Annotated in this window: 45 protein-coding genes (1 of these 45 cut by a window edge); 20 read left to right on the top strand and 25 right to left on the bottom strand. The window is 72.8% G+C overall.

Annotated features, from left to right (window positions below):
• Nucleotides 1–146: 146 nt before the first annotated feature.
• Nucleotides 147–1,472 carry a UDP-glucose dehydrogenase family protein gene (locus tag SGA01_RS27890; protein WP_141299542.1) on the top strand — a complete coding sequence of 442 codons (1,326 nt, stop codon included), beginning with the start codon at nt 147–149 and terminating at the stop codon, nt 1,470–1,472.
• A 120-nt stretch (nt 1,473–1,592) separates the two neighbouring features.
• Here SGA01_RS27890 and SGA01_RS27885 read toward each other — a convergent pair whose 3' ends face one another.
• The gene (locus SGA01_RS27885; protein WP_141299540.1) at nt 1,593–2,513 is read right to left on the bottom strand and encodes a membrane dipeptidase; all 921 of its coding nucleotides are present in this window, start codon (nt 2,511–2,513) and stop codon (nt 1,593–1,595) included.
• Nucleotides 2,514–2,679: 166 nt separating this feature from the next.
• On the bottom strand, nt 2,680–3,462 hold the full coding sequence (locus SGA01_RS27880; protein ID WP_229918503.1) for a tellurium resistance protein: 783 nt from the start codon (nt 3,460–3,462) through the stop codon (nt 2,680–2,682).
• Nucleotides 3,463–3,618: 156 nt separating this feature from the next.
• Between SGA01_RS27880 and SGA01_RS27875 the strand changes: the two genes are divergently transcribed.
• From SGA01_RS27875 to SGA01_RS27855, 5 genes are read left to right on the top strand one after another with little or no spacing between them, the layout of a single operon-like run.
• Nucleotides 3,619–4,908 (top strand): methyl-accepting chemotaxis protein, encoded by a 1,290-nt coding sequence (locus tag SGA01_RS27875; protein WP_141299538.1) that lies wholly within the window; start codon nt 3,619–3,621, stop codon nt 4,906–4,908.
• The gene (locus tag SGA01_RS27870; RefSeq protein WP_141299536.1) at nt 4,905–5,381 is read left to right on the top strand and encodes a hypothetical protein; all 477 of its coding nucleotides are present in this window, start codon (nt 4,905–4,907) and stop codon (nt 5,379–5,381) included. The genes SGA01_RS27875 and SGA01_RS27870 overlap by 4 nt, the downstream gene beginning before the upstream one ends.
• Nucleotides 5,382–5,418: 37 nt before the next feature.
• The gene (locus SGA01_RS27865) at nt 5,419–6,084 is read left to right on the top strand and encodes a vWA domain-containing protein (RefSeq protein WP_055643135.1); all 666 of its coding nucleotides are present in this window, start codon (nt 5,419–5,421) and stop codon (nt 6,082–6,084) included.
• A gap of 53 nt (nt 6,085–6,137) precedes the next feature.
• Nucleotides 6,138–7,238: a protein phosphatase 2C domain-containing protein gene (locus SGA01_RS27860; RefSeq protein ID WP_167534196.1), complete on the top strand. Its 1,101-nt coding sequence runs from the start codon at nt 6,138–6,140 to the stop codon at nt 7,236–7,238.
• Nucleotides 7,235–8,194, top strand: coding sequence for a hypothetical protein (locus SGA01_RS27855; RefSeq protein ID WP_141299532.1), 960 nt, complete (start codon nt 7,235–7,237; stop codon nt 8,192–8,194). Before SGA01_RS27860 ends, SGA01_RS27855 begins: the two co-directional genes overlap by 4 nt.
• Here SGA01_RS27855 and SGA01_RS27850 read toward each other — a convergent pair.
• The 3 genes from SGA01_RS27850 to SGA01_RS27840 are packed head-to-tail and all read right to left on the bottom strand — an operon-like array spanning nt 8,191 to nt 11,095.
• The gene (locus SGA01_RS27850) at nt 8,191–9,414 is read right to left on the bottom strand and encodes a dipeptidase (protein ID WP_141299530.1); all 1,224 of its coding nucleotides are present in this window, start codon (nt 9,412–9,414) and stop codon (nt 8,191–8,193) included. The genes SGA01_RS27855 and SGA01_RS27850 overlap by 4 nt on opposite strands.
• Nucleotides 9,411–9,908: a 5-(carboxyamino)imidazole ribonucleotide mutase gene (purE, locus tag SGA01_RS27845; protein WP_055646252.1), complete on the bottom strand. Its 498-nt coding sequence runs from the start codon at nt 9,906–9,908 to the stop codon at nt 9,411–9,413. The genes SGA01_RS27850 and purE overlap by 4 nt, the downstream gene beginning before the upstream one ends.
• Nucleotides 9,909–9,955: 47 nt before the next feature.
• The gene (locus tag SGA01_RS27840; RefSeq protein ID WP_141299528.1) at nt 9,956–11,095 is read right to left on the bottom strand and encodes a 5-(carboxyamino)imidazole ribonucleotide synthase; all 1,140 of its coding nucleotides are present in this window, start codon (nt 11,093–11,095) and stop codon (nt 9,956–9,958) included.
• A gap of 188 nt (nt 11,096–11,283) precedes the next feature.
• On the opposite strand from SGA01_RS27840, the gene SGA01_RS27835 reads away from it, so the two are divergent.
• On the top strand, nt 11,284–11,799 hold the full coding sequence (locus SGA01_RS27835; RefSeq protein WP_141299526.1) for a GtrA family protein: 516 nt from the start codon (nt 11,284–11,286) through the stop codon (nt 11,797–11,799).
• A 40-nt stretch (nt 11,800–11,839) separates the two neighbouring features.
• Here SGA01_RS27835 and SGA01_RS27830 read toward each other — a convergent pair whose 3' ends face one another.
• Nucleotides 11,840–13,111, bottom strand: coding sequence for a sensor histidine kinase (locus SGA01_RS27830; protein WP_141299524.1), 1,272 nt, complete (start codon nt 13,109–13,111; stop codon nt 11,840–11,842).
• Nucleotides 13,112–13,119: 8 nt separating this feature from the next.
• The gene (locus SGA01_RS27825) at nt 13,120–13,797 is read right to left on the bottom strand and encodes a response regulator transcription factor (RefSeq protein WP_055643128.1); all 678 of its coding nucleotides are present in this window, start codon (nt 13,795–13,797) and stop codon (nt 13,120–13,122) included.
• 426 nt (nt 13,798–14,223) lie between these two features.
• Between SGA01_RS27825 and SGA01_RS27820 the strand changes: the two genes are divergently transcribed.
• Nucleotides 14,224–15,741 carry a peptide MFS transporter gene (locus SGA01_RS27820; RefSeq protein ID WP_141299522.1) on the top strand — a complete coding sequence of 506 codons (1,518 nt, stop codon included), beginning with the start codon at nt 14,224–14,226 and terminating at the stop codon, nt 15,739–15,741.
• A 73-nt stretch (nt 15,742–15,814) separates the two neighbouring features.
• Here SGA01_RS27820 and SGA01_RS27815 read toward each other — a convergent pair whose 3' ends face one another.
• The 6 genes from SGA01_RS27815 to SGA01_RS27790 all read right to left on the bottom strand — a co-directional run bounded on the left by SGA01_RS27815 (nt 15,815) and on the right by SGA01_RS27790 (nt 21,074).
• Complete coding sequence (locus SGA01_RS27815) at nt 15,815–17,371, bottom strand: hypothetical protein (protein ID WP_141299520.1); 1,557 nt, start codon at nt 17,369–17,371, stop codon at nt 15,815–15,817.
• Nucleotides 17,372–17,385: 14 nt separating this feature from the next.
• The gene (locus SGA01_RS27810) at nt 17,386–18,483 is read right to left on the bottom strand and encodes a neocarzinostatin apoprotein domain-containing protein (protein WP_141299518.1); all 1,098 of its coding nucleotides are present in this window, start codon (nt 18,481–18,483) and stop codon (nt 17,386–17,388) included.
• Nucleotides 18,480–19,337, bottom strand: coding sequence for a COG1470 family protein (locus SGA01_RS27805; RefSeq protein WP_141299516.1), 858 nt, complete (start codon nt 19,335–19,337; stop codon nt 18,480–18,482). The genes SGA01_RS27810 and SGA01_RS27805 overlap by 4 nt, the downstream gene beginning before the upstream one ends.
• On the bottom strand, nt 19,337–20,032 hold the full coding sequence (locus tag SGA01_RS27800) for a peptidase (protein ID WP_141299561.1): 696 nt from the start codon (nt 20,030–20,032) through the stop codon (nt 19,337–19,339). The genes SGA01_RS27805 and SGA01_RS27800 overlap by 1 nt, the downstream gene beginning before the upstream one ends.
• 182 nt (nt 20,033–20,214) lie before the next feature.
• Nucleotides 20,215–20,634 (bottom strand): ATP-binding protein, encoded by a 420-nt coding sequence (locus tag SGA01_RS27795; RefSeq protein ID WP_141299514.1) that lies wholly within the window; start codon nt 20,632–20,634, stop codon nt 20,215–20,217.
• Between the two features lie 68 nt (nt 20,635–20,702).
• Nucleotides 20,703–21,074: an STAS domain-containing protein gene (locus SGA01_RS27790; RefSeq protein WP_141299512.1), complete on the bottom strand. Its 372-nt coding sequence runs from the start codon at nt 21,072–21,074 to the stop codon at nt 20,703–20,705.
• A gap of 233 nt (nt 21,075–21,307) precedes the next feature.
• Here SGA01_RS27790 and SGA01_RS27785 point away from each other — a divergent pair, with 233 nt between their 5' ends.
• From SGA01_RS27785 to SGA01_RS27775, 3 genes are all read left to right on the top strand, one after another.
• Nucleotides 21,308–22,174 (top strand): RNA polymerase sigma factor SigF, encoded by an 867-nt coding sequence (locus SGA01_RS27785; protein ID WP_141299510.1) that lies wholly within the window; start codon nt 21,308–21,310, stop codon nt 22,172–22,174.
• Between the two features lie 216 nt (nt 22,175–22,390).
• The gene (locus tag SGA01_RS27780; protein ID WP_141299508.1) at nt 22,391–23,587 is read left to right on the top strand and encodes a DegT/DnrJ/EryC1/StrS family aminotransferase; all 1,197 of its coding nucleotides are present in this window, start codon (nt 22,391–22,393) and stop codon (nt 23,585–23,587) included.
• Nucleotides 23,584–25,791, top strand: a complete 2,208-nt coding sequence (locus SGA01_RS27775) for a lipopolysaccharide biosynthesis protein (RefSeq protein WP_141299506.1) — start codon at nt 23,584–23,586, stop codon at nt 25,789–25,791. Before SGA01_RS27780 ends, SGA01_RS27775 begins: the two co-directional genes overlap by 4 nt.
• Nucleotides 25,792–25,804: 13 nt before the next feature.
• Here SGA01_RS27775 and SGA01_RS27770 read toward each other — a convergent pair whose 3' ends face one another.
• From SGA01_RS27770 to SGA01_RS27745, 6 genes are all read right to left on the bottom strand, one after another.
• Entirely contained in the window at nt 25,805–26,866 is a 1,062-nt protein-coding gene (locus SGA01_RS27770; RefSeq protein ID WP_174867523.1) for a glycoside hydrolase family 26 protein, read from the bottom strand.
• Nucleotides 26,863–27,279, bottom strand: a complete 417-nt coding sequence (locus tag SGA01_RS27765; RefSeq protein WP_229918510.1) for a hypothetical protein — start codon at nt 27,277–27,279, stop codon at nt 26,863–26,865. Before SGA01_RS27765 ends, SGA01_RS27770 begins: the two co-directional genes overlap by 4 nt.
• A gap of 2 nt (nt 27,280–27,281) precedes the next feature.
• Entirely contained in the window at nt 27,282–29,222 is a 1,941-nt protein-coding gene (locus tag SGA01_RS27760; RefSeq protein WP_229918504.1) for a hypothetical protein, read from the bottom strand.
• A gap of 138 nt (nt 29,223–29,360) precedes the next feature.
• Nucleotides 29,361–30,170 (bottom strand): polysaccharide deacetylase family protein, encoded by an 810-nt coding sequence (locus SGA01_RS27755; RefSeq protein ID WP_141299502.1) that lies wholly within the window; start codon nt 30,168–30,170, stop codon nt 29,361–29,363.
• Nucleotides 30,167–31,519, bottom strand: a complete 1,353-nt coding sequence (locus SGA01_RS27750; RefSeq protein ID WP_141299500.1) for a glycosyltransferase family 2 protein — start codon at nt 31,517–31,519, stop codon at nt 30,167–30,169. The genes SGA01_RS27755 and SGA01_RS27750 overlap by 4 nt, the downstream gene beginning before the upstream one ends.
• An 89-nt stretch (nt 31,520–31,608) precedes the next feature.
• The gene (locus SGA01_RS27745; RefSeq protein WP_141299498.1) at nt 31,609–32,700 is read right to left on the bottom strand and encodes a GNAT family N-acetyltransferase; all 1,092 of its coding nucleotides are present in this window, start codon (nt 32,698–32,700) and stop codon (nt 31,609–31,611) included.
• Between the two features lie 159 nt (nt 32,701–32,859).
• On the opposite strand from SGA01_RS27745, the gene SGA01_RS27740 reads away from it, so the two are divergent.
• From SGA01_RS27740 to SGA01_RS27730, 3 genes are all read left to right on the top strand, one after another.
• Nucleotides 32,860–33,489 (top strand): phosphotransferase, encoded by a 630-nt coding sequence (locus SGA01_RS27740; protein WP_141299496.1) that lies wholly within the window; start codon nt 32,860–32,862, stop codon nt 33,487–33,489.
• Nucleotides 33,490–33,975: 486 nt separating this feature from the next.
• A complete protein-coding gene (locus tag SGA01_RS27735) occupies nt 33,976–35,577 on the top strand; it encodes a phospholipase A2 (protein ID WP_229918505.1) in 1,602 nt (533 codons plus the stop codon).
• Nucleotides 35,578–35,694: 117 nt separating this feature from the next.
• Complete coding sequence (locus SGA01_RS27730) at nt 35,695–37,734, top strand: S8 family serine peptidase (protein ID WP_141299494.1); 2,040 nt, start codon at nt 35,695–35,697, stop codon at nt 37,732–37,734.
• Between the two features lie 55 nt (nt 37,735–37,789).
• Here SGA01_RS27730 and SGA01_RS27725 read toward each other — a convergent pair whose 3' ends face one another.
• The 5 genes from SGA01_RS27725 to hutU all read right to left on the bottom strand — a co-directional run bounded on the left by SGA01_RS27725 (nt 37,790) and on the right by hutU (nt 44,156).
• Nucleotides 37,790–38,536, bottom strand: a complete 747-nt coding sequence (locus SGA01_RS27725) for a hypothetical protein (RefSeq protein ID WP_141299492.1) — start codon at nt 38,534–38,536, stop codon at nt 37,790–37,792.
• A gap of 109 nt (nt 38,537–38,645) precedes the next feature.
• Nucleotides 38,646–39,893, bottom strand: coding sequence for an imidazolonepropionase (gene hutI / locus SGA01_RS27720; protein ID WP_229918506.1), 1,248 nt, complete (start codon nt 39,891–39,893; stop codon nt 38,646–38,648).
• A gap of 17 nt (nt 39,894–39,910) precedes the next feature.
• A complete protein-coding gene (locus tag SGA01_RS27715) occupies nt 39,911–41,248 on the bottom strand; it encodes a formimidoylglutamate deiminase (protein WP_141299489.1) in 1,338 nt (445 codons plus the stop codon).
• A complete protein-coding gene (locus SGA01_RS27710) occupies nt 41,239–42,468 on the bottom strand; it encodes an allantoate amidohydrolase (protein WP_141299487.1) in 1,230 nt (409 codons plus the stop codon). Before SGA01_RS27710 ends, SGA01_RS27715 begins: the two co-directional genes overlap by 10 nt.
• Nucleotides 42,465–44,156: a urocanate hydratase gene (gene hutU / locus SGA01_RS27705; protein WP_141299485.1), complete on the bottom strand. Its 1,692-nt coding sequence runs from the start codon at nt 44,154–44,156 to the stop codon at nt 42,465–42,467. The genes SGA01_RS27710 and hutU overlap by 4 nt, the downstream gene beginning before the upstream one ends.
• 105 nt (nt 44,157–44,261) lie before the next feature.
• Here hutU and SGA01_RS27700 point away from each other — a divergent pair, with 105 nt between their 5' ends.
• From SGA01_RS27700 to SGA01_RS27675, 6 genes are all read left to right on the top strand, one after another.
• A complete protein-coding gene (locus SGA01_RS27700; RefSeq protein ID WP_141299483.1) occupies nt 44,262–45,587 on the top strand; it encodes a type III PLP-dependent enzyme domain-containing protein in 1,326 nt (441 codons plus the stop codon).
• Between the two features lie 147 nt (nt 45,588–45,734).
• On the top strand, nt 45,735–46,214 hold the full coding sequence (locus tag SGA01_RS27695; RefSeq protein WP_055643106.1) for an SRPBCC family protein: 480 nt from the start codon (nt 45,735–45,737) through the stop codon (nt 46,212–46,214).
• A 139-nt stretch (nt 46,215–46,353) separates the two neighbouring features.
• Nucleotides 46,354–46,746, top strand: a complete 393-nt coding sequence (locus SGA01_RS27690) for a roadblock/LC7 domain-containing protein (RefSeq protein ID WP_141299481.1) — start codon at nt 46,354–46,356, stop codon at nt 46,744–46,746.
• Entirely contained in the window at nt 46,743–47,531 is a 789-nt protein-coding gene (locus SGA01_RS27685; RefSeq protein ID WP_141299479.1) for a transcriptional regulator, read from the top strand. Before SGA01_RS27690 ends, SGA01_RS27685 begins: the two co-directional genes overlap by 4 nt.
• Before the next feature lie 41 nt (nt 47,532–47,572).
• Nucleotides 47,573–47,971, top strand: a complete 399-nt coding sequence (locus tag SGA01_RS27680; RefSeq protein ID WP_141299477.1) for a roadblock/LC7 domain-containing protein — start codon at nt 47,573–47,575, stop codon at nt 47,969–47,971.
• Between the two features lie 43 nt (nt 47,972–48,014).
• Nucleotides 48,015–48,386, top strand: coding sequence for a hypothetical protein (locus SGA01_RS27675; RefSeq protein ID WP_141299475.1), 372 nt, complete (start codon nt 48,015–48,017; stop codon nt 48,384–48,386).
• Nucleotides 48,387–48,410: 24 nt separating this feature from the next.
• On the opposite strand, the gene SGA01_RS27670 is transcribed toward SGA01_RS27675, so the two are convergent.
• Nucleotides 48,411–49,125, bottom strand: partial view of a MurR/RpiR family transcriptional regulator gene (locus tag SGA01_RS27670; RefSeq protein WP_141299473.1) — the 3' portion only. 152 nt of this gene lie beyond the right edge of the window; only the last 715 of its 867 coding nucleotides appear in the window; its start codon lies off the right edge, out of view — the gene reads right to left on this strand; its stop codon occupies nt 48,411–48,413.

Genomic DNA, 49,125 nt, shown 5'->3' with positions numbered 1-49,125 from the left:
AAATCAGACGAACCCGCCACGTTCACTCACTCCCACGTTTGCTAACTACCGTTAAGTAACTCGAAGGGTACGGGCGAGCCCCGGCCCCGGGCCAGGGCACGACTATGCTCGGGCAGGCATTCCGCCCGACGTCACTGGAGTACCGCATGGCCCTCAAGATCACCGTGATCGGCACCGGCTACCTCGGCGCCACCCATGCCGCGGCCATGGCGGAGCTGGGCTTCGAGGTGCTCGGCCTGGACGTCGTCCCCGAGAAGATCGAGCTCCTGTCCTCCGGGCGCGTCCCGATGTACGAGCCGGGGCTCGAGGATCTGCTCGCGAAGCACGTGGCCGGCATCGAGGGATCGACCGGCCGGCTGCGCTTCACCACCTCCTGGGAGGAGGTCGGCGCCTTCGGCGACGTGCACTTCGTCTGCGTGAACACTCCGCAGAAGCACGGCGAGTACGCCTGTGACATGAGCTACGTCGACGCCGCCTTCGCCTCCCTCGCCGCGGTCGTCCGCGAAGGGGCCCTGGTCGTCGGCAAGTCGACCGTGCCGGTCGGCTCGGCGGAGCGGCTCGCGGGCCTGCTGCCCGAGGGCGTCGACCTCGCCTGGAACCCCGAGTTCCTGCGGGAGGGCTTCGCCGTCCAGGACACCCTGCGCCCGGACCGCATCGTGGTCGGTGTGCAGGGCGAGCGCGCCGAGAAGACGCTGCGCGAGGTGTACGCGGTCCCCGTCGGTCAGGGCTCGCCGTTCGTGGTGACCGACTTCCCGACGGCCGAGCTGGTCAAGACGTCCGCGAACTCCTTCCTCGCGACCAAGATCTCCTTCATCAACGCGATGGCCGAGCTGTGCGAGGCCACGGGCGGCGACGTCGCCAAGCTGGCGGAGGCCATCGGCCACGACGACCGGATCGGCGCCAAGTTCCTGCGGGCCGGCATCGGCTTCGGCGGCGGCTGCCTGCCCAAGGACATCCGGGCGTTCATGGCCCGGGCGGGCGAGCTGGGCGCCGACCAGGCGCTGACCTTCCTGCGCGAGATCGACTCGATCAACATGCGGCGGCGCGGCCAGATGGTGGAGATGGCGCGCGAGGCGCTCGGCGGGTCCACCTTCCTGGGCCGCCGGGTGGCCGTGCTCGGCGCGACCTTCAAGCCGGACTCGGACGACGTCCGCGACTCCCCCGCGCTGAACGTGGCGGGCCAGATACACCTCCAGGGCGGCCAGGTCACCGTCTACGACCCGAAGGGCATGGAGAACGCGCGCCGCGTCTTCCCGACCCTGGGGTACGCGGAGACGGCGCTGGACGCGGTGCGCGGGGCGGACGTGGTGCTGCACCTGACCGAGTGGCGGGAGTTCCGCGAGCTCGACCCGGCGGAGCTCGCCTCGGTCGTCTCCTCGCGGGTGATCCTCGACGGCCGCAACGCCCTCGACGGCGAGCGGTGGCGTGCGGCGGGCTGGACCTACCGGGCGATGGGCCGCCCGCGCGCCTGAGGCGACGAGCCCACTGGGCCCGAGGCGACGAGCCCGCGGTCCTGAAGCGACGAGGAGGAGGGGCGCACCGCCGTGGCGGTGCGCCCCTCCTCCGTGCGTACGGTCGGGCCGTACGTACCGTCAGGCCGCGGCCGGGCGGATGCGGTTCGTCCGCGCCAGGAACTCCGTCTCGCGCAGCGCCCTGGTGACGTTGGCATGGGCGAGTCCGACCAGGTCCTGGGCGGGCCAGCCCCGGCGCAGGAGCTCCGCGAAGAGCGGGACGTAGCCGTGGGCCGGGGCGGTGGTGTGGGAGACGCCCGTGGAGCGCGGCCCCACCTCCGTACGCACACGGTCGAGGACGTCGGCGTCGGCGGCCGGGTCGTCCGTGACCGTGACCATGACGACGGCGCCGTTCTCGCCGAGGAGCCGCAGCACGTCGTCCGGGAGTCCTTCCGGCGCTGCCCTGGTCAGCAGGGCCGGGGCCCGGGTGACCGCGAGGGTGCGGCGGACCGTGTCCTGGTCGGCGCCGGAGAGGTCCACGGCCAGGCCGAGCCGGTTCATCTCCCGTACGGCCTCGCGGGCGAAGCGGTCGAAGCGGGTGAGGTTCACGGCCCGTACGCCCAGGGCGTGGTAGGCCCGCAGGGTGGCGGCCGAGCCGCCGAGCGCGGGCCAGCCGACCGGGCCGAGCAGGGCGGCGACCCGGCCGCAGTTCCCGGCGTGCGCCATCTCGGACGTGGTGTGCACGAGGCGCAGGTCCTCGGGGCAGGCGGCGACGAGGGCGCGGATCGCGTCGATCCGCCGCAGCGTGCCGATGACGCCCTCGTCGGTGTCCACGTACAGGGACCAGAACTGCGCTCCCGCCTCCCCCGCGCGAACGGGTGGGAGGTCCTCGGTGTCGAGGGACGGGGGCAGTTCGGTGTGGCCCTCGACGACGGGCTGGGCGGCCAGGATGGCGCGGGCCCGGGCCGTCTCGTCGAGCGGGGGTGGGGGCTCAGGGGGATCCAGCGCGCCGACTGCGGCGGGGGCGGCAGAGAGGGGGGAATGGTCGTCGAGATCTGCCATGGTGCTACTCCGAACTCGGTGATGCAGTACCGCCCTGCCGAGAGCGGCGGGGCAGTACCGTCCACCGTGCCACCGGCCGGGGGCCGGGGCTCGGCGGAGTAGACCGTCCGGGTGAGTCGCGGAGGGCAGTCCCGGCGCCCTGGACCGGTCCTCGGCCGGCCCTCGGTCAGTCCTTGGTGGCCCACACCCATTCGAGCCCGAAGCCGTACGCCTGGTCGATCAGCTGCTGGTTGCTCAGCCCGTGGGCCGGGGTGAACCAGCGGACCTCGCGCCGCACCGACAGGCCGCCCTCGCCCGAGTCGATCAGCGCGATCGCGCAGGCGGTCGCTCCCTGTGGGGCGTCGTCGAGCAGGATCCGGAAGCTCGCCGACGGGGCCGTGACCGTCACGGCCGCGCCCAGGCTCCGGAAGTCCACCGCTCCCTCGTAGACGTAGGTGTAGACGAGGAGCCGCCGGATGCGGGACCGGTACTCCAGGTGTGTCCGCAGGGTCTCCCCGTCCGAGGACGCGCCGCTGCGGTCGTCCTGGTCGAGCTGGACGTACGGGGGTGCGGTGAGCGCGCCGAAGGAGTTTCCGAGCGCCTGCACGGCCTCGCGGGTGCCGTCGGCGAGTTCGACCAGACAGCCGAGGTCGAGGTCCGCGCCGGTCGACGCCGACCAGTTGAGGTTGGCCTGGAGCACTCCGCGCCCGGCCACCAGGCCTCGGGGGGCCGCCTTGGTCAGGAGGGTGTCGGTGCGGCGGGCCGGGGTCTTCCCGGGCGGGCGGGCAGGGGTCCTCTCCGGCGGACGCGAAGGGGTCGCCTCGGGCGGACGCGCGGGGGGCCTCTCCGGCGGACGTACAGGGGTCTTCTCCGGCGGACGCTGCGCTCGTTCCTCGGCCGGTGGGCGCACCGGGCGGTCGCCGGTCGCCGGCTTGAGACGGATGACTCCACGACGGCGATCGTCGCCCACGACCACTCCCCCTGAATGCGCACTTCACCTGTGCGCACACTAACCGCCCCTGGGCTACGATGCGTTCCCATCCGGGGGTTCGAGGGTGCCTCATCAGCGCTGGGGAGCGCGAGGCACCGGCTGTCGCGGCCCCTGTTCCTTCGCGTGGGGGTGGGCATGCCCGTCGGGGCTTCGGCGAATCGTCATCAGATAGCCCGGGAGATCGAGGAGTTCTCACGCGAGGCCGCCCTCGCGCCTCGGAGCGAGGAACTCCTGGAACTCTGCCGGGCCTTGAGGGCGGCGGACAGCGACACCCGTCCCCTGGACCCGTGGACCGAGCTCGATCTGCTCCAGGCCTACGCCCGCCCCGAGAGCATCACCCACGGCGCCTCCAAGCCCGAACACCCGGCGTGGGGCTGGCTGGAGGCACTCCTCGGCGGTCTGGTCTTCATCCCGCTCGCCCTGACCTGGCTGGGGCTCACCCAGGCGTCCAGCGCCTACGGGGCGTTGACGGGCGCGGACCCGAAGGCCGCCGCCCGGCCCTTCCTCCAGCTGTGGCAGTCCGGCTTCGAAGGCCATCTGACGGGCTTCTTCACCTTCGGGCACGTCGCCGGGACCGCGACCGTCGCGATCCTCGTCCTCCTCGCCCTCGTCCTCCTGCACGGCTGGCGTCGCGCGGGGATCTCCCGCCGCGAGGCGGAGGCCGAGCGGCTCACCGACGAGCTGCTGCGCCGGCTCGTACCCTCGCTGACCCGAGCGCAGCTCCTGCTCAACTCCTACCGGCTGTCCTCTCCCCGCCGTTTCACCGCGGAGTTGACGCAATCGGCCGAGACGCTGAACCGGCTCGGCGACCGCGCGGCTTCGACCACGCAGGAGCTCTCCCAGGCGGCCCTGCTCGTCGCCGACTCGCTGGACAAGGCGGAGAAGCGGCTCGCCGGGGTCGACACCTCGGTCCGCCCGCTGGAGTCCGCCGCGACCCGGATCGAGGAGGCGGTACGGGGCGGCGGGAAGGACGTCGAGGCCGCGGTGAGCGGCAGCGGGGTCATGATCCGCAAGGCCCTGGAGGACGTACGGGGTACGAACGGCGAGGTCAAGGACGTCCTGGAGAAGGCCGGGGAGCGGGTGGAGGACTCCGTGACGGCGCTGGCCGCGGCGCAGCGCTCCTTCACCACCGGCATCGAGGTGACGGGAGACCTCTCCGCGCAGGTGCTCGGCAGGCTCACGGAGGTGGTGGAGGCCTCGGTGCGCGGCAGCGCCGACGCCCAGGCCCTCGTCGGCCGGTTCGCCGACCAGGCCGACGCCCTCGGGCTGGTGGCCGAGCGGCTCGGGAAGGCCGTCGAGGCGCTGCACTCCGCGCTCGACACCGTCGGACGGGACACCGGGCGGGATGGGGGCCGGGATGCGGGGCGGGACGTGCTGCCCGCGCCCCGGCGGCCCGCCCCGACGGACCGGGCCGACGTCCGGTGAGGGCGCCCCGCTTCAACCCCCTGCACCTGGCGGGCTGGCTCTTCGCCGACATGCTGCTCGTCCTCGCGCTGGTCGCGATGGGCGACCAGGGCGACCCCCAGGCGGCCGCCCGGCCGGGGAGCTCCGCGACGCCGAAGCCCGGCCCCTCGAAGAGCCAGAAGCCCAAGGGGCCGCGTGCGGTGACCCGTACACCGGTGAAGGTGTCCATCGACGCGAGTCCAGGGGACCGCGCCGAGATCCTGGCGCGGCTGAAGGCCGCCACCGCGCGGTACGAGGGGCGCCAGGCGGCCTTCGTCCTCACCTTCGGGCGGCACTCCGACCCGGGCACCGGCGGCGCGTACGCGGGCGAGGTCAACTCGCTGCTGGCGAAGGCCCGCCCGGGCATGTTCAAGGGCGCCACGACCCGCGACTTCTGGAAGGGCGGGGCCTCCGGCGGCCACGCCGACATCGAGATCTACTTCTACACGTACTGAGCGGCCACCGACCGCCTCACCGGAGGGATGAGACCCCATGCAGATACTTCCGTTCTACCTGCTGTGCGACGAGTCGGGTTCGATGGCGGGTGACAACGTCGACGCGCTCAACACGACGCTGCCCGAGCTGCACCACGAGATCAGCACCAATCCGACGGTGGCCGACAAGACCCGGTTCTGTCTCATCGGCTTCTCCACCGAGGCCAACGTGCTCCAGCCGCTGGTCGACCTCAGCGACATCGAGGAGGTCCCGGCGCTGGCGGCCGGCGGCCTCACCTCCTTCGGCAACGCCTTCCGCACGCTGCTGCGCTGCATCGAGACGGACGTCGCCGCGCTGAAGGCCGAGGGGCACGAGGTGTACCGGCCCGTCGCGTTCTTCATGTCGGACGGCATCCCGACGGACGACGACTGGCCGCAGGCGTACAAGGAGCTGACGGAGTCCCGCTTCTGCCCGAAGATCATCGCCTTCGGGGTCGGCGACGCGGAGGAGTCCACCATCGCGCAGGTGGCGAACTTCCGCGCCTTCATCCAGCAGGACAGCAACGTCTCGCCCGCGGCGGCGCTGCGCGAGTTCGCCTCCAGCCTGACCCGGTCCATCGTCCGCTCGGCCAGCAGCATCGCGGCCGACGGCGGTTCCGACTTCACGCTCAGCGTGGAGGAGACCGTGCCCGGCTTCGCGACCGTCTCGCTCGACAAGCTCTGAGGGTGGACATGGAGCAGGAAACCCCATCGACGTCCGTGCCGCCCGTGACACCCGTGACACCCGTGGCACCCGTGGCGGCGTCGGCCCCGTCGGCCGCTGTCGACGGCACGCCGCCGGCCCTCCGGGCGGAGCCCACCACGGAGGAGATCCCCAAGGCTCGGAGCCCACGGGCCGAGGCCCCCGAGGCGGCGGGTTCAGGGGCGGAGGTCGCCGCTGCGCAGCAGACCCCGCGCCCGGTGCCGCCGACGCTCGGAGTCCCGGCTCACAGCGGGCGCAGACCGCCGAGCTATCCGCCGGTGCCGCAGGGCAGGCCCCGGGTGTCGGACGATCCCACCGCCGCCGTCCTGCCCGACATCGTCCTGGACGGCGCCGCCTACCCGCCGCTGACGGTGCGGGCCGCCTCCGTCCGGGGCGACTCCCACCGCTATCACGGTGAGCCCCGTCAGGACTCGCTCGGTGTGAGCCTGCTCGGCGAGCCCGGCCCCGGCGAGCTCCTCATGCTCGCCGTGGCCGACGGGGTCGGCTCCGCCTCCCTCTCGCACGTGGGGTCGAGCAGCGTGTGCCGCTGGGCCGCCTGGGCCTTCGCCCATCACGCCCAGGAGCTGTACGAGGCGCTGGCCGCCGGCGCGGCCGCCCGCTTCGCCGAACTGGCGACCTTCGTGGTCGAGCGGCTCGCGGACAAGCTGGCCCGCAACGCGAAGAGCCGGTCGCACGACCCTGCGAGTCACGCCACCACGCTGCGCGTGCTCCTCGTCCCGCGCGATCCGTCCATCCGTACCCGAGGTCTGCTGACCGTGGGCGACGGCGGCATCGCGCTGCTCCGGGACGGGCGCTGGGACCTGGATCCCGGCGGGACCTCCGAGGCGAGCGGGGCCGGGGACGGGGTCATCGACACCCGGACCGCCGCGCTCCCCCTGTCCCGTACCGCCGAGACGAGGCTCCTGACCACCCGACCCGGCGACGTCCTCGTCCTCTCCACCGACGGTCTGTCCACGCCGCTGGCGGGCGAGTCCGAGATGCGGGAGTTCTTCGGCTCCGCCTGGGGCGGCGGTTCCGTGCCCGAACCCGCCGACTTCCTCTGGCAGTTCCAGTACCGGGTGAAGTCGTACGACGACGACCGCACGGGCGTCGTGCTCTGGGAGGCCCTGCCGTGACCGCGCAGGACGGGGCCGACGTCGAGCAGTCCCTGCTCACGCTGGTGCGGAAGCTCGCGACCGGCGGGCAGGGCGAGGTCCACGAGGTGGGCGGCCCCGGGGAGCTGCTCTTCAAGCGGTACCTGGAACCGCAGAAGGTCGACGGGGCGGCGCTCGCCGCCCTGGTGACGCTGCGCCAGGGGCTCGCCCCCGCCGAGGTCCGGCGGCTGGACCGGGAGACGGCGTGGCCGCTGTGCCGGGTGCTGGACGGCGGCCGGGTCGTGGGCTTCCTCATGCGCCGGGCGCCCGACGCCATGTCCTGGCGGACGGGCAAGGGCGACACCCGGCTCATCGAGCTGTCCTACCTGCTGCGCCCGCCGAAGGCGGCCTGGCAGGCGGTGCCGCAGCCCGCGCCGGCCGAGCGGTACGCGCTGGTGGTGGCGCTGGTGGAGCTGTTCGGGTGGCTGCACACGCTGGGGCTCGTCGTCGGGGACCTCTCGCAGGCCAACGTCCTGTGGTCGCTCGATCCCGGCCCCGCCGTGCACCTGCTCGACTGCGACGGCGTACGGATCACCGGCAGGCCCCCGGTCCTCGCGCAGGCCGACACCCCGGACTGGCTGGACCCGAAGGCGCCGCCGGGGGTGGTGAGCATCGACAGCGACCGGTACAAGGCCGCGCTGATGATCGGCCGGGTCCTCGCTCAGGACGCGTACGCCACTCCCGAGCAGCCCCTGAAGCCGCTGGCCGGCGTCCTGGACGAGCGGCGGGCGGCGGCCGTGGGGCGGTTGTGGGGGCTCGCGGGCGGGGCGTACGGCACACGGCCCGACCTGGGGCAGTGGCGTACGGCGCTGGCCGGACGGGACACGATCAAGCTGCTCGCCGCGCAGCCCGCGCCGCGGCCCGTGGTGGACCGCTCGCGGTTCGACGGCGGGTCGCGCCGCGAGCGGGGCACCATCAGCCTCCGGGACACTCCCTAGCGGGCGTCCGTCGTGTCGATCGTCGCGTTCGACGGGGACGTGCGGGAGCGGAGGTCGCGGGAGACCGCTTCCGCGTCGCGGAGGGTGCGGACCGCGTTGGACCAGGTCAGCTTGGCGAGGTCCGGGTGCGACCAGCCGCGGTGGAGGAGCTCCGCGATCAGGTTCGGGTAGCCGGCGACGTCGTCGAGGCCGGCCGGGGTGAAGGCCGTCCCGTCATAGTCGCCGCCGATGCCGATGTGGTCGATGCCGGCGGCCTCGCGCATGTGGTCGAGGTGGTCGGCGACCGTGGCGGCGGTGGCGATCGGGCGCGGGTTCTCCGCCTCGAAGGCGCGGTGCAGCTTCATCGCGTCGGCGGTGGTGTCGAGGTGGTCGAAGCCGTGCGCCCGGAGGTTGTCGTCCGCCCGCGCGGTCCACTCGACGGCTGCGGGGAGGATGAACTTCGGCACGAACGTGGCCATCGCGATGCCGCCGTTGGCGGGCAGCCGCTCCAGGACGTCGTCCGGGATGTTCCTCGGGTGGTCGCAGACCGCCCGGGACGAGGAGTGCGAGAAGATCACCGGCGCGGTCGAGGCGTCGAGCGCGTCCCGCATGGTGGTGGCGGCGACGTGCGAGAGGTCGACGAGCATGCCGGAGCGGTTCATCTCGCGGACGACCTGCCGGCCGAAGGCGGAGAGCCCGCCGACGCCCGGTTCGTCGGTCGCCGAGTCCGCCCAGTCGTTGTTGTCGTTGTGCGTGAGCGTCATGTAGCGGACGCCCAGGGCGTGCAGCGCGCGCAGGGTGGCGAGGGAGTTGTTGATCGAGTGGCCGCCCTCGGCGCCCTTGAGCGAGGCGATACGGCCCTGCTCGCGGGCCGCCTCCATGTCGTCCGCCGTCAGGGCGGGGGCGAGGTCGGCGGTGTACCGCTCCAGGAGCTGGTCGACGATGTCGATCTGCTCCAGGGTCGCGCTGACCGCGTCGTCACCGGCGAGCCGGCAGGGGACGTAGACCGACCAGAACTGTGCGCCGACGCCGCCGGCCCGCATCCGGGCGAGGTCGGTGTGGAGCGCGCCGGTCTGGTCCGCGCCGATGTCCATGCGGTCCAGGTCATAGCGGACGTTTCCCCTCGCCTTCGGCTGGGGAGACCCCAAACGCAGCGCCCACGGGAGGTCGTTGTGGCCGTCGACGACGGGGTGGCCCGCGAGCAGTTCGCGGGCCTCCTCGAGGCGCTCGGCGGCGCTCACTTGCCGAAGCCGAACGAGTCCGCGCCCTCGACCTTGGCCCGCAGGCGCTTGCCCTTCTCCGTGGCCTGGTCGTTGAGCTCCTGGAGGAACTCGTTCATCCGGGCGAGCAGGTCGGGGTCGTGCGCGGCGAGCATCCGCACCGCGAGCAGGCCCGCGTTGCGCGCGCCCGCGACGGAGACGGTCGCGACGGGGACGCCGGCCGGCATCTGCACGATCGAGAGCAGCGAGTCCATGCCGTCGAGGTACTTCAGCGGCACCGGCACGCCGATGACCGGGAGCGGGGTGACGGAGGCGAGCATGCCGGGCAGGTGGGCGGCGCCGCCCGCGCCCGCGATGATCGCCTTCAGGCCCCGGCCCGCGGCCTCCTCGCCGTACGCGATCATCTCGCGGGGCATCCGGTGGGCGGAGACGACGTCGACCTCGTACGGGATCTCGAACTCGTCGAGGGCCTGGGCCGCGGCCTCCATGACGGGCCAGTCGGAGTCGGATCCCATGACGATGCCGATGACGGGGGCGGTGGCGGTGGCGTGGCTCGTGCTGCTCACTCGGTGATCGTTCCTCGCAGGTATCCGGCGGCGTGGCGCGCGCGCTCCAGCACGTCGTCCAGGTCGTCGCCGTAGGTGTTGACGTGCCCCACCTTGCGGCCGGGCTTCACGTCCTTGCCATACATGTGGATCTTGAGCTGCGGGTCCCTGGCCATGCAGTGCAGGTACGCGGAGTACATGTCCGGGTAGTCGCCGCCCAGGACATTGCACATCACGGTCCACGGGGCACGCGGCCGCGGATCGCCGAGGGGGAGGTCGAGAACCGCACGGACGTGGTTGGCGAACTGCGAGGTGATCGCGCCGTCCTGGGTCCAGTGGCCGGAGTTGTGCGGGCGCATCGCCAGTTCGTTGACGAGGATGCGGCCGTCCGTGGTCTGGAAGAGCTCGACGGCGAGGTGGCCGACGACTCCCAGCTCCTTGGCGATGCGGAGCGCCAGCTCCTGCGCCTGCCCGGCGAGTTCGCCGTCGAGGTCGGGCGCGGGCGCGATGACCGTGTCGCAGACGCCGTCGACCTGACGGGACTCGACGACCGGGTAGGCCACGGCCTGGCCGTGCGGGGAGCGGACGATGTTCGCCGCGAGCTCGCGCGTGAAGTCGACCTTCTCCTCGGCGAGGACCGGGACACCCGCGAGGAACGGGTCGCGCGCGTCCTCTTCCGTACGGACGAACCAGACGCCCTTGCCGTCGTAGCCGCCGCGCACGGTCTTGAGGATGATCGGGAAGCCGCCGACCTCGGCCGCGAAGGCCACGGCGTCCGCCGGGTCCGCGACGATGCGGTGGCGCGGGCTCGGCGCGCCGATCTCGTCGAGCTTGGCGCGCATCACCCCCTTGTCCTGGGCGTGCACCAGCGCGTCGGGCCCCGGCCGGACGGGGATGCCGTCCGCCTCCAGGGCCCGCAGGTGCTCCGTGGGGACGTGCTCGTGATCGAAGGTGATCACGTCACATCCGCGCGCGAAGTCACGCAGCGTGTCCAGGTCGCGGTAGTCGCCGATGACGACCTCGCTCACCACCTGGGCCGCGGAGTCCTGCGGGGTGTCGCTGAGGAGCTTGAACTTGATACCGAGGGGGATGCCCGCCTCGTGGGTCATACGCGCGAGCTGACCGCCGCCGACCATGCCTACTACGGGGAACGTCACCCTCTTAGGGTATCCGCACCATCAGGGAACACTCTTCCGCCTGTGGTTTGCGACAAGGACAGCGCAGGTGGGAACCGGGTTTGCCCGTGGTTTGCGAGGTACTCGGGCGGGTCACAGGGGGGCTGGTTAGCATGGTTGGGTTGACGTCGCCCGGACGTCACCCGGACGGACGGGACAGAGCCATCACCATGAGTGAACCCGGCGCGCTGCGCATGCGACTCAACGGGCTCTTCCGTGAGGTCGCCAAGTTCGGGGCAGTGGGGGCTGTCGGTGTCCTGGTCGACCTCGGGGTGTTCAACCTCGTACGGCACTTCTCGGATCTGCCGGTCGTGCGGGCCAGCATCATCGCCACGCTGGTCGCGATCGCCTTCAACTACGTGGGGTTCCGTTACTTCACGTACCGCGACCGGGACAAGAGCAGCCGCACCAAGGAGATGTCGCTCTTCCTCCTCTTCAGCCTGATCGGCCTGGTGATCCAGAACGGTCTGCTGTACGCGGCGACGTACGGCTTCGGCTGGGACGGTCCGCTCGCGAGCAACATCTTCAAGTTCTTCGGCATCGGCGTCGCGACCCTGTTCCGCTTCTGGTCGTACCGCACGTGGGTGTTCCGCGCGCTGCCCGCGAAGGAGGCCGTGCAGGCCGCCGAATCGTTCCTCGAGCAGCCTCCGCACCAGGTGCCCCGCCGCCAGCCCGACCGCGTCTGAGCGACGTACCGCGCCCCTGCCGACCGGCTGACCGGCCCGTTCACCGTACGGGGCGCTCCCGCGACTCGTCCGAGACGCTCCTGACCTCTCGGCTCAGGAAGAGCGCGAAGACCGGCGGGTGCTGCTGGAGGAGTTCCAGTCGCCCGCCGTCCGCCTCCGCCAGGTCCCGTGCGACGGCCAGGCCGATCCCCGTGGAGCTGCGGCCGCTCACGGCCCGCTCGAAGATCCGCGCGCCGAGGTCGGACGGGACGCCGGGGCCCTCGTCCGTGACCTCGATCACCGACTGGTTGCCGGTGACCCGGGTCCGTACGGCGACGGTGCCACCGCCGTGCATGAGCGAGTTCTCGATCAGCGCCGCGAGGACCTGGGCGACCGCGCCCGGGGTGCCGACGGCCCGCATCCCCTGCTTCCCCGAGTGCACGATGGCCCGTCCCGCGCTGCGGTAGGCCGACCGCCACTCCTCCAGCTGCTGCTTGACGACCTCGTCGAGGTCGAAGGCGACGGCGGAGCCCGTACGGGGGTCGCGGGAGTTCGTCAGGAGCCGTTCGACGACGTCGGTGAGCCGCTCGACCTGCGTGAGCGCGATCGTCGCCTCCTCCTTGACCGTGTCCAGGTCGTCGGCGAGGGCGACCTCCTCCAGGCGCATGGAGAGGGCCGTGAGGGGCGTACGGAGCTGATGCGAGGCGTCGGCGGCGAGCCGGCGCTCGGCGGTGAGCATCCGGGCGATGCGCTCGGCCGAGGCGTCGAGGACGTCCGCGACCCGGTCGAGCTCGGGCACCCCGTACCGCTTGTGCCGGGGCCTCGGGTCGCCGGAGCCGAGGCGCTCGGCGGTCTCGGCGAGGTCGGTCAGCGGGGACGCCAGCTTGTCGGCCTGGCGTACGGCGAGGAGGACGGCGGCGATGACGGCGAGCAGCGCCACCGCGCCGATGATCAGGAGGGTGCGGCCGACCTCGGCGGTGACCGTCGAGCGGGACTCCTCGACGACCACGGTCTCGCCGCGCTCGCCCTCGGCGAGGCCGCGGATGACGTCCCCGGTGGGGCGGCTGCCGATCTCGATGGTGTCGCGGCCGGGGATACGGATCTGCGCGTACCGCTTGGCGCCGCTCTGCTCGGCCAGGATGTCCGGGTTCACCGGCTCGCCGCCGATGAGCCGGCTGTCGACGATGGAGACGATCCGCAGCGCCTCCGAGTCCACGCTCTCCTGCGCGCTGCTGGAGATCGTGCGGGTCTCGACGATGACGAGCGAGACGCCGAAGACGCCGATGACGACGAGCACCACGGCGAGCGTGGAGTTGATCAGACGGCGACGCAAGACGCTTCCTAGCTCTTTTCGAAGCGGAAGCCGACTCCGCGCACGGTGGCGATGTAGCGCGGGTTGGCGGCGTCGTCGCCGAGCTTCTTACGGAGCCAGGAGATGTGCATGTCGAGGGTCTTGGTGGAGGACCACCAGGTGGTGTCCCAGACCTCGCGCATCAGCTGGTCGCGGGTGACGACCCGGCCGGCGTCCCGGACGAGGACCCGGAGCAGGTCGAACTCCTTGGCCGTGAGCTGGAGCTCCTCGTCGCCCATCCAGGCGCGGTGCGACTCGACGTCGATCCGGACGCCGTGGGTCGAGGGCGCGGCGACGGGCTCGCTGGAGCCGCGCCGGAGCAGGGCCCGGACCCGGGCGAGGAGCTCGGCGAGGCGGAAGGGCTTGGTGACGTAGTCGTCGGCGCCGGCGTCGAGCCCGACGACGGTGTCGACCTCGTCCGCACGCGCGGTGAGGACCAGGATCGGGACCGCGTGGCCCTCGGCGCGCAGCCGCCGGGCGACCTCCAGGCCGTCCATGCCGGGCAGCCCCAGGTCGAGTACGACCAGGTCCACTCCGCCCTGGAGTCCGGCGTCGAGGGCGGTCGGACCGTCCTCGCGGACCTCGACCTCGTATCCCTCTCTCCGCAGGGCGCGGGCCAGCGGTTCCGAGATGGATGCGTCGTCCTCGGCGAGCAGTACACGGGTCATGGGGTGATGGTAGTCCGCACGGCCACCGGGCCGTGGCGGGATCCGTCCGACCCGGGTGACCCCTGGGGATCCTGTGGCCATCCTGCTCATGACCTTCGAATGGCCTTGCGTGGTTGCGCTGCCGCCTGTGATCCATCTCTCAAGTCCTTCCATATCCGGCACTGTCGTGTCGTATGGTGGCGAGACGTCTGTAGCGGTAATCGGGGACCTTTGGCCAGCTTCGTGCGGCAAGGTCCTCTTTCTGCGTGAGGTCGGCTCAGCCGAACTCGAAGACGGTGAACGACCTGTGGGCCGGGTTCCGGGACGCGATGACGCGCCTCCCGGGGCGTGGATCCCGGTGGAGTCCAACGGCTCCGCCGGTGCCGGCCTCCCCCACCGGGCGCACCCCGCTCACAAGGCGAGCGTCCCGACAGAGCAAGGATCGACATGGCGTCCAGCCTGACGACGGCTTCGAACGGAACCTTTGATTCCGGGAAGACGTTCCTCGGCCACCCCCGCGGCCTGGCCACCCTCTTCTTCACCGAGATGTGGGAGCGCTTCTCCTACTACGGCATGAGGGCTCTTCTCGTTCTGTACCTGGTCTCCGGCGGCGCGGACGCGGCCACGGGCAGCCAGGGCGGCGGCCTCGCGATGACCGCGGCCACGGCCACGGCGATCTACTCCGTGTACGTGTCGATGGTCTACCTGATGGCCATGCCCGGCGGCTGGTTCGGCGACCGCGTCTGGGGCGCCCGCAAGACCGTCACCATCGCCGGCTTCGTGATCATCGCCGGTCACGTCTCGCTGGCCCTCCCCGGCCAGGCGATGTTCTTCGTGGGTCTCGCGCTCGTCGCGGCAGGCTCCGGTCTGCTCAAGGCCAACATCTCGACGATGGTCGGCCACCTCTACGACGGCCCGGACGACCCGCGCCGTGACGGTGGCTTCACGCTCTTCTACATCGGCATCAACCTGGGTGCCTTCGTGGCGCCCTTCGTCGTCGGCACCCTCGGCGAGAAGGTCAACTGGCACCTGGGCTTCGCCCTCGCCGCCGCCGGCATGGCGCTCGGTCTCGCCTGCTTCCTGTCCTTCAGCAAGAGCCTGAGCCCGACGAGCAGCCTCGTCCCGAACCCGCTCTCCGCCGAGGAGAAGAAGCGGATCCTGGTCAAGGCCTCGCTCGTGGTCGCGCTGGCCGCCGTCTTCTACGGTGTCGTCGTCGGCCTCGACCTGTTCACCCTGAACTGGGCCCTGGTCCCGCTCACCCTCGCCGGCCTGCTCATCCCCGTCGCCGTCCTCGTCCGCATCAAGCGCGACAAGGACCTCGACAAGACCGAGCAGTCGAAGATGAACGGCTACATCTGGTTCTTCGTCGCCGCCGCCATCTTCTGGATGATCTACGACCAGGGTGGCTCCACCCTGTCGCTGTTCGCCGACGACAAGACCGGTTCCATCTTCGGCTTCGACCCGTCCGCCACCTGGTACCAGTCGCTCAACCCCATGTTCGTCATGGCGCTGGCCCCGGTCTTCGCCTGGCTGTGGCTGTGGCTGGCTCGTAAGAACCAGGAGCCGAACACCATCGTGAAGTTCGCGATGGGTCTGGTCCTGGTCGGCGCGTCCTTCTTCGTCTTCATCGTCCCGATGGGCATGGCGGGCGACGGCACCATGGTCTCCCCGATGTGGCTCGTCTCGATCTACATGATCCAGACCATCGGTGAGCTCTGCCTCTCCCCCGTCGGCCTCTCCGTCACCACGAAGATGGCGCCGAAGAAGTACGCCTCCCAGATGATGGGCGTCTGGTTCCTCGCCGTCACCGCAGGTGACTGCACCACCGGTCTGCTCTCGCTGGCCGGGGTGGACCTCAACGGAACAGGGATCATCGCCCTGCAGGCGGCCCTCGCCGTCGGCGCCGGCTTCGCGGTCTTCATGTACCGCAAGAAGGTCCAGGCGATGATGGGCGACGTCCACTGACGCCCCGCTCCGTACGCGCCTGAAGGCCGCCGCACCGGTTCCGGTGCGGCGGCCTTCGCCGTCATGGGCCGTCTCAGCGCCTCAGCCGCGCCCACGGTGTGAAGGTGAACACCGCGCCGCCGATGAGGATGACCGTGCCCGCGACCAGGGCGAGGGCGCGCAGGGCGCCGTCGCTCTCGGCGCCCGTCTCGGCGAGGTTCTCACCGGAGGAGCCACCGGAGGCCGTGCTGCCGCCGCCGGAGGCCGAGCCGGAGCCCGAGGTGCTCGAACCGCCGTCCGAGCCGCCGCTCGCCCCGCCGGCCTGCTTGCTCGTGTCCAGCTCCAGGGAGACCGGGGCGGTGCCCTTGACCTGGCAGGGGATGTCCATCTTCGCCGAGCCGAGCGTGACGTGGATGGTCAGCGCGCCCGCGCTGAGGGTGGACTTCCCGGTCGCGCCGGGCTTGTACGTGCCCTTCATGTCCTCCAGGCTCACCGGAGCGCCCGCCGCGACCGCGGTGGGGTTGGGGGCGCCGGTGACCTTCACCGTGCCGCTGTCGGCCCCGCCGATCTTCACGACCATGGTCGGGACGAGGGCTCCCTTGGGGAGGGGAGCGGGGCTGTCCATGACGCCCTTGGCCGTCTTGACCGTGAGGTCGTAGACCGCGCCGTTCTTCTTGGCGCTGATCGTCACCTTGGAGCTGATGTTCGGCGGACCGGGGGACTGACAGGCGAAGGCGACGGCGACTTCCTTGCCAGGGAAGTCGGTCTGGCCGCCACCGGAACCGCCGCTGCCGCCGGAGGCGGAGCCGCTGCCCGAGGTGGAGCTTCCGCCGGAGGTGCTGCCGGAGGAGGTGCTGCCTGAGGTGGTGCTGCCGCCCGCGGAGGACGCCGAGCCGCCCGTACCGCCACTGGAACTGGCCGCCGCGCCGCCCGTGTGGCCGCCGTTGGTGGAGGTACCTCCGGACGTGGTGGTGCTGCTGCCGCCCGAGGTGGTCGTGCTGCTTCCACCGGACGTGGTCGTGCTGCTCCCACCCGACGTCGTCGTACTGCTCCCGCCACCCGAGGTCGTCGTGCTCGCGCCACCGCTCGACGTGCCGGAGCTGCCGGAGCTGCTGCCGCCCCCGCCCGCCGTCACCTTGATCGTCGCGGCGACCGGGACCGCTTCCTTTGGGGTGCACTTCGTGTCCGTCGACAGCGGCTTGGACACGTTGATCGTGTACTTGTCGGGCGTCAGCGTGATGTCGCCCGCCTTGTCCAGCTTCAGCTTCCCCTTCATCTCGGGCAGCACCATCGCGCTGTTCTTGGGGATCGGCGGGTTCTTCCGCGGCCCCTCCATCGCGACGGTGCCGCTCCCCGCGCCGCCCACGGTGAGGACACCGCTCGGCTTCACGGTGTCCGCTCCGAGGTCGAGCACGTCGGGGTTCTTCGAGGCGGCCTGGACCGTCTTCCAGACGATCTCGACCTCGTCGCCGACCTTGGCCTCCGCCGGTGCGGTGATGAGCACCTTCGTGGTGCCCTGCACCGGCGGGAGCCCGGAGATGGGCGGGGGGACGCACTCCGTCTTGTACGAGACCTCGGCGGCCTGTGCGGGGCCGGCGGAAATCAGGATCCCCGCGCCGCCGAGCATCAGCGCGACACCGGCCGCGCTCATCCTCCGTTGCGTACTCACGCATGTCCCTTCGTCGTCGGACTGCTCTCTGGCGCTGACGGTGCGGAGTCAGGGCTGAACCACGGCAGGACCGTGGTCGGTTCGTCGTCCCTCGCGTCCCGGGTGACGGGGGCGGGGACGGACGTGCGGGTACGGCGGCGCGGTGCGGCCGTACGGGGAAGGCGCGGGCCCCGGCGTCCGGCCGGCGGGCCTCCCGCGGCGGGGCGTCCGGTGGCCGGCCTGGCGCGGTCCACCACGGCCATCCCGATCCGGAACAGCGCGGCCGGCACGACGACGGCGAGCAGCACCCAGAAGAGCGTCACGCCCCAGGGGCGGCCCACCCCCCACGGCTGCTCGACGAGGACCTTGCCCGCGTACCGCACGGAGAGCTGGTAGTCGCCGTGCGCGCCCGCCGTGAGCTCGGCCGGGAGCCGGATCAGGGCCTTCTTGCCGGGTTCGATGGTGCCGCGCCACTGGCGTTCCTCGTACTGCGGCGCGAAGACGCCGTGGCTCGTGCCGACCTCGAAGACGGGGTCCTTGACGGTGGCCGAGCCGAGGTTGCCGACGGTGAAGACGACCTCGCGGCGCGGCGGCGCCCCGAACCAGACGAGGAGGCCGCTGGAGCCGTCGAGACGGACGGCCGCGAGGACGGCGAGCCGTCCGTTGCCCGAGGGCTCGGGGAGCGGAGCCGTGGGGTGCCCGGCGACCGCGAACTCCTTGTCGACCGCGTCCTGCTGGCCGGTGACTCCGGCCACGTGCACGACGCAGGGGCAGGGCTTGGGCGGTTCGGCGACCGGGAGCTTCGCGCTGAACGCGCCCCTGGCGTCGACGGTGGCGGCCCGGCCCTCGCTGTTGGCGCAGGAATTGGTGCCGCCGATGACGCCCTTGCCGGGGGCGGACTGGCCGCAGATCAGGAGCATGAGCAGCGCGCCCGGTTTCCAGCCGCTGCCGCTGACGGTGATCGTGCCGCCCTTGCCGCCCTCGGTCTCCGAGAGCTCGACGACGGGCCCGGGCGCGGCCGTCGCGGTGACCGCGGGCGGCAGCGCGAGGGCGAGGGCCGTGAGCAGGGCTGTGACCAGGGCCGCGGCCGTGCGCGACCGTCTCGTCGGCCTCATGATGTCGCTCCCGTCGACGCTTGCGGGGTACGGGTACGGGGACCCACACCCGTACGGCTTCCGGCCCTGCCCCGCCGCCGTACCGCCCAAGCGCCGCCGCCCGCCGCCGCGAGGAGCAGCCCGGCCGCCCCCGCGAGGGCGGGGAGCTCGGCGAAGGCGGCCTCGGTGCGGGCGGTGGCGGAGGGCGCGCCGGGGGCGCCGGCGGTCAGCCGGACGGTGACGGAGTCGAGGGCGGGCGGGTCGGGCCAGGGTTCGGTGCGGGTGGCCCGCTCGCCGGGGCGCAGGGTGAGCGGCAGGGCGCGCTCCGGCCGGTCGAGGACCGTGCCGAGGAGGCCCTCGGCGCGGACGGCGAGGGTCGGGGCGAGGACGGTCGTGCCGCGGTTGACCAGGGTGTAGCGGAGGGCGCCGGTGGCCTCGTCGACGCGGACGTCCTCGACGGTGAGCGCGGCGAGGCGCGGGCCGCTCACCCGCAGGTGCAGCTCCACGCTCAGCTCGCGTCCGGCGGCCGTGGCGCGCACGGTGCCGCGGTGGTCGCCGGGCGGGGTGTCCGCGGTGACGGTCACGGCGAACGGCACGTCCGCCCGGGTCCTGGCCGGCACGGTGACGGTCCGCGCGGCGAAGGCCACCGGCGCGCCCTCCCCCGCGAGTCGTACGGTGAGCGGCCGCGCGCCCGGGTTGGTCACCGACAGGCTGTCCTGGAGGACGCTTCCCGCGGGGCCTTCCAGATAGGCGTACGGCCGTCCGGCGGCGGGTGCCGCCGTCCAGGCCTGGGCAGCCGGGGGTGCCGCCGCGACCGCGCCGAGGAGGGCGGCCGCGGCGGCGAGGAGCCCGGAGCGTGTCGCCGCCGCCCGCATCAGCGTGCCGTGCGCCGCGTGAGCCAGAGGACTCCGGCGGCGCCGGTCAGCAGGACGGTTCCGCCGAGGGTCCCGAGGGCCATGGCGGAGTCGAGCGGGCCGGTCTTGGGCAGTTCGGACCCGGAGCCGTCGTCGTCGCCGTCGTCGTTCCCGGCGGGCGGGTCGGCGTCGCCGCCGGAGAGCCCGGTGACCTCCAGTTCGAGCGAGGGCGCGGGGTTGTTCTTCGGCTTGCACTCGGCCGCGTCCATGCCGAGGGCGTGCACGATGAGCGTGCCGGCCGTGAAGGTGACCTTGCCGTTCTTCGTCGGCGTGAACGTCCCGGTCAGCGTGCCGATCTTGATCGGGGTGTCCGGCGGGATGGCGGCCGTGTTCGGCGTGCCCTTGACCTTCACCGTGCCCGACGCGGCCCCGCCGAGGACGAGCTCGGCGCGCGGGGTCATGACGCCCTTGCCCAGCTCGATCGGGCTGTCGGAGACGCCCTTGTCGAAGGACATCGTGATCGTGTAGCCGCTGCCGCTCTTGACGGCCTTGATGTCGACGGGCGAGACGGCGTCCTTCGGGCCGATCTTCGTCACGCACGCGTAGTTCACATCGACGACGGTCGCCTGGGCGGCCGGTGCGGCGGTCAGCACGGTGGCGCCCGCCACCGCGACCGCCGCCGTGAGACCGGCGGCCGTTCTCCTTCGGTTCGGCACCTTGGACACCCGAGCACCCCTCACCGCAACGTAACTGACGGTCTTTCAGATTGGCCGTCAAGGTACGCCCGGGGCCTTGCGGAGGGAAGGCAGAGGAACCGGTGAACTTGTGAAAATGCCAGGGGGTGTCTTGTCGATCAGGCCGGATCAGGGAGCGGGGCCTGATCGGCAAGACACCCCCCCTAGGCGGGAGCGGCGAGTTCGGCCCAGACGGTCTTGCCGGGGGCGCCGGGGGTGCGGTCGATGCCCCAGTCCAGGCAGAGGCGCTGGACGATGAACATGCCGTGGCCGCCGGGCCGGCCCGAGCGGTGCGGGGTGCGGGGTGCGGGCTGGCCGGCGCCGCGGTCGGTGACTTCGAGGCGTACGACCTGGGGGCCGCGCAGGACGCGCAGCCGCTCGGGGCCCTCGGCGTGCAGGCAGGCGTTGGTGACCAGTTCGGAGACGACGAGCAGGACGTCCTCGGCGGCGGCCCTGCGGTCGGCGGTGGCGGCCGGGAGCCAGCCCCACTCCGTGAGCGCCGACCGCGTGAAGTCGCGGGCGAGCGGGACGGTGCCGCTGGTCTCGCCGAGGGCGAGCGTACGGACGTCGGAAGCTTGGTCCATCAGCGCTTCACCTCACCGATTGACGAGACAGAGGGGTGGTACGTACGGAGCGATCGGGCCCGGCGGGCTCAGCCGGGGAGGGCCGTGCCGAGCGTGTCGTGCAGCGTGAAGACGGCCTCCGCGCCGGTGATGTGGAACACCCGGGCGACCGCGGGCCGCATCGCCACCAGATGGACCCCGCCGCCCGCCGCGTCCGCCCTCAGCCGGGCGCCGAGCAGGACGTTGAGTCCGGTCGAGTCGCAGAAGCCGAGGCCCGAGCAGTCGACGACGAGCCGCGACCGGCCCGCGTCGAGCGCGGAGTCGAGTGGCGCACGCAACAGTTCGGCGGTGTGGTGATCGAGCTCACCGACGGGAATGAGGAGTTCGCTCCTCCCGTCCACGGTCCGGACCTCGACCCGCAGCCGCGCGGGCTGCGCGCTGCCGATGTGCTGGCGGTCCATGGCCGTGCCTCTTCTCGCTCTCGCGGGTGCCGACTGACGTGCCTCGAACCCTACAAGCGGGGCCCCCTCTCGCGCACCCACCGCCCACACAAACCCACCCAAAGCGGATTATTGGCACTTGCAACCATCGGTGTCCACCAGGTAGGGCTAGAGGGCAACACCTGACAGGACACCCGACACGACCGGCCTCGGAGGCGCCGCAAACCGCAGCAGAAGACCTATGAAGGAGACTCATGTCACCCCGGCTCGACGCCCCGCGTACCCCCGACGCGCCGTCGGCGGTCATCCCCCTCGACCACCTGCCCGACGGGCCCCTCGACCGCATCGGCGCGGTCGACGCGCGCGCCCTCTCGAAGCAGCTCTTCGCCCGCCTCTCCGAACTGGAGGAGGGCACCCACGACCACGCGTACGTCCGCAACACCCTCGTCGAACTCAACCTGGCTCTCGTGAAGTTCGCCGCCGCCCGGTTCGGCAGCCGCAGCGAGCCGATGGAGGACATCGTCCAGGTCGGCACGATCGGCCTCATCAAGGCGATCGACCGCTTCGAACTGACCCGCGGCGTCGAGTTCCCCACCTTCGCGATGCCGACGATCATCGGCGAGATCAAGCGGTTCTTCCGCGACACGTCCTGGTCCGTGCACGTCCCCCGCAGACTCCAGGAGCTCCGGCTCGACCTCGCGCGGGCCGGTGACATGCTCGCCCAGCGCCTCGACCGCGCCCCGACCGTCGCCGAACTCGCGGAGGAGCTCGGGATCTCCGCGGAGGAGGTCGTCGAGGGCATGACCGCCAGCAACGCGTACACCGCGAGCTCGCTCGACGCCAAGACCGAGGAGGACGAGGCGGGCAGCGGGGACACCACCCTCGCCGACCGCATCGGATACGAGGACGGCGGGCTCACCGGGATCGAGTACGTCGCCTCCCTGAAGCCGATGATCGCCTCGCTGCCCGCCCGCGACCGGCTCATCCTCTCCCTCCGTTTCGTCTCCGGCATGACGCAGTCGGAGATCGGCACGGAGCTCGGGATCTCGCAGATGCACGTGTCCCGGCTGCTCTCCCGGACCCTCGCCCGGCTGCGCCGCGGTCTGACTCTGGAGGAATGACCTCCACGGGCTCCCCCGAACCGCCAAAATGGCCCCGGAAAGGGCCCGTTCACGGTCGACCGACCCGGAACGGGCCCCTTTCGTACCACCACGTACGACCACCACGTACGACCGCGCGGCCGGCCCCTCGTCGGGCCAACCGCGCGGCCGGAAGGCCTTGTTGACGGGCCGTCCGGATTGGGCCACATTGAGCCCGGGGATTCAGGGGGGAATCACATGGTTTCTGCGTACGCGGAACTGGAAGGGCGGATGCGCGACCGGCTCGGGGGCAGGGAGTGCCTCTACGTGCCGTCGTGCCGCTTCGGTCTGTATCTCGCGCTGCGCCACTGGTGCGAGCCCGGCGGCCGGGTGCTGATGTCACCGGTCAACGACGACGTCATCTTCTTCGTCGTGCTCGCCGCCGGACTCCGCCCGGTGCAGGCGCCGCTCGACCCCCGGGACGGGTCGATCGACACGGCGGCCGTCCCCGAGTCCGTCTGGCGCGGCCTGTCCGCGGTCCTCACGACCAATCTGTACGGGAACCCCGACCCGGCACCGGAGCTGCGGGGCCACTGCGACCGGCTCGGCATCCCGCTGATCGAGGACGCCGCCCACGCGATCGGCTCCACGGTCGGCGGGCGCCCGGTCGGCACGTACGGCGAGGCCTCCGTCTTCAGCCTCTCGAAGCACACCGGCGCCAAGACCGGCGGCTTCGTCGCCCTCGCCGACCCGGCACTGCGCGAGGAACTCGCCGCCGCCCGCGACGCGTTGCTCCACCCGACGCGTGCGATCGGCGAACTCGCCTACCTGGCACGGCCGTACGCGGAGGCCGCCCTGCGCGGGACGCGCCTCGTCGGGCCCGCGCGCGCGGCGGTGCGACTGCTCGGGAAGGAGGAGCGCGAGGAGATCCGGATGCCGCTGCGCGCCGACGAGCTGCGGCGGGCCCTGCCGGCCGCGCCCTCGCTCACCCCCTTCCACTCCTGGGTCCGGGTCGACATGCACGACTACCGGCTCCGGCCGGGCCCGGGGCGGCTGCGCCGCACCACCCGCCGGCTGGCCCGGCTCGACGACGTCCTCGCCTCCCACCGCACGGGCACGGCCCGGCTCCTGGCCAGCGAGTACGGCCCGCCGTCGGCCGCGGACGAGCCGCCCCAGCCGCTGTTCCGGGTGCCGCTGCTCGTCGAGGACCGGGACGCGGCGATCGCCGCCCTCGCCCGGCACCGGATCACGACCGGCTACATCTACGACCCGCCGCTCGACACCTACGCGGGCGAGGCGTTCACCGACCTCTCCCCCGCGCCGGAGGCCGCCGCCCGGTTCGCCCGGCACGCCCTGCCGGTGGACCCGCGCCGCGCGGACGAGGTCCTGGGCGTGCTGCGCGCGGCCGGGACCCGCCCCGCCCGCCTGTCGGAGGCCCCCGGCGGCGCCCGGTGACCGACACCGTACGACTGCGGGAGACGGACGACCCTGCGGCCGGGAAGCCCCCGGCCGCTGCCGCCGTGCCGGAACCCGCCGGAAGGACGGGTGGCGAGAGCCACCCGGAGAGCAAGAGCCACGCGGACCACTCCGGCGACTCCGACCACGCCAGCGACTCCGGCGAGAACTCCATGTTCCGCAACGCCTACGCGCTGATGCTCTCCACCGGCGTCTCCGCCGCCCTCGGCCTCGGCTTCTGGCTGGTCGCGGCCCGCTACTACACGGAGGAGGCGGTCGGCCAGGGCTCCGCCGCCATCGCCGCCCAGCGGATGCTCGCCTCCCTGACGGCGACGACGCTGACCGGCGCGGTCGTCCGGTACGTGCCCCGGGCGGGCCGGGCCACCGGGCCGCTCGTCGTCCGCCTGTACCTGGTCAGCACGGCCGTCGTGGGCGTCGCCTGCGGCGTCTTCCTGCTCACCCTGGACTGGTGGGGACCCTCGTACGCCCCGCTCGGCACCGTGTCCGCCGGGATCTTCTTCACCGCCGCCAGCATCGGCTGGGCCCTGCTCACCCTCCAGGACGCGGTCCTCACCGGGCTCAGACGGGCCGTCTGGGTGCCCGTCGGCAACGCCGTCTTCTCGCTCGGCAAGCTCGTCCTTCTCGTCGTCCTCGCCGTCGGCCTGCCGGTGCTCGGCGTCTTCGTCTCCTGGGCCGCGGCCATCGTGCTGTCCGTGGTGCCGCTCGGCTGGCTCGTCTTCCGGCACCTGATCCCCCGGCAGGCGCACGCCGACCGGGACCGCGAGCCGCCCTCCCTGCGCGAGATCGGCCGCTTCCTCGCCGGGGACTCCGTCGGCTCGATCTTCAGCCTGCTGATGATCAGCCTGCTGCCGATGATGGTCGCCGTCCGCTTCGACGCCGCCCACAACGCCTTCTTCTACACGGCCTACACCGTCGGCGGCACGATGGAGTTCATGGCCATCAACATGGCCTCCTCGCTCACCGCGCACGCCTCGCACAGCCCCGAGTCCCTCGCCGAGGGGGTCAGGGGCGCGCTGCGCCGCATGGTGCTGCTGCTCGTCCCCGTCGTGCTCGTCCTCGTCGTGCTCGCGCCGGTGCTGCTCACGCCCTTCGGCGAGGAGTACGCCGAGAACGGCACGACCGTGCTGCGGCTGCTCGCCGCCGCCGCGCTGCCCCGGGTCGCCGTCGAGCTGTACATCGGGGTGCTGCGCGTCCAGGGCCGTACGGGCATGCTCGCCGCGCTCCAGGGCGTGATGTGCGTCCTGGTGCTCGGCAGCGCGGTCTTCCTCCTCGGGCCCTTCGGCATCGCCGGCGCGGGGTACGCCGTCCTCGGCTCCATGATCCTGGTGGCGGTGGCGTCCGTGCCGGGCCTGCGGGCCACCCTCAAGGGCCGGGAGCCGGCCGAGGGCGCCCGGGCCGCCGCGCGGGTGAAGGAGCGCGCGGAGGACGGGTACGGCACGAACTGGGCGCGGGAGAGCGCCTATCTGCGCGGGACGCACGACTCGGTGACGCCCGCGTTCGGGATCCCCGTGTACGTGCCCCGGCAGCGCGCCGACGAGCCGGCGGGCCGCTCGGCGCGGCCGGGGCCGGACGCGCGGGCGGCGCGGGCACGGGAGGCGGACCGGGCCTCCGCGGTGGAGCGCGCGGCGATCGGGCTCTGGCTGCTCCTCGGCCTCTCCGCCGGGCTCTTCTGGTTCCCGCTCGTGGGCTCCGGCGTGCTCGACGTGGAGCGGCTCTCCGGGACCGGCCTGCTGACCGCGCTCCCGCCCGTCACGCTCCTCGCGGGGCTGCTGCTCGTCGCCCTCCAGGGCGCCGCCGTCGGTCTCCGTGTCTTCCGCCCGGCGTTCGCCGGAACGGTCCTGCTCGCCACCTTCCTCGCCCTGCACACCGCCCCGCCCCTGCTGGGCCTGCGGCCCGCGGCGGCCGGCGGCCCGGGCGCGGATCTCCTCGGCGAGGCCGCGGGACCGGCGGCGGTGGCGACCCCGATCGTGCTCCAGGCGCTGTGTCTGCTGCTCGCGGCCCTGCTGCTGCGGGTGCTCGGCGTGGGCGAGCGGGTCACGGCGGGCGCGGTGTGGGTGCTCGTCTGGGCCGGGTGGGCGGGGCAGCAGGCCTTCGCCGCCGCCCCGCTCCCGCTCTTCCTCGGCCTGGCCGGGGCCACGATGGCGGTCTGCGCCTTCCGCGGCCTGGCGGCCGGCCGCCGCTGACCCCCGCCGGGGGTCAGCGGCGCGGCAGGGGCTGTGTGAAGTAGGGGTCCTGCCCGGCGATCCGGTAGCCGTCGAGCCCGGGACCGGAGTCGACGGTGAGGTCGCAGCCGGGCCCGGGGACGGCACGGTTCCAGTGCACGTACGCCTTCGCCTCCGGCAGCGTCGGCGCCACCTTCGGGATGGCGGTGTACCAGTCGCGCTGCCGCTCGGGCCGCTTCGGGTCGGGGGCGGTGGAGAACTCGGAGAGCATGACGGGCTTGTCGGCGGAGACGTTCTTCCGGAGCCAGTCGTAGCTGGGGCGCTGGCTCTTGTCGAAGTCGAGCCACTTCGTTGTTCCGTGGCACAGGTAGTAGTTGTACTGGTCCATGCCGATCCAGTCGACGTAGTCGTCGCCGGGGTAGAGCTGCTTCATCGCCGTCGCGCTGCCCAGGTAGCCGGAGACCGTCCACACCCAGACCACGTTGTCCGCCCCGAGCTTCCTGAACCGGTCGTGGAGGTGGCGGTAGGCGGCGACGTACTCGGCGGGTGTACCCGCTCCCTCCTTGATCCGGGCGTCCGCCTCCTGGTCGAAGGAGAGGAAGACCCGCTTGCCGTAGGCCTTGATGCGGCGGATCTGCGGGTCGAGGATCTCGGTGTCGTACTGCCCGGAGGCGAGGTTCTTCCAGCCGAGCTGGGTCTCGGTGTATCCGGCGTGGTGCGGTTCCTTCCACACCGTGGACTCCCAGGCGAGCATCAGCAGCCGGTCGCGGCCGAGGACCTGCTCGTCGGGGGTGAGGAGGGTTCCGTCGAGCTCGTTGCCCGACATGTCGTGGTAGGTGTAGACGAGATCGAGGCGCCGGCCGATCTTCTCCTCGAAGGCGCGCACCGGCCGGACGAGCGAACTGTCGTCGTCGTACGGGATGTACGCGCCCCACCAGGCCCCGCAGGGGGCGACGAGGCGGGCATCGGAGGCGCACCGGTCGTCCCCCTCGGCGACCGTCGCCCACACCCCGATGCCGGCGGTCAGCGCGCCGACGGCGGCGAGCGCCACCGCGAGCCGCCCGACGGCCCCTCCCCTGGCGTGCTCCCCGCTCATCGGCCCCCACCGGGCCCTCGTTTGCGGAACCGGAAGGATCCGGCGCCCTCGGGTTCGACCGCGCCACGGGTGGCGGCGGGCAGTGGCAGGCCCGGCAGGAAGGCGACGGCGGTGGAGAAGGCGGCGAGCGGAACGAGGAAGGCGGTCACGGAGAACCCTTCGACGAGGAAGAGGAAGGTGGCGGCGAGCGAGGCGAGGGAGAGGCTGATCGGTGCGGCCAGCGCGAAGGCCTCCAGGCGAGCGCCGGGCCGCAGTCCCTGCCGCTGGGGATGGAGCAGCGCGAGGCCGGGCCCGAGGCAGACGAAGAGCAGCACGGGCAGCCAGCGCAAGGGCGAGCCGCCCGGCAGCAGGGTCGCCGCGAAGGCCACCCATCCGGAGACCGCGACGACTCCTCTGATCCGGTTCTGGGTCATGTTCACGAGGCACCGCCTGAGGTGGCCGAGGTTTCGGTGGAAGCCGGGGTGTACACGAGGACGATCCCGTACGGGTGTTCCTCGACGGTTCTGAAGAGCGGGGACGCCTTCAGTCGGTCGCGCAGGACCGCGAAGCCCCCCGGCGGCAGCAGGCCCTCACCCGCCGTGTAGATGTCCTGGGTGCGGGTGAGGACGACCCGGGCCTTCGCACCGGGCGGAATCCCCTCCGCGAGGTAGCGGGCGGGATCGGCGAGCATCTTCTCGTTCTCCGGCAGCTCCTGCTCGGCGAAGAACCAGTGCTCGACCTCGTCGTAGCGGTGCAGGGCCTGCGGGAAGGAACCGGCCGTGGCGAGGAGCAGGCCCCCCTCGGGCAGCTGGTCGATGGCCCGGGTGACCAGCTGCGTCTCGGCGGGCGGTGTGTAGTACATCGCCTCCTTGCCGTAGTACGCGGGGAGGAACCCGGCTGTCAGGACGACGAGGGAGAAGGGCAGCGCGATGGCCGCGGTGCGGCGCAGGGCGCGACCGCCACGGCTCCGGTGGGCGCCCGCGGTGGCGGGCACCAGCGCCGCCGCGGCGAAGAAGGCGGCTCCGGGCAGTCCGAACAGATAGACACGGAAGAGCATTTCGCCGCCGTAGTCGTTGACCGCGAAGAGCGGGACCGGGGCGATCGAGACGAGCAGCAGTGGCAGCGCGCTGCGCGTCAGCCGACGGCGGCCGAACACGGCGATCCCCGCGAGCACGACGACGAAGAGGGCCATCGCGATGCCGGCCCGGCCCGCCAGTTCGGGTCCGGGTCCGGTGAGCTGGCCGGCGTATCCGGCACGGGAGTTCTCGGTGAGCCGGCCGATCGAGTCGCGCAGCGTGCCGAGCGTCTCCAGGAACAGCGGCCGGCCCATGGTGAGGTTCCAGGTCAGCATCAGCAGCCCGGCGACGACCAGCAGACCGTAGTTGCGGTAGCGGCGGGTGAGAGCGAGAACGAACAGCGCGGCGCAGAGCATGATCGGTGTGAGCTGGTGGACGGCGTTGATCGCGAAGATCACCGGGGAGATGATCACCACGCAGATCGCTCGCTGGCGCAGGTCCGTGGGTGGCGGCACGGCGGTCGCGGCCGGGTCGAGATACGCCCGGTCGCGCAGCCTTCCCGCCGAGCCGGGCCGTACGAAGTGCCGCAGCACTACGGCGAGTACGGTCAGGTGGAGGATGTACGCGAGGCCCTGCGGCGCCAGATAGTCCTGGCCGACCCAGTTGGCGAGCTGGAAGATCCAGACGGCGGTCCACACCAGCCGCCAGTCCTCGGCGAAGGTGCGGTAGATCAGCACGAGCACGGGCAGGGCGATCAGGCCGAGGACGATGGGCGCCCAGTTGAGATAGTCGGTGGCACCCTCGACGCCGAAGGCGCGGACGAGCGCCGCGTTCAGCGTGAAGAAGCCCGGCCACTGGTCATAGGCGGACATGTTCCCGGACAGAGCGGCGCTCGGGCGCAGTTCGCCGACGCCGAGAATGGTGTCGACGACGGCGTCGTGCTTGGAGGCCCAGGGGTAGCGCACGGAGTCGTACAGCACGGCGGGAGGTGCTTTGAGTGCGACGAGCAGCGCGACGCAGTAGGCGAGGGGCCAGCCGGGCGAGGTCCCGGCGCGCCGCAGCGCCATCAGGAATCCGGCGGTGAGCACGAGCAGGGCGGCATAGAACGCGGCGGGCAGCCGGTCCAGGAGGCCGTAGTCGTCCATGGTGCGGAAGTCGATCGCGGGCAGGGCGAGCACCCAGAGGCCGAGGCCGAGCACCAGAAGGGCGGGTGACAGCCAGGCGGGGTCGGGCACGGTGGTGCGGCGCGCCGGCGGCGCGGGGGTGCCTCCGCCGGACCTGGTCTCACGGCCCGAGGCGGCGGGCTGGGCGGGAACGCCCACCTCCCTCGCCGGCGCTGGCCCCTGGTGGTGCTGCTGCACGACGCCTTCTCCCCTACTGTCCCCTTGGTGAAGCAAAGGAACGTCCTTCGGTTGTGTACGCACATTCGATCTGCGGCCTCGGCACCGGAGTTGACGGCCCTGCCGGACCGCTGGGCCCGATCCTTCGGCTGCCGCGGCTCAGCCCGCGAACTCCGGCCCGTTGAGCACGGCGCGGGCCCTGCGGTACATCCGCCAGCCGACCGTGGGCAGCGAGTCCGGGTAGGGCGCGGCCTTCGCGCCGCGGCCCGCCATCCACTGCTCGATGTCGGCGACGGTGTGCCCGCGGCGCAGGATGAGCCGGGCGATGCGGTAGATCTCGTCCTTCTCGGAGCTGAGCGCGTGCCGGACGGCGACCGCCGAGGTGTACCCGGCGGCGGCGACGGCCCGGCGCACGGCGGGGCTGTTGTAGCCGTGCGGGTAGGCGAGGTGCCGGACCTCGCGCCCGAGGACGTCCTCCAGGACCACCTTCGCCTCGCGCAGTTCGCGCCGCAGGAGGCCGGGCGTGAGGGTGTCGAGCTGCGGGTGGGTGACGGTGTGGGCGCCGACCTCCATCCCGTACTGCTCCAGGCGCGGGGCCTGGGAGAGGGTCATCATCGGCGCGGGCGGGAGGAGGCAGGGCCGGCCGGGGGTGATGGCCCCGGTGGTGAGGTACGCGGTGGACGGCAGCTCGCGGGCGGCGAGCGCCTCGGCCGTCGGCCCGACGAGGTCGGCGAAGCCGTCGTCGAAGGTGAGGACGACGGGGCGGGGCGGCAGCGGGGCGCCGGCGGCGAAGTGCGCGGCGAGGGCGCCGACGGTGATCGCGGTGCGTCCGCTGGCGACGATCGCGTCGAGCTGGGAGGCGAACTCCTTGGGCGAGACGGTGAATTCGGCGATCCAGGCCGGGGGGTCGTCCATCACCGCGTGGTAGAGGAGGACGGGTATGCGGGTGTGGAGGGGTGCGCACGTCATCGGGCCGCCGCCTTCCGTGAACCGGCCTGCACACGGGCCTTCGCCCGGGCCTTCGCGTAGCCGATCGGGCCGTAGAGCATGCCGCGGCGCTCCAGTCGGGACAGGCTGCGGGGCCAGGGGTGGTGCTGGGTGCCGTGCTCGCCGGGGACTCCGCCTTCGGCGGCCTCCCCCCGCTGGGCGGTCATCGTCCGCGCGTACGCGAGGCCGCGCGGCAGCCGGGACAGCAGCGCGGGGAGTGTGCGGGGGCGGCGGACCAGGGTCGCGGTGAGGTACGCGGTGAGGCCGGCGCCGTAGCCGTACGCCTGGTTCCGCAGGTCCTGCCAGGTCTCGCGGTGGTGGTGCCAGACGAGCGCCTCGGGCGTGTAGCGGAGCCGGAATCCGGCGGAGAGGACGGCGACGAAGGCGTACAGGTCGTCGCCGCCCTTGGCCGGGGTCCCGGTGCCGGTCGCGGGGTCGAAGCCGCCGGCCTTCTTCAGTGCGCCCGCCCGGAAGGCCATGTTGGCGCCCGAGCCGAAGCTGCCCGCCGTGAACGGGAAGAGCGGCTCGTCGGCGGGTGGTTCGGCCGGGTCGTACAGGCGGGGAGCGAAGCCCTTGGCGAAGCCGCCGTGCGATTCGAGGAGGACCTGGGCGGGGGTGCTCAGCCGGGCGGGCAGGATCAGGCCGGTGACGCAGCCGAGGCCGGGGTCGGCGGCGAAGGGCTCGGTGAGGGCGCTCAGCCAGTGCGGGTCGGCGATCACGTCGTCGTCGGTGAAGGCGAGGACCTCGCCGTCGGCGGCCGCGGCGCCGGTGTTGTGGGCGACGGCGAGTCCGGGGGTGTCCTCACGGACGTACCGGACGCGGTCGGCGTACTTCCCCGTGACGAGGTCGTGGGTGTCGGTGGTACGGGGCGCGTTGTCGACGACGATCAGCTCGTGGTCGGGGTGGTCCTGGGCGAGCAGCGAGTCGAGGGCGCGGGCGAGCTGCTCGGGGCGCTCGCGGGTGGCGACGACGACGGAGGTACGGGGCGGGGTGAGCCCCTTGCGGGCCCGGGCGAGGAGGTCGGGCCGGGTCAACGGCCGGGCGGCGGCGAGGCGTTCGGCCTCGGTGCGGGGCCCGGCCGACGCGAGCCGCTCGCGGGCGAGGGCGGCGAGCACCTCGGCGGGGTCGTCGCCTTCCGCGACCGCGCCGAGGACGGTGGCGGCGGGGCGCCCGTCGACCCGTACGAGCGCGTAGACGTCACCGGGTACGAGCGCAGGCCCGCCGGGCGCGGGCCGGAGCGCCAGGACGGGCCCGTCGGGCGCGGCGAGATCGAGCTCGGCGACGGAGAGGGAGGTGGAGCGGGAGAGAGCGTGGGGTGGTGGGCTGCTCAACGGGGATCCCCCAGGGAGGTACGGCGGCGGGAAGGGCTCGGCGACGGGGAAGGCGGTGGGTGGGGGTGGGGGTGACCGGCAGGCCGGGGCTAGCGGTTCCCCCGCAGCCGGGCGACCTCGTTGAGCGCGGTCCGCGCCCGGGCCGCGAGGGCGGGACGGCTGCGGACGAAGCTGTGCGCACGGCGGGCGGGCTCGCGCCCCAGCCAGTGCAGGGCGGCCCGCGCGCCCGGGACGAAGACGGCGCCCTCGCTCACTGTCAGCTCCCCCGTCTTCAGCGCGTCCTTGTACTCGGCGTCGCCGCGCCCCAGGTCGAGCATCCCGATCCCGGCGGCGGCCGCTGCCTCGGCCATCCGCAGATGGAGGACGAGGCCGGGCGAGTACTTCGCGAACTCGGGGTCGTAGGAGGGGAACCAGCAGGAGAGCACGGTCGAGGACCGCAGCCCGAAGTGGGCGGCGATGGGCCGGTCCCCCACGTACAGCACGGACAGGACGCCGGAGCAGCCGGGCGTGCGCTGCTCGTGGAGGCGGCGGACGAGGGTGTTGATCCACTCCTTGGCGAAGCGGTCGCCGCGCCCGGTCCTGCGGTACTGGGCGGACTTCCACTCCATGAGGGTGCGCAGGGCGGCCGGGTCGCGTTCGTCGAAGACGAAGCGCACCTCGCCGTCGGCCTGGCGGCCGAGCTTGCGTTCCTTGGCGAGGGTGGTCCGGAGGAACTTGGGCGACTGGACGCGCAGCAGCGCCTCGTAGGCCGCGTACCCCTCGCCGACGTCGATCACGGGCGAGGCGAAGGACTCGGCGGCGGCGCCCTCGAAGACGGGCTGGCCGTCCTCCAGGTTGTCGAACTCCCACATCGCGATGCCGCAGGCGCGCAGGACCGCGCGCGAGGCCGGGCGCAGTCCGGGCCGCAGGACGGCGCCGTGGCTGTCGGAGACGCCGAAGCCGATGGGCCGCCCCTGCCCCAACGGCCCCTTCTCGTACGGGAAGAAGCCGACCGGCTCGTCCCCCTCCCACCACACGGCGACCCGTGAGCGGGGTCGCACGGCGGCGACCGTCTGGGTGAACTCCGGTTCCATGAAGGGGTTCGCGGGCGCTCCGGACTTGGCCCGCAGCTGCCGCCATGCCTCGATCTCGCGCTCGCTCAGCTCCCCGGGCCTCACGATCCGCACACGAAAAGCACTCATCCCGCCGACCCCCCGGTCTACCCCCTGAGTACTGCCTGGACAGGACGGTACCGGTCCGAACCCCTCCCCGGCAGGCATACTCGTCCATTCCGTGGCCACGCTGCGAAGCGGCGGTCACGCGGGGGCGGAGCGGGACAAGAGACGGATGGGGCAGGGAAGTTGAAGATCATCGGGCAGGGCAGGACCGCGGACGTCTACGCGCTGGACGGGGAGCGGGTCCTGCGGCGGTACCGGGACGGGGACGACGCGACCCGGGAGGCGCGGGTGATGACACGGCTGGCCGGGCACGGCTATCCGGTTCCGGCGGTACTGGACGCCGAGGGGCCCGACCTGGTGATGGAGCGGCTGACCGGGCCGTCGCTCCTGGACGCGCTCCTGGACGGTTCGTACGAGCCGGAACCGGCGGGCGAACTCCTCGCGGAACTCCTCGCCCGCCTGCACGCCCTGCCGGACACCCGTCTCGCACACCTGGACCTGCACCCGGGGAACGTGGTCCTGACGGCGGCCCGTGGCCCGGTCGTCATCGACTGGCAGACGGCGGAGGAGGCCCCGCCGGGCCTGGACTGCGCCATGTCGGCGCTGATCCTCGCGGAGGTGGCGGTCTCCCCCGCCCCGTACGCCCCAGGAGCGCACGCGGGCCTCGCCGCCCTCCTCACGGCGGTCCGCACCCCGCTCCTCCCCCACCTCCCGGCAGCCCGCGCCCGCCGCGCGGCGGACCCGAACCTGACGGCGGGGGAGATCGCCGCACTGGCCGGCGCAGAGGAGTTGGTACGAGCCCTGGCGGGCTGAGCCCTCGCGTCGCCGCGGAACGACCGCCGTCTCGCATACCGGTCGCCGGTACGCGCCAATGATTGGCCGAAACGGCGACGCCCCCGTCTGAGTATCCGCCCCCCGCCACCCCCGCGTACCCCACCGGAGAGCCCGGACCGCACCCGACTTCGGCGAACACGCCGCACAGGTAGGGCAGTTGGCCCCCGCACACCCCGTGACGTCGCCGAACGCCCGCTCCGGAGCGGGCCACGAGCACCTCTGCCGGCGAGCGCGGAATTCGGGCGCGCATCATGTCGGCAGCCCGGGTGGCACGCATGAGTACGCGTACTCATTCGGGTCTGAGGCATGCGGCTCGCCCACCAGAAGGGGAGTAGTTGATTCCGGTCGTGGATTCCTTGCGTGGTTGTGAAGGCGCACCTAGGGTCCGGGACCGTCGATCACCACGGGTCGACATTGATGAATGGGAACACCTTGCGAAGAATCGCGTTACCCGTCATTGCCGCCGTGTCCGTCGCCCTGCTGCTCCCGCAGCAGTCCTCGGCAGCGATCCAGGTCTCGGCCCCGGCCACGGAAGTGCCGGAGCAGCCTGCCGCCGCCGGCGAGATCGGCCCCATCGGCCCGGGCACGTACGAGTCGGCACCCGACCAGTACCGGATCATCGAGAACGACGTGCCGAGCGGCCTGATGACCCGCAGCCACCTCGTCACGGGCGAAGGCGCCGGTGCGGCGCAGGCCCTGGACGCGCCTGCGAACCGCCCTGACCTCGGAGTGTTCGGGCCGAGCTGGACGGCCGAGTTCCTCGGCGGCCAGCTCAACCGCGAGCTGACCCACGGATCCGGCGCCATCACGACGACCGACCTCGGGGTCGACGAGTCCGTGCGCTACGGCCTGACGTGGTCCATGGACCGCCCCGACGGCGGCAGCCTCAGCACGTACACCGCCCCGGACGGCTCCACGCTGGTGGAGAGCAGCATCTGGGACGATGCGGCCGGCGAACTGCGCACCACCATCACCGAGACCGCCAACATCGACCTGGCGACGGCGCCCGAGGGCGACGACGTGCCGGTGAACGCGCTCGGCGAGCCGATCCCCGCCGCCGACCTGAAGCCGACGCTGGTCTGGAAGCAGGTGAACGGCTCCGGCAGCACCTGGCGGGTCACCAGCGTCGGCACCGAGGCGTTCGGGAAGTCCACGGCCGAGTACGACGCCCAGGGCCGCGTGCGACAGGTCGACGAGCCCGCGCGGGGCGACTACGAGGCACAGTCGGTGCGGGTCACCTACGCGTCCGCCACCACCGCCGCCGGCAGCACGCTGGGCGACGTGGCCGGTCAGGTCAAGGAGATCACCACCTCCTCCGGGGCCACCGTGCAGACCCAGGCCCGCTACGCCTACGACCACACCGGTCTGCTCCGTCGCGTGACCAACCCGGCCGCCGACGTCGAGCTGAACACCTACGCCTACGACGCCAACGAGCGCCTGTCGGTGGCCACCACCGACGAGGGCGCCCGCTGGGAGCTGACCTACGCCGGTGAGACGGCCGCTCCGCAGGCGACCGAGACCACCGGCACGCTGCCCGAGCCGGGCGGCGAGGCCCCCGGTGCGCCGAGCCAGAACGAACCCGAGGGCCAGGCCCCGGCGGCGGAGGACTTCCTCGGCTCCGAGATCGAGGACCCGTTCGCCTACCCCGCCAACTGCAACACGTCGGGCTCGTGGATGTACTACTCCGGCTCCGGCTGCTCCACGAAGGTCGCGCACTACGGGTGGAAGAACCCGTCCTGGAAGACCACGAAGGCCGGATGGAAGGTGCGTGGCATCGACCACGACCACTGCACCACCTCTCCGGACAAGCCGGGCGGCTACGACTTCCGGCCGGCGTGCGACTCGCACGACTACGGCTACGGAACGGTCGGCAACGCCTACAAGGGTTACCGCTACTACCTGGACAAGAACAAGGGCCTTCAGGTCGACGCCACGTTCTGGAACCAGACGTACAACGGCGTGTGCCGTGGCTACTTCTGGAAGGGCGCCTGCCGCCTCGCGGCGAACGTGTACCTCGGTGCCGTGATGGTGGTCGGCCGCGTCAAGAGCGGCGCCAACGCCACCTGATCCGGCCCCTCCTCCGGACCGTGTGAGCACCCGGTGGCGGTCGGCGGGATTCCGCCGACCGCCCCCTCTTTCTCCTTGTTCTCCTTCTTCTTCTCTTTCTTCTTCCTGGAGTCATACGTGAAGAGACCCGTCTGGGGCGTGCTGGCGGCCGCCACGGCAGCGATGCTGATCACCGCGCTGCCCACGCCCGCCGGCGCCGCCCCGGTGAGCGCCGCAACTTCCGCCACGGAGTCGGATCCCGTCCCGCCTGCTCTGCTCGACCAGGCCCAGTCCGACGGCACCGTGCGCGTCAACGTCGTCACCGACCGGCGCGTGGACCTCGCCTCCGCCGCCGAGGCCGGCGAAACCCTCGTCACCTTCGACACCCTGCCGATGGTGACCCTGCGCGTCGACAGCGCAGGTCTCCAGGAGTTGAGCGCCACGCCCGGCGTCGTCAGCGTCACCGAAGACGTCGCCGTCCCGCCCTCTCTCGACGAGTCCACCGTCACGATAGGCAGCGACAAGACCGCCTCGGCGGGCAGGACCGGCGTCGGGAGTGCGGTCGCCATCCTCGATACCGGCGTCGACGTCGACCATCCGTTCCTCTCGGGCCGCGTCACGACCGAGGCGTGCTTCTCCGTCAACGAGCCGAGCACCTCCACCACCAGCCTGTGCCCCAACGGCGAGATCCAGCAGGAGGGCCCCGGCAGCGCCGACACCTCGGCCGGACCGTGCGCCGCGCTCGGCGCCGCCTGCTCGCACGGAACTCACGTCGCCGGGATCGCCGCCGGTGACGGAACGGGCGTCAGCGGTGCACCGGCGCGCGGTGTCGCCCCGGGCGCCGACATCATCGCCATCCAGGTGTTCTCCAAGGTCAACTCCGCGGCCCTCTGCGGCCCCGGCAACACCCCGTGCCTGCTCGCCTACACCAGCTCGACGGCCAAGGCACTGGAGAAGGTCCTCGCGCTGAGGAAGGCGGGAACCGACGTCATCGCCGCCAACCTGAGCCTGGGCGGCGGGCGCTGGGCGGCCGCATGCCCCGACGACCCCCGCCGCAAGGCCATCGAGGACCTGCTCGCCGCGAACGTCGCCACGGTCGTCGCGGCCGGCAACAACGGCTACACCGACGCGGTCAGCGCCCCCGGCTGCATATCCTCCGCCGTCACGGTGGGCTCCACCACCGACGACGACCAGCTGTCCACGTTCACCAACCGCGGCGCGCTGCTCGACCTGCTCGCACCCGGTACCGCCATCGTCTCCTCGGTTCCCGGCGGCGGATTCGCGTCGAAGAGCGGCACGTCCATGGCCGCACCCCACGTCACCGGCGCCCTCGCCGTCCTCCGCCAGTCCTTCCCCGAGAAGCCCGTCACCGAGCTGGAGGCGATGCTGAAGAACTCGGGCGGAGATGTCACCTACACGGGCGCCGTCACACCTCGGATCCAGCTCGACGCGGCGGCCCTCGGCACCGGCGGCGGGGGAGGCACCGACCCCGACCCGGAGCTGGTCGAGTGGTACGACTGGACGGAGGTCGCCATTCCCGGCACCGGGACCGCCGAGTCGGCGATCGAGGTCAACCAGGACCGGCCCGCACCGTCCAGACTCCAGGTGTACGCCGACGTCCACCGCGCGGGAACGGGTGACCTGGCGCTCGATCTCGTCGCCCCGGACGGCTCCGCGTACCCGCTGCGGCGGGTCTACCAGCCCGACACGCTCACAGAGATCCACCAGCTGTTCGAGGTGGATGCGAGCGCCGAGCAGGCGAAGGGCACCTGGAAGCTCCGTGCCACCTCGGCCGGTTCGAGCGGCTGGATCAGCGGCTGGGACCTGCGCTTCCCCTGGTTCGACAACTGGACCGAGACGGCGATCCCCGACAACGCCACCGTCGAGTCGTCGGTCGTCGTCGGCAGCGCGCTCTCCGGCAACGCCCCGACGGCGGTCCGCGTCTACGTCGACATCTGGCACGACTGGCGCGGGGACGTGAAGCTGGACCTGGTCGCTCCGGACGGCCGGGTGTACCCGCTGCGAGCCGCGGCCCCCAAGGAAAGCGGCAACGTCATCAGCGAGACCTACGTGGTGGACGCGAGCGCCTCACCCGCGAAGGGCACCTGGAAGCTGCGCGCCCAGGACGTCGCGCAGGGAGACACGGGGCTGATCAGCGGCTGGATGCTGACGCTCTGACGGCACCCCGCCCTCGGTGTCCCGGTCCGTCCCCAGCGACGGCCCGGGACATCGGCTACGGCTTCCGCTTCACCTCGGTGATCCGCACGTCCTCCGTCTCGGGGACCCCGAACGGTTCGGCGAGAACCTGGTCGGGGGTGCCGGTGATCTCCAGGACCAGGTGGCCGCCCATGAAGCGGAGGTCGATCCGGGCCCGGGGCGAGCCGCCCTGGTCCGGCATCCGGTGGATGCGGGACGGCGGGTAGTCCAGGCTCGTCAGCTTCTTCTGCAGCGCCGGGTAGTCGGCCGGGGCCGCGCCGTCGAATGCCGTGCGGACGCGCTCGGCGTGCGCGTCACCGGTGCACTTCTCGACGTCGGTCAGCGGGACTTCCTCGACCGGACCGGACGTGGTGGGGGCCGGCTTCGGGGCGGGCGGCGGCTCGGGGGCGTCCACGGGGACCGAGAGGTCCCCGGGCTCCTCCGGCATCGGCTGACCCGGCTGGTTCTGCGGCGGGACCGACTCCTCCGGACCCGGGGAGGGCGGCTCGGGCAGCCCACCGGGCACACAACCGTCCAGGACGCGGGAGAACAGGGCCAGGAAGCGCAACTCCGGGTCGGGGTGCGCCGCCAGGTCGTCCGAGGGGAGGGACCGTGTCGGAGTCGGCGTCGCGGCAGGCTTCGGCTTCGCCGAGGCGCCGACGGCCGCCGCGGACACCTTGGCGGGCGGCTTGCCGGTGGCGTCCGCCGTGCCGCAGGCGGTCAGGGCCATGCTGCCGAGTGCGGCGGCCAGGACGATCTTCGCGAGGCGGTTCGGAGTTCTCATGCAGGAATCATGCGAGCGGCAGCGGGCCGCCCACATGAGTACCGGTACTCAACGGTACGCGCGAGACAACCCACCGCCACTGCGTCGTTGTGACGCCTCGTCATGCGTGTCAGACCGTGCGGACGCCCTTCCGCCAGACCTCCGCCACCAGCGGTACGCCCGGGCGGTACGCCAGGTGGACGTGGGAGGGGGCGTCGAGGACGGTGAGATCGGCGCGGGAGCCGACCGTCAGGCGGCCGACGTCCGTGCGGCGGAGGGCCGCCGCGCCGCCCGCCGTGGCGGACCAGACGGCCTCGTCGGGGGTCATGCCCATGTCCCGTACTGCCAGGGCGATGCAGAAGGGGACGGAGGACGTGAAGGACGAGCCCGGGTTGCAGTCCGTGGAGAGGGCCACGGTCACGCCCGCGTCCAGGAGGCGGCGGGCGTTCGGCCACTGGGCGCGGGTGGAGAACTCGGCGCCGGGGAGGAGGGTGGCCACCGTGTTCCCGGAGGCCAGGGCGTCGACGTCGGCGTCGGTGAGGTGGGTGCAGTGGTCGGCGCTCGCCGCGTCCAGCTCCACCGCCAGCTGCACGCCGGGGCCGTACGTCAGCTGGTTGGCGTGCACCCGGGGGTGCAGGCCCTTCGCCTTGCCGGCGGTGAGGATCGCGCGGGCCTGGTCGCCGTCGAAGGCGCCCTTCTCGCAGAAGACGTCGACCCAGCGGGCATGGGGGGCGCAGGCGTCGAGCATCTCGCCGGTGACGAGCTCGACGTAGGCCGCCGGGTCGTCCGCGTAGTCCGGGGAGACGATGTGCGCGCCGAGGTACGTCACCTCGTCGGTGTGCTCGGCGGCGATCCGCAGGGCGCGGGCCTCGTCCTCGACCGTCAGGCCGTAGCCGGACTTCGTCTCGAAGGTGGTCGTGCCCTGGCGGAGGGCCTCCGCCATGAAGCGGGCCACGTTGGCCGAGAGGGCCTCGTCGCTCGCCGCCCTCGTCGCCGCGACCGTCGTGCGGATGCCGCCCGCCGCGTACGCCTGGCCCGACATACGGGCGTTGAACTCGGCAGTGCGGTCGCCCGCGAAGACGAGGTGCGAGTGGGAGTCGACGAAGCCGGGGATCACGGCCCGGCCGCCGGCGTCGACCCGATTGTCAGTGGCGGGTGTTCTGCTTGATTCACCGACCCAGACGACCCGGTCGCCGTCGATGACGACGGCCGCGTCCTGGATCAGGCCCAGAGGACTGCCATCACCGAGGGAGGGATCGTTCGTGACGAGACTGGCGATGTTGACGATGGCGGTGGCGGTCTTCGCCACGGCGCTGTTCGCGCTCGTGGGGGCGGAGGTCGCCGCCGGGTTGTTCGTCGCCGCGGGGCCGGTGTTCATGATGAGGGGTGTCTCCTTCAGCCGCGCAGGGCGGCGATCGAGTCCGCGAGGGCGCCGGCCACGTCCGGTACGGAGTGGTGGACCCCGTCCCGTACGACGTGACGGCCGGCCACGACCGTGTGACGGACGTCCGCTGCCGACGCGGCGAATACCGCCGTCTCGGCTGCCAGACGCGGTAGCGGTCCCGCTGTCCTGACCGTGTCCAGGGCGATCGTCGTGAAGTCGGCGAGCGCGCCCGCCTCCAGGGTGCCCGCGTCCGCCCAGCCGAGGGCTGCATGGCCGTCGACGGTCGCCGCGCGCAGGAGTGCCGCCGCCGTCCAGTGACCTCGCGTGCGGGTGCGCAGGCGCTCGTTCAGCTCCATGGCCCGCGCCTCCTCCAGGAGGTCGATGACCGCGTGGCTGTCGCTGCCCAGGGAGAGCGGGGAGCCGGCGCGCTGGAGGGCGACCGCGGGGCCGATGCCGTCGGCGAGGTCGCGTTCGGTCGTCGGGCACATGCAGGTGCCGGTGGTCGACGTGCCGAGGAGGGCGATGTCGCCGTCCGTCAGGTGCGTGTTGTGGACGCCGGTGGTGCGGGGCCCGAGGACGCCGTGCTCGGCGAGGAGCTGGGTCGGGGTGAGGCCGTGCGCCGCGAGGCAGGCGTCGTTCTCGGCGGTCTGCTCGGAGAGGTGGACGTGGAGGGGGGCCTCCCTGTCCTGCGCCCAGCGGGCCACCGTCGACAGCTGGTCGGCCGGGACCGCCCGTACGGAGTGGATCGCCGCTCCGATGCGTACGCCGTCCCGCTCCTTGAGCGCCGAGACCCGCTCGGCCCACTTCTCCGCCGTGCCGTCGGTGAAGCGGAGCTGGTGTTTGTCGGGCGCGGCGCCGAAGCCGGAGGAGAGGTAGGCGGTGTCGAGGAGGGTGATGCGGATGCCCGCCTCGGCCGCCGCGGCGATCAGGGCCTCGCCCATCGCGTTGGGGTCGGCGTACGGGGTGCCGCCGGGCGCGTGGTGGAGGTAGTGGAACTCTCCGACGGAGGTGATGCCGGCGAGCGCCATCTCCGCGTACACGGCGCGCGCGAGGGCGAAGTAGCTGTCGGGGGTGAGGCGCTGGGCGACGGTGTACATCACCTCGCGCCAGGTCCAGAAGGTGCCGGAGCCGACCTGGACGGTGCCGCGCAGGGCGCGGTGGAAGGCGTGCGAGTGGGCGTTGGAGAGGCCGGGGATCGTCAGGCCGCGCAGGACGACCGCGCCCGGGGGCGGGGTGTCGACCCCGGTGCGGACGGCGGTGATGCGGCCGTCCGACACGGCCAGGGTCACGCCCGGCTCGACGTTCGTGTCGAGCCAGGCGTGCTCCAGCCAGTACGTGGTCAGCGACACGCCAGGCCCTCCAGTACGTCGGCGAGTGCGAGGACCCCGGACACGCAGTCGTCCTCGGCCGCGAATTCGGCCGGGGAGTGCGAGACGCCGGTGGGGTTCCGTACGAACAGCATGGCGGTCGGGATCGATTCGGAGAGGATTCCGGCGTCGTGTCCCGCGCCCGTGCCGAGGACGGGGACCTTCCCGGTGGACCCGGTCTTCTCGCCCAGGAGGCGGGACAACTCGTCCCGCAGCGTGTGCGAGAAGTCCACGACCGGGGTGAAGGACTCCCGGACGACGGTGAGGTCGATGCCGTGGCGCTCGGCGTAGGCGCGGGCCTCCGCCTCGATGCCCGTGACGACCTTGTCCAGCGCGCCCTGGTCGGCGGCGCGGGCGTCGAGCCAGCCGCGGACGAGGGACGGGATGGCGTTGACGCCGTTCGGCTCGACGGCGATCTTGCCGAAGGTGGCGACGGCGCCCGCGAGTTCGGCCTCGCGGCGGGCGGCGAGGACCGTCTCCGCGTAGGTGAGCATCGGGTCGCGGCGGTCGACGAGCCGGGTGGTGCCGGCGTGGTTGGCCTCGCCGGCGAAGTCGTACCGCCAGCGGCCGTGCGGCCAGATCGCGGAGGCGAGGCCGACGGAGTCCCCGGACAGGTCCAGGGCACGGCCCTGCTCGACGTGCAGTTCGACGAAGGCGCCGATGCGGGCGAGCCGCTCGGGGTCCGGACCGATCCCCGAAGGGTCGTACCCCGCCGCCTCCATCGCCTGCGGGAGGCTGATCCCGTCGGCGTCGCGGAGCTCGTACGCCTGCTCCTTCGTCAGCCGGCCCGCGGTGAGGCGGGAGCCGACGCAGGCGAGGCCGAAGCGGGCGCCCTCCTCGTCACCGAAGTTGACGATGGCGAGCGGCCTCTCGAACACGGCGCCGCGCGCGCGGAGTTCGTCGAGCGCGGCGAAGGCGGAGACGACACCGAGGGGGCCGTCGAAGGCGCCGCCGTCGGGGACGGAGTCCAGGTGGGAGCCGGTGACGACCGCGTCACCGGCCGTCGGGTCGCCGAGCCAGGCCCACTGGTTGCCGTTCCGGTCGGTCTCGACGTCGAGGCGGCGGGCCTCGGCCTGCATCCGGAACCAGAGCCGGCAGTCGGCGTCGGCCGCGGTCCAGGCGTAGCGGCGGTAGCCGCCCGAGGCGTCGCTGCGGCCGATGGGCCGCAGCGAGCGCCACATGGCGTGGAAGGTCTCGCTCACGCGGAGGCCTCGGTGCCGGAGGTCTCCTCGTCGGAGCCCTCGCGCATCGGGACGCGGACGCCCTTCTCGTCGGCGACCCGCTCCGCGATGTCGTAGCCCGCGTCGACGTGGCGGATGACGCCCATGCCCGGGTCGTTGGTGAGCACGCGGCGGATCTTCTCGCCGGCGAGCGGGGTGCCGTCGGCGACCGTGACCTGGCCCGCGTGGATGGAGCGGCCCATGCCGACGCCGCCGCCGTGGTGGAGGGAGACCCAGGAGGCGCCGGAGGCGACGTTGACCATGGCGTTGAGCAGCGGCCAGTCGGCGATGGCGTCGGAGCCGTCGAGCATGGCCTCGGTCTCGCGGTACGGGGAGGCCACCGAGCCGCAGTCGAGGTGGTCGCGGCCGATCGCGAGGGGTGCGGCGAGGGTGCCGTTGCCGACCATGTCGTTGAACATGTCGCCGGCCTTGTCGCGCTCGCCCTGGCCGAGCCAGCAGATGCGCGCCGGGAGGCCCTGGAAGTGGACGCGCTCGCCCGCCATCTTGATCCAGCGGTGGAGGGACTCGTTCTCCGGGAAGAGCTCCAGGATCGCCTTGTCCGTCTTGTGGATGTCGGAGGCCTCGCCGGAGAGGGCGGCCCAGCGGAAGGGGCCCTTGCCCTCACAGAACAGCGGACGGATGTAGGCGGGGACGAAGCCGGGGAAGGCGAAGGCCCGGTCGTAGCCGGCGAGCTGCGCCTCGCCGCGGATCGAGTTGCCGTAGTCGAAGACCTCGGAGCCGGCGTCCATGAAGCCGACCATGGCCTCGACGTGCTTGGCCATGGACTCGCGCGAGCGCTGGGTGAAGCCGGCCGGGTCCTTCGCCGCCGCGTCGGCCATGTCCTCGAAGGCGATGCCGACGGGGAGGTAGGCGAGCGGGTCGTGGGCGGAGGTCTGGTCCGTCACGATGTCGATCGGGGCGCCCTCGGCGAGCATCTGCGGGAGCAGCTCGGCGGCGTTGCCGAGGAGGCCGATGGAGAGCGGGCGGCGGGCGTCGCGCGCCTCGACGGCGAGCTGGAGGGCGTGGGCGAGGTTGTCGGCCTTGACGTCCAGGTAGCGGTGCTCGATGCGGCGCTCGATGGCGCGCGGGTCGACGTCGATGCAGATGGCGACGCCGTCGTTCATCGTCACGGCGAGCGGCTGGGCGCCGCCCATGCCGCCGAGGCCGGCGGTGAGGGTGATCGTGCCGGCGAGGGTGCCGTTGAACTTCTTGGCGGCGACGGCGGCGAAGGTCTCGTAGGTGCCCTGGAGGATGCCCTGGGTGCCGATGTAGATCCAGGAGCCGGCCGTCATCTGGCCGTACATGGTGAGGCCGAGGGCCTCCAGGCGCCGGAACTCCTCCCAGTTCGCCCAGTCGCCGACCAGGTTGGAGTTGGCGATGAGGACGCGCGGCGCCCACTCGTGGGTCTGCATGACGCCGACGGGGCGGCCGGACTGGACGAGCATCGTCTCGTCCTGCTTCAGCGTGCGCAGCGTGCGGACCATGGCGTCGTACGAGCGCCAGTCGCGGGCGGCCTTGCCGGTGCCGCCGTAGACGACGAGCTTGTCGGGGTGCTCGGCGACCTCGGGGTCGAGGTTGTTCTGGAGCATCCGGAGGGCGGCTTCCTGCTGCCATCCCAGGGCGCTCAGTTCCGTACCGCGTGCTGCTCGGACGGGGCGGGGTCCTGACATGGGGGTGCCTCCTCGAATGTCGATCAGATATTCACATCTTGGCGCGCTGAATAGTTGTAGTCAACAGGGCGGCCCTCACCCGTACCGGTGAAGCCATGGACGAGGATGGGCCGCATGGCCTCCTACCGCCGTGATCTCGCCGTCCGAGCCTCCGTCGACCAAGGACTCCTCTCCCCCGCCGAACCCGTCGTCGCGCTCCTCGACACCACCGGCATCCTCGCCTCCGCCGCCGCCCTGACCAGCGCTTTCGCCGCCGTCACCGACACCCGCGTCCTCCACGCCTTCGCCGTCAAGGCCGCCCCGCTCGTCCCCGTCCTGCGCCTCCTCCACGACGCGGGGCTCGGCGTCGAGGTCGCCAGCCCCGGCGAGCTCGCCCTCGCCCGCGCCGCCGGGATCCCGCCCACCCACACCGTGCTCGACTCCCCCGCCAAGACCCCGGCCGAGCTGCGCCAGGCCCTCGCGCTCGGGATCGCCGTCAACGCCGACAACCTCCAGGAGCTGGACCGCCTCGACGCGCTCGTCGCCTCCGCCCCCACCGCCTCGCCCCTCGGACTCCGGGTGAACCCGCAGGTCGGGGCCGGTTCCATCGGTGCGCTCTCGACCGCGACCGCCACCTCCAAATTCGGCGTGGCACTCCGCGACGAGGGCTCCCGCGCGGCCGTCGTCCAGGCCTATCTGGACCGCCCGTGGCTCACCCGGCTGCACACCCACACCGGCTCCCAGGGCGTCCCGCTCGCCCTGATGGCCGAAGGCGTCGGGGAGGCCTACGCCCTCGCCGAGGAGATCAACCACAAGGCGGGCCGGCAGCAGATCGACACCCTCGACATCGGCGGCGGCCTGCCGGTCAACTTCACCTCCGACGAGGAGACACCGACGTACGCCGAGTACGCCCGGCTGCTCGCCGACACCGCGCCCGGACTCCTCGACGGCCGCTACCGGCTCGTCACCGAGTTCGGCCGCTCCCTGCTCGCCAAGCACGGCACGGTCCTCGCCCGGGTCGAGTACACGAAGACCTCCGGGGGCCGCCCGATCGCCGTCACCCACGCGGGCGTCCAGCTCGCCACCCGCACGGTCTACGCCCCCGACTCCTGGCCGCTGCGGATCCTCGCGTACGACGCCGAGGGCCGCCCCCGCGCCGGGGACGTCACCGTCCAGGACGTGGCGGGCCCCGCCTGCTTCGCCGGGGACCTGCTCGCCACCGGCCGGGAGCTGCCGCTGCTGCACCCGGGGGACGTCGTGGCCGTCCCGGACACCGGCGCGTACTGCTTCGCCCACCACTACGCGTACAACAGCCTGCCCCGGCCCGCGATCCACGGCTTCACGGTGGCCGACGACGGGGCGGTGACGTTCTCGACGGTGCGGAAGGCCCAGACGCTCGACGAGATCGTCGCGGAGGCGGGCGGGGCACACGCGAACGCCCTCGTCCGGTAGCGCGGGCGGGCGGCCCGAACACACGGACCGGCCCGCCGGATCGCGCGGGCCGATCGCGCGGGCCGATCGCGCGGACAGGGGGGCGCCCGGTAGCGCGGGCGGGCCTTTCGGGTAGCGCGGGCGCGGCGGCACGGCTTCGATGAGGACATGACTGGAACGGGTACGGACACCACCTCGGTCGTCGTCGAGCGCCGGGTCGCCGCCTCCCCCGGGCGCGTCTGGGAGTCGATCACCGACCTGCGGGACATGCCCCGCGTCCTCTCGGGCGTCCAGAAGGTCGAGGTGCTCACCGAGGGCGGCTTCGGCGTGGGCACGCGCTGGCGCGAGACGCGGAAGATGCTGGGCAAGGAGGCCACGGAGGAGATGACCGTGACCGAGTGCGTGCCGCCCGACCGGTACGTCACGGTCGCCGAGTCGCACGGCATGCACTACGTTTCCGAGATCACCCTCAAGGCCGACGGCGAGGGCGCCACGACCCTGCGGATGGCCTTCTCGGCCCGCCCGGCGGCCGGCCGCACCCCCGGATTCGTCGCCCGTCTGCTCGCCCGCTTCGGCGCGAAGGCCGTCGCCAAGGCGCTCGCGAAGGACCTGTCCGAGATCGCGAACGCGGTCGAGTCCCGCGCCTGACGAGCACGGGCGGTCAATTCCCGCCACCCTCGGGCATGTTCCGATGGAAAATGCCAGAACACCCTCCGCGAGCCGGAACGTTCAGTAACGTCACCGTCACCGCCGTTCGTTCGCGCGCCGTATCGGGAGGGGAATCTGCGTGCCCGGAATCGACGAGTGCCTGCTGGAGGCCATGGCCGTGCCAGGCGCTCGCGGAGCCTCCCTGGTCGACTGGACCAGCGGGCTCGCGCTCGGGACCGCGGGGGACTCACCGGTCGGCGACCACGAGACGACGGCCGCCGAGACGGCCGAACTCGCCCGGTCCGCCGCCGAGTTCGACTCCTTCGTGGCGGAGGGGGACATACCCTCCGACGGCCCGCCCGTCGAGGACCTGATCGTCACCACCCGCGCCGGCTACCACGTCATCCGCTTCGTCGAGACCTCCTTCGACAGCAGCGTCTTCCTCCACCTCTGGCTCGACCGCGACACCGGCAACCTCGCCCTCGCCCGGATCCGGCTCCGCGATCTCGCCGAGAGGCTGGTCCTCGGATGACCGCCGTCGCCACCCCCGTCTCCCCGATGCTGGTCCGGCTCGCCGCCGAGAGAGCCACCGGCGCGCTGCTGCGCGACCACGGCACGCTCTATCTGGTCGACGGCCGCGTCGTGCACGCCGAGAGCCCCGCCGCCCCCGGCGTCGACGTCCTCCTGACCACCGGCGGGCGCCTGCCCCGCGAGGGCTGGGACGAGGCCGTCGACCGGGCCGGCGCCCACCGCGCCGTCGGCCGCTTCCTCGTCGACAGCGGCCGGCTGCACGACGGCGAGCTGGAGATCTGCCACCTCGGCGCCGTCTTCGACGCGGCCTTCTTCGCCCTCTCCCCCACCAGCGGGCCGACCCGCTTCCGGTACGGGGTGGGCCACTGGTTCGGCACGGTGCGGCCGGTCTCCGCCGAGGCCGTCGAGCGCGAGACCGTCCGCCGCCGCGAACTCCTCGACGCCGTCTGGCCGTACGCCACCGTCGACAGCGCCCCGGTCGTGCCGCGCCCCGCCGCCCCCGGCCAGACCGTCGGGGCCCGGCAGCGCGCCCTGCTCGCCGCCGCCGACGGGGAGCGGACCCCGGCGGACCTCGCCCGGCTGCTCGGCCGCCCCGCCTTCCACACACTCCTCGACGTCCGGCGGCTCGCCGCGGCCGGGCTCGTCGAGACCCCGCCGGAGCCGGATCCCCAACCCGACCCCGGCCCCGTACCGCCCCCGCAACCGCTCCTGGCGGCCCCGCAGGTGGCAGACCCCGACATCGCCCTGCTGCGCCGGCTCCGTGACGCCCTGGAGGCACATCTGTGATGAGACGTGCCCTGCGCCTGCGCGCCGAGAGGAGACAGCTCATGACTGCGGAGACAGAGGTCCTCGGTGAGCTCAGACGGCTACGGGCCCGGCTGCCCCAGCTGACCGGAGCCCTCGCGGCCAGCGCCGACGGCCTGGTGCTCGCCCACGACACCGTCGACGGCGAGGCCGAGAGCGTGGCCGCGCTGACCGCGGCGGCGCTCGGCGTCGGCCAGCGGCTGACCGACTCCACGGGCCAGGGCCGCTTCCGCGAGCTCCTCGTCCGCGGCGAGAGCGGTTACGTGGCGACCTACGCGGCGGGCGGCGCAGCCGTCCTGACGCTCCTCGCGGAACCCCGGATCAACGTGGGCCGGCTCCACCTGGAGGCCCGCAGGTCCAGCACCCGGATAGGGGAGCTCGTCGACGGCGCCCTGGAACGCAAAGACCTGAACCGACTCTGATCGCACCGTCCGAACAGCACACTCGAAAAGGAAGTACGACACCATGGCGAACACCGAGACCTCTCTCAAGGAAGCGGCTTCCATCGAGGGCGCCATCGGCGCTGCCCTCGTCGACTACACCAGCGGCATGGCGCTCGGCACGATCGGCGGCGGCAAGGAGCTCGACCTGAACGTGGCCGCGGCGGGCAACACCGACGTGGTCCGGGCCAAGGTCCGGGCGATGGAGATGCTCGGCCTCGGCGACGAGATCGAGGACATCCTGATCACCCTCGGCCGCCAGTACCACCTGATCCTGCTGCTCAGGGCTCAGGGCACGAACGGCCTGTTCATGTACCTGGCCCTGGACAAGGAGCGCTCGAACCTCGCGATGGCCCGCCACCAGCTCAAGAAGATCGCCGCCGCGCTCCAGGTCTGACCCCAGGCCACCCGGGGCCGTCCTCTACTCGACGAACAGGCCCCGCGCGGCCGCCTTCGTGTCGAACTCCTCCAGGCGCGCCTGCGCGTCCGGGAGTTCGTCCGCCATGGCCTCCAGCAGGACCCGGCCGAGCATCATCGGCGCGCAGGCGGTGTCGAAGGCGAGCCCGGTGCCGACGGCGGCCGGGATCAGCAGGTCGCTGTGGGCGGCGACGGGCGCGAACGCCGAATCGGCGACGGCCACGACGGTGAGCCCCGCCGCCCGCGCGTACTCCAGGGCCTCCACGACCTCCCGCGGGTGCCGGGGCAGGGCGAAGCAGAGCAGCGCCGTCGCCCCGGCCCGTACGGCCGCGTCGACGCGGTCCGTGAGCATCGAGCCGCCCTCGTCGAGGAGCCGGACGTCGGGGTGCACCTTGGCGGCGAAGTAGGCGAAGCCGCGCGCCTGCGAGGAGGCGGCCCGCAGGCCGAGCACGAGCAGCGGGCGCGAGGAGGCGAGGAGCCGGCCGGCCCGCTCGACGGGCTTGGGATCGGCGAGCAGCCCCGCGAGGTGCCGCAGGTTCTCGATCTCGGCGAGCACGGCCTGCTGGTACTCGTTCCAGCCCTCGGCGCCGCCGTCACCCTCACCTCCGCCACCGCTGCCCGCACCGGGCTCCGGGGGCGCGACCTCCCGCAGATGCCGGCGGAGCGCCGGGTACCCGTCGAAGCCGAGGGCGACGGCGAAGCGCGTGACGGAGGGCTGG

This window comes from Streptomyces gardneri (assembly GCF_006539185.1).
Classification (GTDB): domain Bacteria; phylum Actinomycetota; class Actinomycetes; order Streptomycetales; family Streptomycetaceae; genus Streptomyces; species Streptomyces gardneri.
The sequence above is the reverse complement of the archived record's forward strand: the minus strand, read 5'-3'. Positions and strand labels throughout refer to the sequence as shown.

What these genes read in the sequence shown, in the direction of transcription:
- SGA01_RS27865 (WP_055643135.1), top strand. Translation starts at nt 5,419, where the DNA reads ATGCAGATACTTCCGTTCTACCTGCTGTGCGACGAGTCGGGTTCGATG.
- SGA01_RS27820 (WP_141299522.1), top strand. Translation starts at nt 14,224, where the DNA reads ATGGCGTCCAGCCTGACGACGGCTTCGAACGGAACCTTTGATTCCGGG.
- SGA01_RS27810 (WP_141299518.1), bottom strand. Translation starts at nt 18,483, where the DNA reads ATGAGGCCGACGAGACGGTCGCGCACGGCCGCGGCCCTGGTCACAGCC.
- SGA01_RS27695 (WP_055643106.1), top strand. Translation starts at nt 45,735, where the DNA reads ATGACTGGAACGGGTACGGACACCACCTCGGTCGTCGTCGAGCGCCGG.
- SGA01_RS27825 (WP_055643128.1), bottom strand. Translation starts at nt 13,797, where the DNA reads ATGACCCGTGTACTGCTCGCCGAGGACGACGCATCCATCTCGGAACCG.
- SGA01_RS27700 (WP_141299483.1), top strand. Translation starts at nt 44,262, where the DNA reads ATGGGCCGCATGGCCTCCTACCGCCGTGATCTCGCCGTCCGAGCCTCC.
- SGA01_RS27675 (WP_141299475.1), top strand. Translation starts at nt 48,015, where the DNA reads ATGGCGAACACCGAGACCTCTCTCAAGGAAGCGGCTTCCATCGAGGGC.
- SGA01_RS27770 (WP_174867523.1), bottom strand. Translation starts at nt 26,866, where the DNA reads ATGAGCGGGGAGCACGCCAGGGGAGGGGCCGTCGGGCGGCTCGCGGTG.
- SGA01_RS27795 (WP_141299514.1), bottom strand. Translation starts at nt 20,634, where the DNA reads ATGGACCAAGCTTCCGACGTCCGTACGCTCGCCCTCGGCGAGACCAGC.
- SGA01_RS27890 (WP_141299542.1), top strand. Translation starts at nt 147, where the DNA reads ATGGCCCTCAAGATCACCGTGATCGGCACCGGCTACCTCGGCGCCACC.
- SGA01_RS27725 (WP_141299492.1), bottom strand. Translation starts at nt 38,536, where the DNA reads ATGAGAACTCCGAACCGCCTCGCGAAGATCGTCCTGGCCGCCGCACTC.
- hutU (WP_141299485.1), bottom strand. Translation starts at nt 44,156, where the DNA reads ATGTCAGGACCCCGCCCCGTCCGAGCAGCACGCGGTACGGAACTGAGC.
- SGA01_RS27815 (WP_141299520.1), bottom strand. Translation starts at nt 17,371, where the DNA reads ATGAGCGCGGCCGGTGTCGCGCTGATGCTCGGCGGCGCGGGGATCCTG.
- SGA01_RS27885 (WP_141299540.1), bottom strand. Translation starts at nt 2,513, where the DNA reads ATGGCAGATCTCGACGACCATTCCCCCCTCTCTGCCGCCCCCGCCGCA.
- SGA01_RS27835 (WP_141299526.1), top strand. Translation starts at nt 11,284, where the DNA reads ATGAGTGAACCCGGCGCGCTGCGCATGCGACTCAACGGGCTCTTCCGT.
- SGA01_RS27805 (WP_141299516.1), bottom strand. Translation starts at nt 19,337, where the DNA reads ATGCGGGCGGCGGCGACACGCTCCGGGCTCCTCGCCGCCGCGGCCGCC.
- SGA01_RS27745 (WP_141299498.1), bottom strand. Translation starts at nt 32,700, where the DNA reads ATGAGTGCTTTTCGTGTGCGGATCGTGAGGCCCGGGGAGCTGAGCGAG.
- SGA01_RS27680 (WP_141299477.1), top strand. Translation starts at nt 47,573, where the DNA reads ATGACTGCGGAGACAGAGGTCCTCGGTGAGCTCAGACGGCTACGGGCC.
- hutI (WP_229918506.1), bottom strand. Translation starts at nt 39,893, where the DNA reads ATGAACACCGGCCCCGCGGCGACGAACAACCCGGCGGCGACCTCCGCC.
- purE (WP_055646252.1), bottom strand. Translation starts at nt 9,908, where the DNA reads ATGGGATCCGACTCCGACTGGCCCGTCATGGAGGCCGCGGCCCAGGCC.
- SGA01_RS27765 (WP_229918510.1), bottom strand. Translation starts at nt 27,279, where the DNA reads ATGACCCAGAACCGGATCAGAGGAGTCGTCGCGGTCTCCGGATGGGTG.
- SGA01_RS27780 (WP_141299508.1), top strand. Translation starts at nt 22,391, where the DNA reads ATGGTTTCTGCGTACGCGGAACTGGAAGGGCGGATGCGCGACCGGCTC.
- SGA01_RS27755 (WP_141299502.1), bottom strand. Translation starts at nt 30,170, where the DNA reads ATGACGTGCGCACCCCTCCACACCCGCATACCCGTCCTCCTCTACCAC.
- SGA01_RS27785 (WP_141299510.1), top strand. Translation starts at nt 21,308, where the DNA reads ATGTCACCCCGGCTCGACGCCCCGCGTACCCCCGACGCGCCGTCGGCG.
- SGA01_RS27790 (WP_141299512.1), bottom strand. Translation starts at nt 21,074, where the DNA reads ATGGACCGCCAGCACATCGGCAGCGCGCAGCCCGCGCGGCTGCGGGTC.
- SGA01_RS27685 (WP_141299479.1), top strand. Translation starts at nt 46,743, where the DNA reads ATGACCGCCGTCGCCACCCCCGTCTCCCCGATGCTGGTCCGGCTCGCC.
- SGA01_RS27875 (WP_141299538.1), top strand. Translation starts at nt 3,619, where the DNA reads ATGCCCGTCGGGGCTTCGGCGAATCGTCATCAGATAGCCCGGGAGATC.